Below are 57,671 nucleotides of genomic sequence, written 5' to 3' on the forward strand. Positions count from 1 at the left end.
TGCAGTACCGTAAGGTGTTTGCCAATGCAGTAGTGGGAGAAGCAAGAATCCCCCTGCTTTAGCTGTGGGGAGTGTCAAACAGGTCTGCGCTATGAGGGTGGACGAATGGTGGATATGTACCGTACTCTGGACAGTATCCCGGTTCTTGCAAAAGCAGGCGGCATTCTGGTGATGACCGATGAGATCCGTGGAACAGAGGCGGAAAAAAATCCGGAAAGCCTGAATATCCGGGTATTCCCGGGTGCTGACGGAAGCTTCAGATTGTATGAGGATGACAACGAAACCTGTGCTTACGAAAATGGTGCCTGTGTATTTACGGAAATGGATTATAAGGAAAAGGATCAGGGAGTGTTTACCATTCATCCCGCACAGGGAAAAACAGAGCTGATCCCGGCAAAGAGAGCTTATACCGTGGAGTTCTGTAATTTTGCGAAAACAGGAACAGATACTGTGAAGGTTCTGGTTAACGGAGCAGAGACTGAGGCTGCTGTAAAATATGAAGAGAAGCTTCAGAAGATCTGTGTGGAAGTGGAAGCAGACACAGCGGCAGAGGTGCAGATCATACTCGCAGGAGAGGCAGCGGACAATCGTATAGAGAAACGTATCTTTGATTTCCTGAACCAGGCAGAGATCGGTTTTGTGCTGAAGGACAGATTATATCAGCTGATCACAGCCGGAAAGAATCTGCCGGTTCTTTTATCTGAGCTTCAGTCCATGGAGCTGGACAAGGATCTTTACGGAGCACTGATGGAGATACTGACTGCGTAAAACATGAATAAAATCGCGTTTCCAAACCATACTATCATTATTATCAAAAGAAAGGATGATCATAATGATATTAAAGGAAAAAGAACGCACAGTGATCCAGGATCTTCAGACACAGGAAAAAAGCTGCATTGAAAAATACGGAAAATACGCACAGCAGGCCAGGGATCCGGAGCTTAAAAGCTTATTTCAGACTCTTCAGAAAAAAGAGCAGGAGCATTACGATTCCCTGAGCCAGGTGCTTTCCGGTACAGTTCCACAGGTAAACTGTAATGACAGTGACGGCCGTGATTACCAGCCAAAGGCTGCTTACACATCGGTGATGTCCTCAGAGGATAAGGAACACGATGCTTTTCTTGCAACAGACTGTATCGGAACAGAAAAGCTGATTTCCGGAGAATACAACTCGGATGTTTTTGCTTTTGAAGACAGTGATGTGAGGAAGCTTCTGGCTGATATCCAGGTGGAAGAGCAGAACCATGCGGAGATGCTTTACAAATATAAGACTGCGAACGGAATGTTCTGATATATAAAAAAGGGAGGATTTCAGTAATGGAATTCTTCCTTTTTTTATTATATAATCAGGAGAACAGCAGGGAGAAATACTTTCCTGCAAAGAGAGGAGAAATAAATATGAAGGGAACCAGCTGCGAATACTGTGCAAACTATACATATGATGAAGAGTGTGACGAATATTACTGTGATGTCAATCTGGATGAGGATGAATATTATCGTTTTGTGAGCAGTGATTACAAGGAATGTCCGTATTATCGTTCCGGAGATGAATATAAGGTGGTACGTCATCAGATGTGACACAGAGTAACGGAAAAAACAGAGCAGAAAATAAGGTGATAAGATAAATGCAGGTTTTCCACGAAAAGGAATGCGAGTTTTGTGGAAAATCTGCATTTTGATGTTTTGATATGTGCAAAAGGCTTCAAATTTGTAAAAATTAGCGTGTTTACATTTGAAAAAAATATCTTTATAATAAAAATATTGGTCTGACAGGTGGAACCTTTATACCATCCAGACGATGATAATGCTACAGGATTTTGTCTGAGACAAAATTTCGGGTAAGCGTCTGACAGACTTATAATAGATTTTTTGATTTGACGGAGGATGTGACAGATTGGATATTATAAAGAAATTCGGGGATATGGTGGGAGAGAAATCCATCAGGGATCCGGAAAAAGCACGAAAACTTCTTCTCACTGGATACCGGCTTCAGGAAAAACGTCTGCAGCTTTTTCCTGACAGGAAGCTTCCGGCTTCGGGACAGTATGTAGCCCGTGTAGTCATGCAGAATATTATCAAAGCCCTTGCAAAACCGGACGATACCGCGCTTGTGAGCATTTTTGTACCGGGAGAGCTTCTGACAGCAGCAGGGATCACTCCGTATTCCGTGGAGGCAATGTCCTGCTTCATCGCCGGAACCAGATGTGAGCAGGCATTTCTGGCACAGACGGAATCAGAGGGCTTTCCGGAAACCATGTGCTCCTATCACAGAGTTTTTTTGGGAGCGTCCATGACAGGATTGGTACCGAAGCCCAAATGTACCATCTACACAAACCTTGCCTGCGATGGAAACATGATGACGTTTCCTTATCTGAAACAGAAATATCAGATCCCGGGCTTTTATATTGACGTACCCTATGAAAAAAATCAGGATTCCATCAGCTATGTTGCAGATCAGCTCCGCGAGCTGAAGAAATTCCTGGAGGATGTAGGCGGGAAAAAAATCTCCGAGCAGTCGGTACAGCGTGCAGTTGCCAACAGCAATGAAGCGGCCTCCTATTACAGCAGCCAGCTTGCCCTCAGAAAGGATCACGATCCGGTGACTTCCCTGACAAATGAGCTGTATGCGATCTTTATGTGTCATCTTCTGGCGGGCTCAGAGGAATCCCTGAAATATACAAAAATGCTTCTTGAGGATGTGAAGAAGGCACCAAAGGGGGAAGGTCTTCATATTTTGTGGATGCATATGATGCCGTTTTTGCAGGAGCCGGTAAAGGATGTATTTAATTACAGCCAGAACGTGCATATCCGTGCCTGTGATTTTGTTGCAGACGGTTTTCAGCGGATGCAGGCCTCGGATCCTTATGAGGCCCTTGCGGAAAAAATGGTCAACTGCATTTACAACGGAAGTGTGAAGCAGAGGATCCGGCGTGCCCAGGAGCTGGCGAACCTTACAGAGGCAGACGGCGGGATCCTTTTTGCGCATTGGGGCTGCAAGGGAACCATCGGAGCTTCCAGCCTGATCAAAAATTCTCTGGAAAATGCAGGACTTCCAACCATGGTCCTGGACGGTGACGGCTGTAACCCGGCCAATTCCAGTGACGGCCAGGTATCCACACGACTTCAGGCATATCTGGAAATGCTGTCAGAAGGTAAGGAGGAAAAACGGTCATGATACATTACGTCTGTAAATATACACCGCTGGAGCTGTTTAAGGGCTTTGGCGAGGAATGTGCGGTTCTTGAGGAAATGCCGGAGAATTTTGAGCTTTCGGACCAGATCGCCCATGCTAATCTCTGCGGCTTCGGAAAATCTGTGATCCAGGCAGTGCTGGAGGGAAAGGTAGAGCAGCTTGTTCTTGTTAACTGCTGTGATTCCATGCGCCGTGTGTACGACATTGTGGAAAGTACCGGTAAATGTAAATTTCTGTACATGCTGGACATGCCTCATGAGGATAACGACTGTGAAAAGGTGAAGCTTGCCCAGGGCATCCACCGTCTGAAGAAAGCTTATGAGAAATTTTCGGGGAAAACCTTCGACAGAAGTGGATTTCTGAATGCTTTTTCCCATGAGCCTGTGGATAACCAGCCGTATATCGGTGTTCTGGGTGTCCGTGTCAGCGGCATCCTGGAAAAAATGATCCGGGATAATATCCGCATGGATGTGGAAAACCTGACCTGTACAGGTGGAAGACGTCTTGCAGTGATCCGTGAGGAGCTGGAAAAAATGGAAGACGATGCCATGTTCCTGGCTTATGCGGATGCACTTCTTTCCCAGATGCCCTGCTTCCGTATGAACAACAGCACCCGAAGAAACCGGCTGTATCTGGATCCGAACCTGAAGGGGATCATTTATCATACTATTAAATTCTGCGACTATTACGGATTTGAGTATGCAAGTATCAAGCGTGATATCAAGGTTCCGCTTCTGAAGATCGAGACAGATTTTACAAGCCAGAGTGCAGGACAGCTCCTTACCAGAGTGCAGGCTTTTGCGGAGACCCTGGAAGGCTCTGAGGATATGGACCCATCAAAAGGAATCAGCGAGGAGATAAGGAAAAAAATGGAATCAGGAGTTTATTATGTGGCAGGGATCGACAGCGGTTCCACAAGTACGGATGTTGTGATCCTAGATAAAGACGGAAAAATTAAATCGACCATGATCATTCCCACAGGCGGCGGCGCTATGATGAGTGCAGAGAAGAGCCTGGAGATGGCCGTGGAAAAAGCAGGGATCAGGAAAGAAGATATCGTGCGTATCGTTACTACCGGATATGGACGTGCCTATATTGACAGTGGTGATGACAGTATCACAGAGATTACCTGTCACGCAAAGGGCGCCCATTATCTGAATCCGAATGTGCGTACAGTTATCGACATCGGCGGTCAGGATATCAAGGCGATCAGCATTGACGAGAACGGTGCGGTAAAAAATTTCCTGATGAACGATAAATGTGCAGCAGGAACCGGACGATTCCTGGAAATGATGGCCCGTACTCTTGGACTTTCCCTGGAGGAGATGAGTACCCGTGGCCTGGAGTGGAAAGAGAACGTAGTGATCTCAAGCATGTGTACTGTATTTGCAGAGTCCGAGGTAGTTTCCCTGGTTGCCCAGAATAAGGACGTGGCAGATATCATCCATGGTCTGAATGTATCTGTTGCTTCCAAGGTAGGAGCTCTTGCAGCCCGCCTTGGCAAAAAGAATCCGGGAGAATACATGATGACCGGTGGTGTTGCCAGAAATAAAGGTATCATCCAGGCATTGGAGGAGAAGCTGGGAGCGAAGCTTTATATCTGTGATGAGGCACAGCTTTGTGGTGCGCTTGGTGCGGCACTGTTTGCTTATGAGAAGTGTAATGCGGCACGGTGATCAGATCAGACAAATTGCCTGCGCAGTGAATGCAGAGTGTGAATATCCTTTTGGTCAAGGGCGGCGTGCCCACTCACTGGGCGAACAGCCACAGTTCTTTCGGAAGTACCGGCTGAAGTGGGAGAGATTTGAAAATCCGCACAGTAGAGCCACCTGTTGAACAGGCAGAGCTTCGTTGGTGAGCAGATTTTTGGCTTTTTCCAGACGGAGCAGATTCAGGTCAGCATGAGGGGTGCTGTCAAAAAAATTCCGGTAACAGGAATAAAACTGACTTTTTTCGAGATTAGCCATGGCGCAGAGCTTTTCTGTTGTCCATGGCTTTTCGTAATTTGTAAGCATTTCCAGACGGATTTTTTGGAATAGGCTGCAGAGCTCCGAGTCTGCAGACTTGCCTGTATCTGTACTGCGGAGTTCCCGTGAGGCTGTGATCATCAGCTGGCAGAGCAGGGCATACTCGTAGTCCCGGGAAAAAACTTCTCTGTTCAGATATTCATGCTGCAGCTTCTGGATACAGTGATCGATCTCCTGGCAGTCACTGGGGTAAAAAATTTCGTTGCAGGGAAGTCCGAACCGTTTTGCCAGGTTTTCTCCGCAGGAAAAATGGACATAACTGTTCCGGAATTTTCGCACAGCCTGATAATGCTGGGGATTTCCCGGAATATAAAAGATGCAGGCATTTTCCCGGGTGACAGTAAGCTGACTGCCCAGATAAACCTTCATTGGTGTTTTAAATAAAAGAAAAAGAAAATCTCCGCTTCCCTCCGGCCGGAAAATCCTGTCGTAATCGGAGTTGGAACGGTTGTATTCGCAGAAATTTAAGGTGAAATCCATGAAAATGCTGCGCTCCTTTCATTACGTAGATCAGACAATCCGACTGTGGCATTGTAAAGAACTTTCTGTCTGGAAGTATAAAGTAAAGTGACAGAGGGACGTCCGTCTGGTAAGACTGTCTTTACGATAAATCTTACCGGAAAAAAAGTCAACTATTTCGGAAGATAATCACTGGTATGGATAGAACAGGATGGTAAAATGAAACATAGAAACGGTTGATTTCCGCTGAGAGTGTGTGAGCGAACAGAGGCGTAAGAGCCGGTATACGGCGGAATCGGAAACAGAGCTAAATGCGGTAGCAGCAGAAAATAATAATTTACAGGAGGATTTTTACAATGAAAAAAGCGCAGATCATCGTGGATAAATATTTCCTCACCGGAAAAACAGACAAAAGGATCTATGGTTCTTTTATAGAACATCTCGGACGTGCGGTTTATGAGGGAATTTATCAGGAAGGCAGCCCTCTTTCTGATGAGCAGGGATTCCGGAAGGATACTCTGGAGCTGGTAAGGGAGCTTCAGGTACCGATCGTTCGTTATCCGGGTGGAAATTTTGTATCCGGATTCCGCTGGGAGGATAGTGTCGGGCCGAAAGCTCAGCGTCCGTCCAGACCGGAGCTGGCCTGGGGTGTCATCGAGACAAACCAGTTTGGACTCAATGAGTTTGTGGACTGGTCCAGAAAAGCCGGCAGCGATGTGATGATGGCAGTAAACCTGGGAACAAGAGGACCGGAGGATGCGAAAAATCTTCTGGAATACTGTAACTTTAAGGGTGGTACCTATTACAGTGATCTCCGTAAGGCTCACGGCTATGAACAGCCGCATGATATCAAATTATGGTGTCTCGGAAACGAGATGGACGGTCCGTGGCAGATGGGACATAAAACTGCGGCAGAGTACGGAAGAGTTGCAGCAGAGACTGCCCGCCTGATGAAATTTATGGATCCGGAGGTTGAGACTGTTGCATGCGGAAGCTCCAGTCTGGAAATGTCTACCTTTGGCTCCTGGGAGTATACGGTTCTTGACGAGGCTTACGATCAGGTGGATTATCTTTCCCTGCATCAGTACTATGGAAATGCATCGGGAGACACTGCCGATTTTCTGGCAAGCTCCAAGGGCATGGATGATTTTATCTCAGGAGTGGTTTCCATCTGCGATGCTGTAAAAGCAAAGAAGCATGGAAAAAAACAGATCAATCTTTCCTTCGACGAATGGAACGTATGGTACCACAGCAATGAACAGGATAAAAAGCTGGAAAAATGGGTACAGGCGCCCCATCAGCTGGAGGATGTTTATAACTTTGAGGATGCACTTCTTGTGGGAAGCATGTTGATCACACTTCTCCGTCATGCAGATCGTGTAAAGATCGCCTGCATGGCACAGCTGGTAAATGTTATTGCGCCGATCATGACATCCGATACAGGCGCATGGCGCCAGACGATCTTTTATCCGTATATGTTGACAAGTGTGTTTGGAAGAGGAACCGTCCTTAATACACAGGTTCTCACACCGGTATACGAGAGCAAAACTTATGGCGAAGCGCCATATCTGGATTCTGTGTGTGTCTGGGATGAGGAAAAGGATACGCTGACGATCTTTGCAGTGAATAAGAGTCTGGATGAGGATATGGAAGTTTCCTGTGACTTGAGACAGTTTGAGGGATATAAGATCGTAGAGCATATTGTACTCAATAATGACGATCTTCAGGCAGCCAATACAGAGGCTCAGCCGGAGAATGTAGTTCCTGTAAAAGCCAGTGCAGAGTGCTCGAAGCTGGACGGCGGAAAACTGGAAGCAGTTTTTGCAAAACACAGCTGGAATATGATCCGTCTTGCGAAATAAGGGCCGGTGAAGTATAGTAAAAGCAGTTACAGAAAATGTAAATCATGCTACATTATGGGAGGTCTTTTTTATGTACACACCTGCAAAGGAACGCTACGAAACTATGGAGTACAACCGCTGCGGTGAAAGCGGCCTGATGCTTCCGAAGGTGTCTCTTGGATTATGGCATAATTTCGGAGATACTTCTGATTATGAAAACATGAAGCAGCTGTGCTTTACAGCTTTTGACAATGGTATCACACAGTTTGACCTTGCCAATAATTACGGACCTGCCTATGGAAGTGCGGAACGGAATTTCGGCAAGATCCTGAAAGAAGAACTGATGCCATACCGTGATGAGCTGATCATCACAACAAAGGCAGGCTATGATATGTGGGAAGGCCCTTATGGAAACTGGGGCAGCCGCAAGTATCTTCTGGCGAGCCTTGACCAGAGCCTGAAGCGCATGGGTCTGGAATATGTGGATATTTTTTACCATCACAGAATGGACCCGGAGACTCCGCTTGAGGAGACTATGGGGGCGCTGGCAACAGCGGTTCAGCAGGGCAAGGCCCTTTATGTGGGACTTTCCAATTATGATGGAAAAACCTTAAGCCAGGCGGCAGCGATCCTGAAGGATCTGAAATGTCCCTTTGTGATCAACCAGAACCGGTATTCCATTTTTGACAGAACTGTGGAAGAAAACGGTCTCAAGAGAACCACCGGCATTTTGAAAAAAGGTCTGATCACCTTTAGCCCTCTTGCTCAGGGACAGCTGACAGACCGTTACCTGAACGGGATCCCGGAGGACAGCCGTATCCGCAAAGATGGAAGATTCCTTAAGGAAAGTGTGCTGACGCCGGAGCGTCTGGATCAGATCCGGAGACTGAACGATCTGGCAGCCCAGCGTGGAGAGAAGCTGGCTGATATGGCGCTTGGCTGGCTGCTTCAGCATAAGGAAGTTACCAGTGTTCTGATCGGAGCTTCCAAGCCGCAGCAGATCCTTGATAATGTGAAAGCGATCCACTGTGCACCGTTTACAGCTGAGGAGCTGCGTCTGATCGACGAGATCTCAAAATAAGATTTATATACTTCCTGTTTTACTATGAAAAGTAGTGAAGCAGGGAGTTTTTTATGTCGAAATAATTGTTTAACTGAATCAGGAAAGTCTCCGGGTTACTGTTCACTGGTAATATTCCGCGAGGTGTTTTTTGTGAGCGAAGGTCACAGAAAACCCGAGACATACCGCGCGAATTTATGCGATTAGCATAAATTCTGTGCATCGCGAAGCGTGTTGCTGAGAACGGAGTGAACAGTAACGTCTCCGGCGGGAGTGCAAAGAGCAATAAGCAGTGGAGGTTTGACAACGGGATAGGTGTGTGCTATATTGAAAAACAGAAAAGAAAAGAGCCAGCGGGAGCTTGTGTGACAGGCTGAGAGGAAGATAGATCTTCGACCGTACCTGATTTGGGTAATGCCAACGGAGGGATTGTGATCTGAGAGCGTGTCTCCGTGGAGTTTGCCATGGGATGCGCTCTTTTCGGATGCAGGAATGGAACTGGAATGGTCTGACAATGTGGGGATATGAAAGTGACAGAGACTGCATGTGGAGCTTCTGCGGCGAGCGGGCAGGAAGGGGAGCGCCTTAATGTCTGGCAGGAGAGTGATATTCCGGAGGATTTTTCCGGAAGGATCATGTAAGCGATGGGAATCCGTGTTTTCGGAGTGAGAGGAAGTAAGGGAACTTCGACCGCCAAAATCTAAGGGCAGACTGTAGCAGACGGGAAGCTTTTGCCCGGATCTGACAGGGCTCTGCCTGATATTTCAGGGAGGAAAAACACTATGGAAAAACAAAGGATGCACACGCTTCGTATGGTAATGCTGGCAATGATGGTTGCGATCGGTGTCGTTATTTCACCGATCCTGAGGATTGAGGGAATGTGCCCCACGGCGCATCTTGTCAATATCGTATGCTCGGTTCTGATGGGACCGTGGTATTCCCTTCTCTGTGCGACCATGATCGGCGTGATCCGTATGATGTTTATGGGAATCCCGCCACTTGCACTGACCGGTGCAGTATTTGGCGCATTTCTTTCAGGTGTGTTCTACAGACTTTCCAAAGGTAAGATCATCTGCGCGGTGATCGGTGAGATCTTTGGAACAGGTATCATCGGATCCATGGTTTCTTATCCGGTGATGGCATTCCTGATGGGAAGAGGCGGACTGACAGCATTTTATTATACGCCGATGTTCCTTGCAGCAACCACAATGGGAGGATGTGTTGCCTATATTTTCCTGAAGGCTCTGAGTAAAGCAGGTCTTCTGGTGAAATTCCAGGCAGCTTTGGGTTCAAAAACATATGAGACAAAGAATTTTACAACTGCGAAAGCGAATTAAAGAAGAAAAGCCGCTGATCCATTGCATCACCAATCCGATCTCGATCCATGACTGTGCCAACGTGGTCCTTGCAGTAGGTGCAAGGCCGATCATGGCGGAGCATCCGGCAGAGGTGACAGGTATTACGGCATCGGCTGGTGCGCTGATGCTGAATCTCGGGAATATTACCGATGCCAGGATCGAGTCAATGAAGCGTTCTATGAGAACAGCGATGGAAAATAAGATCCCGGTTCTTCTGGATCTGGTAGGGGTTGCCTGCAGTGATCTCAGGCTGGATCTGGCGAAGGAGCTTTTGAGCATCGGCCATGCGGCAGTGCTGAAGGGAAATATGTCAGAGCTTCTGGCTGTTTCCGGGCTGCCGTCTCATGCGATCGGAATCGATGCGGGGGCGCAGGATGCCCTGACTGCGGAAAATATGGAGACTGTCAGTGAGGTGCTGAGGGCTTTTTCAAGGAGTAATCAGGCAATCGTGCTGGCTACCGGGAAACAGGATTTTGTTACGGATGGTGAACGGGTTGTTCTGGTACAAAATGGCAGTGCGGCGCTGTCCGGGATCACAGGAACCGGCTGTATGGTCGGTGCACTGACTGCGGCGTTTTTGCCGGGGTGCGAAGATAATATTGCGAAAGAGATGACGGATAGTATAGAGGCAGGTGTCTGGTCTGGCGTTGAGATGGAATTAAATGGGAGATCCGGGAATTATCTGGCTGCGGCAGTGCTTGGTACTGCACTTATGGGTATCGCCGGCGAGGAAGCGGAGAAGATTTCCCGCGGTCCGGGAAGCTTTCAGGTAAATCTGCTGGATGAGATCTATGGGCTTTCGGATCGACAGCTGCTGGATCTGTTGAAGATTGAAATGTACTGAAAAAGAGGGGATTAGGATGGATAGAAAAGATTTGGATGTAACGTTGTATCTGGTGACGGATAGTTCTTATCATACGGAGGAGTCTTTGCTCCGTACGGTTGAGGAGGCTTGTAAGGGTGGCGTGACTCTGGTCCAGCTTCGCGAGAAGAATAAGGGTGGACGGGAGTATCTGGATAAGGCTTTTAAGGTGAAGAAGATCACAGATCGTTACAATGTGCCGCTGATCATTGATGATCGTGTGGATGTGGCGCTGGCCTGTGATGCGGCTGGTGTGCATGTTGGAGCTTCTGATATTCCGGTTGCTGTGGCAAGGAAGCTGATGGGACCGGATAAGATCGTGGGGGCTACTGCCAAGACGGTGGAGGCTGCTGTGAAGGCTTATGAGGATGGTGCGGATTATCTTGGTGTGGGTGCGATTTATCCTACTACTACTAAGGTTGTGACGATCCTTACCAAGGTTTCTACGTTGAAGGATATCTGTGAGGCGGTTCCGATTCCGGCGGTTGCGATCGGGGGATTGAATGCCGGGAATATGGATGTGCTTGAGGGTGCCGGTATGAGTGGTATGGCGGTTGTTTCTGCGATCATGAAGGCGGAGGATCCGAAGAAGAATGCGCGGGAGCTGAAGGAGAAGATTGTTGCTTTGATGGGAAAGTGATTTAGGACATGAGTGAAGAGCAGTGGTGGATTTGAGGTTCATTGCTGTTCTTTTTTTGTTGAAATACGGACGCCCGTGAGGCGTGTGCTGCCTGTCGCCGGGGCTTCGTCGGGGGCTGGCTTCTAGGCTGCCGGAATTCTGCTAAAACCGTTTTCCAAAAGTCCGAACTCGCGTCTTGCAGCCGCTCAGACAGCGGACTTTTGAAAAACAACGCAGATTTCCGCCAGCCAAGAATCAGCTCCCCTCCTGCAGAGTCCGACGACAGGCAGCACACGCCTCACGGGCTGGTTTTTCAAGGCGTCAGGGGAGGGTGGCTGCTCGGGAGTTTGGGTGTAAATGTTGGGTTGAGTGGTCTGCCGGGAATGCGATGAGGCATCAGCGCTGCGCTGGATGCCTGGGAGGAAAGGCTGAGTTTCCGGTTGTCTGACGGTAGGGTGGCCGAGGCGCTTCGCTGTCGGCTGGTAGAGCGATGTGATATGGTTTATAAAAAATGCCGGTGGGGGTTACTCCACCGGCAGATCTCTGTGTTCTACGCTGGTGGAGAATACGATCTGTGTTTTGGTGCGGCCGAACTGCTGGAGTTCGTTGATGAAGTGGTCCAGTTCCATGGTGGAGCGGAAGGCTACTTCGATGAGCATGGAGTAATCGCCGGTGACGCAGTTGCATTCGATGACGTTTGGGATGGACTGGATGAAGGGATAAAAGTCTTTTTTTTGGTTGGGTTCTACTTCCAGGTTGATGAATGCTTTTATATGATAACCGAGAAATACCGGGTTGATCTGGGCGTGGTAGCCTGTGATCAGCCCGTTTTTTTCGAGGTGTTCGATTCTGGCGGAAACAGCGGGGGATGAGAGGAAGACTTCCTTTGCGATTTCCTTTACCGGGGTGCGGGCGTTCTTCTGAAGCATTTCGATGATCTTTCGGTCGATGTTGTCGAGTTTGTGTTCCATGTAGAATGTCTCCTTTCAATGAAAAATGTTATTTGTAACTGGTACAGGGCTGCGTAGGGAAGTGGATTGAAAATAGGTATTTCTGTATTGATTATACTGCGTGTGTTATCACAACACAAGAAACGACTTAATAAAAATAAGAAAAATAAAAGAAACTCTTAAAAAGATTAATATAAACTATTGAAAAACACGGATAATCATGGTTTTCCCTTAAAAGTATTTACAAGCCACAAAGAAAGTGTTAGTTTCTTAGGCATCAGAAAAACAGCTGCTGATAAAAATGAAAATAACAGAATGATTTGTAAACAGTGAATATCCGTCGGACTGAAAAAGATGAGATCAGAGGGCGGAGCAAATCAGATGTGCACAGGATCAGAAGAAAGAAGAGGGATGACAAAATGACAACAGAAACAAGACTGGAAGCAGATTCGATCGGAACTATGGAAGTGCCTGCAGAGGCTTATTACGGAGTTCAGGCTTTAAGGGCAAAACAGAATTTTCCTATTACAGGTACAAAGCTTCATCCGGTATTTATCAGGAACCTGGCACAGATTAAAAAAGCAGCAGCTATCACTAATAATAATGCAGGGCTTCTTCCGGAGGATAAGGCAGACGCCATTGTCAGAGCCTGTGATGAAGTGATCGCAGGAAAATTGGCTGAGGAATTTATCGTAGATGCCATTCAGGGTGGTGCCGGAACCAGCGCAAATATGAATATGAATGAGGTGATCGCAAACAGAGCCGGTGAGATCCTCGGATGTCCGAAGGGTAGCTATAAAATGGTCCATCCAAATGATCACGTAAACATGGCGCAGTCCACCAATGATGTGATTCCGACGGCCGGTAAGCTTACCGTTCTGGATCTTCTTGCACCTCTGGAAAAAGCACTGGTAAGACTTGAGAAGGAGCTTGCAAAAAAGGCAGAGGAGTTCGATGATGTGATCACTATGGGACGTACACAGCTTCAGGATGCAGTTCCGATCCGTCTTGGTCAGGTGTTCCACGGTTATGCGTCCATGGTTTCCAGAGACAGGAAACGTATCGAAAAGGCTCACAGGGAAATGTACACCGTAAACCTTGGAGGAACTGCAGTGGGAACTGCTATCAACGTTTCCGATTCTTATTTTTATAAGATCGTGCCAAATCTGGAAAAGCTTACAGGTTATCCGCTGAAACAGGCTGAGGACCTTTTTGACGCAACAGAAAATCTGGACGGCTTTGTTGCCGTATCCGGTGTAGTAAAAACCTGTGCGGTGGATCTTTCCAAGATGTGCAACGATCTTCGACTGATGTCCTCCGGCCCGAAAACCGGATTTGGGGAGATCAACCTTCCGGCGAAGCAGAATGGGTCGTCCATCATGCCAGGTAAGGTAAATCCGGTCATTCCGGAGGTAGTAAGCCAGGTTGCTTTCCACATCGTAGGACATGATACCACCATTACCATGGCAGCAGAAGCCGGACAGCTGGAGTTGAATGCTTTTGAGCCGGTTGTATTTTGTAATCTTTTTGAATCCATTACGACTCTGGAAAAAGCAGTGGATACATTGATCGTAAACTGCATCACAGGAATCACCGCAAACCGCAAACACTGCAAAGACCTGATGGAAAGCAGTGCAGGAATCGCAACGGCTCTCTGCCCGCATATTGGCTACAAGGCGTCTGCAACCATCGCAAAAACTGCAGTAAAAACTGGCAAGTCTGTCCGGGAACTTGTTCTGGAACAAGGGATCATGACTGAGAAAGAGCTGGAAGAGGTTCTTGATCCGTATCTGATGACAGAAGTCGGAGAAGAGCGGAAAGAGGATGAAGCAAGAAGGAAAGCCTGCTGAGAAAGTTATCTGTACCAACGTATGACGGGAACGTCTGATGCAGCAATTCATTTCAGAGCAGCTGAACCTGATGCGGGATTTTAACCGAATCAAGTAAGTCCCCTGCTTCAATTGCGAGGAGCAATAAGCAGTGGGTGGGACTTACTTGTATCAGGAGGGGTACAAGCCCCTCCTGATAAACTGCGGAGCAGTTATTCGGTTATGAGCAAGTAGCGAAAGCGGATTGCGAATATCCGATTGAATGAGATATCAATGAGTACTATAAGGAGACTTGTCACAGTGCAGGTCTCCTTTTATAATGGAAGAAACGCCATAAGAAAAGAAGGGAAAGATGCATGCTTAAACGAACAGCCATACGGGCACTTTGTAATACAACGGCATATCAGAGAGGTCTTGATATTTACCGTACCGGAAAGAGGATCCAGTCGCTGGATATTAAGTCGGAAGGAGCTGTGGATAAAATATCTGCAGCAGTGAAGGGAAGTGGGCGTAATGTATACAATACAGGCTTTCAGTATGATACAGAAGCGGACCGCATAAAAGAAGCATACTGTGACTGTCCGGCCTTTCGCAGCTATTCCGGGATCTGTAAGCATTGCGTGGCAGTGCTTCTGGAATATGGAGACCGTAAGGCCTATGAGCGTGTGGAAATCCGCAGACAGCAGGATGAGGAACAGAAGCAGGCAGAGTCATTCAGCGGAACAGCATTTCCGGCTGCTTTATCCGGACCAGGGCAGCCTGCAACGAAAACCACCGTTGAGCTGAAAAGCCTCCTTAATCGCCAGCTATACAGCCGTATGCTTCCGTTTTCCGGGGATCCGTATTTTGGCAGGGTGGAGCTGGAAACCTGCCTGAAATTTAATTCTGTGAGAAATTGTTTTACCGTGGAATTCCGCGTTGGCTGTGAGAAAAAATATATCCTCAAGGATGTGTTGGCCTTTGTGTGGAATCTGGATCATAATGAGAAGGTTTCTTATGGAAAAAATCTGGAATTTATCCATTCAGATGAAGCCTTTTCAGAAGGATCCAGAAGCGTGCTGGCCTTTATCCGGGAATGGGTCGAGAATCATCACGGCACTTACATGTCCAGATATGAACAGCTGAAGGATATAGCTGTGGAAAAGGTGAGGGATCTTACCGTTGACAGAAAAGAACTTGAGGATCTGCTTCTTATACTTGGCGAAAAAAGTTTCAAGTTCAAAATGAACAATGATCCGGAGACAACATGGCATTCTGTCAGAGAAATTCCGGACAGGACGCTGATGATCCGGAAGAAGGATCAGGGGTTATCTCTTGAGATCTCGCCGGTATACAGTGTGACAGGCATACGGTATCATATGTATTTTGATAATGCGAAGGTATATCTGGTTTCCAGGCAGGAGCTTGGAGCAGTGGAGGAATTTGTTACCTGTCTGGAGCGGCTTCCTGCAGGCCGAGGCTTTATTGATGAACCGGATGTGCCTGCGTTTGTGCGTGAGCTGCTTCCTTCCATGAAAAAATTTTTTCACTGTGATCTCAGGGATTTCCCGGAAGAAACAGGTCTTGAATGCTACAAGGCTGCATATGAGATTTATCTGGATGCGCCGGAGTGTGACTGGATCACCTGTAAGGCATTTTCTGTTTACGGGAAGGATAAATTTTCGGTTTTTGACCGAGATGTGTCTGCCCGCACCAGGGATATTCCGGGAGAGCTTGGTGTGTTTGCGCTGCTGTCAAAATATTTTAACGGATATGATGACCAGCGGATGGAGCTGGCATTGGATTGTCGTGCCGAGGAACTGGAATCTTTGTGCAGGGAAGGTTCAGGGAAACCTGACAGTGTGAAAGATTCCGAAGAAAAGCTCTATCAGCTTCTTACTGAAGGGATCCCCGCCATGCAGAAAGTTGCAGCTGTCTATATTTCCCAGTCCATCAAACAGATGCGGGTGACAAAGCTGCCAAATATCCGTCTTGGCGTTTCTCTGTCAGCCGGACTTCTGAACCTGGATCTGGATGTGGAGGGGATGGATCAGGCGCAGCTTTTTGATATTCTTTCCAGGTACGATCGCAGGAAAAAATATTTCCGCCTGAAGGATGGCAGCTTTCTGGATGTTTCCGATGGTCAGCTCAGGGAGCTTTCTGCTCTGAAAAATGGACTGCAGATCAGTGATCGTGAACTGAAAAAAGGAAAGACTCAGGTTCCGGCCTATCGTGCTATGTATCTGGACAGTCAGCTGAAGGGCGGCGATCTGATCAAAGTAGAGAAGGATAATGCCTTTCGTGCGTTGATCCGGAACATGCAGACAATGGAAGAACATAAATTTCAGATTCCCAGGGAGCAGGAAAAAATCCTCCGGGGCTATCAGAAAGAGGGCTTTTACTGGATCAAAACTCTGAAGCATAATCAGTTTGGAGGGATCCTGGCAGATGATATGGGACTTGGAAAAACCCTCCAGGTGATCACATTTCTCTGGTCAGAATTTCAGGAATCTGCGCCGGGAGAAAACAGACGTGCCCTTGTGATAACGCCTGCTTCGCTGGTGTTTAACTGGATGAACGAGATCGAACGTTTTGCGCCGGGACTTCCGGCTACCGTTGTGACTGGTGATGTGAAGGAGAGGAAAGCACTGATCAAAAATGCGGGAGAACGGGAGGTTCTGATCACCTCCTATGACCTTCTGAAACGGGATCTGAAGGCTTATCAGAACCTGGATTTTGCTGTGCAGATCATTGATGAGGCGCAGTATATCAAGAATCACGGAACTCAGGTGGCAAAGGCTGTGAAAGAGATCCGGTCGGAATTCAGGCTTGCGCTGACCGGTACACCGGTGGAGAACAGGCTCAGTGAGCTGTGGAGTATTTTTGATTTTCTGATGCCGGGATTTTTGTATTCTTATGAGAAATTCCGCAAGGAAATAGAGCTTCCAGCTGTGCAGTACAGCAATTCCGATGCGATGGAGCGTCTGCAGAAAATGATCCGTCCTTTTGTGCTGCGGAGATTGAAGAGGGATGTGCTGAAGGATCTTCCGGATAAGCTGGAAAAAGATATGTTTTCCCCGTTGGAAAGCGAGCAGAAGGAACTGTATGAGGCCCATACGGAACGACTTCGTCTGATGCTTGGGATGCAGTCGGATGCGGAGTTTCGCACTTCTAAACTGCAGATCCTTGCAGAGATCACGAGGCTGCGGCAGATCTGCTGTTATCCGGGACTTGTATATGAAGGATACAAAGGGAATTCTTCCAAGCTGGAGATGTGCATGGAGTTGGTTCAGAATGCGGTGAATGGCGGACATAAGCTCCTGTTGTTTTCCCAGTTTACTACCATGCTGGATGTGCTGGCTGTCCGTCTGAAAAAAGCAAAAGTTTCTTTTTATATGTTGACCGGATCGACTTCCAAGGAAAAACGGGCGCAGATGGTACATGCATTTAATGAGGACGATACTTCTGTTTTCTGCATTTCATTGAAAGCAGGAGGAACAGGCTTAAATCTTACTGCGGCAGATATTGTGATCCATTATGATCCCTGGTGGAATCTTGCCGTGCAGAATCAGGCAACAGACCGTGCCCACCGCATCGGTCAGCAGAACGTTGTCAGTGTCTACCGCCTCTTTATGAAAGACACCATAGAAGAACGAATCCGGGCTCTTCAGGAAAGAAAACGGGAACTGGCTGATGAGATCTTAAGCGGCGAGGGAATCGGCCAGGCTTTGATCAGCAGAGAGGAAGTACTGGAGCTGCTAGGCAAGTAAAATTCTTAACCGAATCAAGTAAGTTCCCTGCTTCAATTACGAAAAGCAATACGCGGTGAGGGGACTTGCTTGTATCGGGAAGAATGCAGGCTGTGAATATCCGCCTGACTCAACAAAAACACCCCCGATGGAAATCGCGTGTGTAAATCACATACGATATCCGTCAGGGGTGTTTTATTTAAAGTTTTATTTTATGCAAAAAACTTATCGTACAGACCAAAGAAGAAGATAAACAGAATGATCAGCGGCAGGATATAAGTGATGTATCCGCGCATCCATTTCCGGATCTTCATGCCTTTTCCGGTGTTGGCTTCTTTTGTGAAGTTTTCCCAGCCCCAGCCCCGTTTGGAAACACAGAAAAGCAGGTATACAAGAGAACCAAGCGGGAGCAGAATATTGCTTACCAGAAAATCTTCAAGGTCGAGAATTGCGCCGCCGAATACCTTGAGCCAGTCCCAGGACCATACATTGTATCCAAGTACGCATGGCAGAGACAGAAGGATGATGGCGATGGCATTTACAAGACTGGATTTTTTTCGGCTCCAGCCGGTAAGCTCCATACCGCAGGAAATAATATTTTCAAATACAGCCAGGATGGTAGAGAAAGCTGCAAATGACATAAAGATGAAGAACAGGCTTCCCCACAGTCTTCCAAGCGGAATGTGGTTGAAAATATTCGGCAGTGTGATGAAGATCAGGCTCGGTCCGGAAGTCTGGTCAACATTGAATGTGAAACATGCCGGGAAAATAATAAGTCCGGAGGTGATCGCAACAAAAGTATCCAGAAGCGCAATATTCACGGATTCACCAAGCAGTGCATGATCTTTTCCGATGTAGCTTCCGAAGATCGCCATGGCACCGATACCAAGGCTGAGAGTGAAGAATGCCTGGTTCATAGCACCGGTAATGGTAGAAATAATACCGATCTCTTTCATACGCTCGAAATCCGGGATCAGGTAGAATTTCAGTCCCTCTTTGGCACCATCCATGGTAAAACTGTTGATGGCAAGAACAACCATGATCACCAGAAGAGAGATCATCATAACCTTGGTAACTTTTTCAAGGCCGTTCTGAAGACCGCGGGAGCAGACAAAAACACCTGCAATAACAACAACGATCATCCAGAATCCCATAGTAACGGGCTGGCCAAGCATGTTGGTAAACTGTCCTGCAACACCGTCGGAATCAAGTCCCTGGAATTTACCGGTGGCTGTCATATAGAAGTAATTCAGCATCCAGCCTGTAACAGTGGTGTAAAACATCATCAGGAGATAACATCCGATCAGAGTGATATATCCATGGATGTGCCATTTCTGTCCTGGTTTTTCCAGTGCGTAATATGCTTTGACAGGACTCTTCTGGCTGGCACGTCCAACAGAAAACTCCATAGTCATAACAGGAAGTCCAAGAAGGGCCAGGAAGATCAGGTAAAACAGTACGAATGTGCCGCCACCGCCCTGTCCGGCCATGTAAGGGAATTTCCAGACGTTTCCGATTCCGATGGCACAGCCAGCAGAAATCAGAATGAATCCCAGACGGGATCCAAGTTTTTCTCTTTCTTTCATAACTCACCTCATTATTGCAGTATGGTAAACTGCTATTTGTATAAAGTCGCAGGTTTTATCTTAACACATTCCGGGATATTGCACAATAAAAAGAACTTGCATTTTACATAAAACATATGTTAGAGTAAAATGTAATTTTAATAAGATGAAGCGGTGAAACGTTACGCTTTAATGAGATAAAGATTATATGCCGATAGAACCTGGATAACTGTTCTTTTCAGTCAGGGATACAAAGTTTTTTGGAGAGATTCCGTAATATTTCCGGAAACATTTGCTGAAATATCCGGAATCAGAAAATCCGCATAAAGAAGCTACATTTTGAATGGAAGGGCTGTCTTCCAGAAGAAACTGTCTGGCTTTTTTCATGCGGCAGACATTGATATATGAGGTAAGTGTAACTCCGGATTCCTGACTGAATACAGCAGAGAGATGCTGGGGATTGACAAAAAAATGGGAAGCAATGGTTTCAAGACGAAGATCCGGCTGATTAAAATTCAGACAGATATATTCCTGAACCTGGGATACAAGAGCTGACTTCCGCGGATTTTTTTCATCAGCAAGAGAATCCAGAACTGCCTTGCAGGTAGACTGGAGCAGTTGTTTTAACTGCAGGGCACTCTGGCAGTTCTGGTAAGTATTCAGGGCGTTTTCCAGAAGAGGAAAAAGCGTTTCACGCTGACTGCACTCCGTGATAAAACCGTCAAGTACAGTAAGAAAAGCAGCAGCTACACTCCAGGTCTGCCGGATATGGATTTTTTTGGTGATGATATCGTTGAAATATTCATCAATATATTTACAGAGAGCCGGTGAATTTTGCTGGCGCAGAAAGATCAGGATATCATTATAAACCAGAGGCTTTAATGTAAAATCACCGGAATGGGACTGGGGCGTGAAATAAAGAAATCCGGAAGAAGACGCAGTTCTGTTATGAAAAACAGAAAGAGCCTCTTCATAGGAATAGCGGATTCCTTCCACGCCTTCATGAGGTGTTCCACAGCAGAAAAAAGTGGAAATCTGTGCGATATTATCATATATCCCGGCAAGTCTGAGACAGGATTGTTCCAGATCGGTAAAAGAAAAATCAGAGCTTTTTTCCATGATGATATACTGTCTCATCTGAGAATAGTCAATGTAAATAAGCTCTTTGCACACAGGCTGTAAGATTTCCCTGCATATATTTTCCAGGATGGTGTGGAGCAGAGAAAAATCACCTTTTTCATCCCATATTTCCGGATTGGCATTGTGGATCTCCATAAGAATGGTAAGATAATCGGAAGTTTTATGAACCGGAATTTTTTCCAGATCATCCGGGGAAATGGTTGTTCCGCTGATCACCTTCTGGAAGAAATTAAGCTGCATTTGCCGTGTATACAGATCGCGGAACTGAAAATAATTATTCACATAACTGTTTCTGGAATTTTCCTGATCGATCTCGTCACTTACTTTCTGGAGTGTCTCCATAAGCTCCCGGTGATCCAATGGCTTCAGGAGGTATCCGCGGACCTGAAGAGAGATGGCTTTTTTGGCATAGTCAAAATCTTCGTATCCTGTGGAAAGGATGAACCTGGTATGACAGTCTGTTCCAAGAGCTGCGATCATATCCAGACCGCTCATAACCGGCATGGATATATCCACAAGGGCAATATCGGGTTTAACATTTTCAATAAGCCGGATTCCGGCCTGTCCGTTATTAGCTTCCCCTGCAATGTTATAAAGGTTTTGTTTTTCAAGAAAATTGATCAGAGATTTTCTGAAAAAAACTTCGTCGTCAATAATTACAAGTGTTTTCACTTTATATTTCCCCCTCGATCAGATTTTTGTCAGGTATTACTATGGTTACAGTGGTTCCCTTTTCAGGTGAACTTTCGATGGTAAGTCCGTAATTCTCACCGTAGAGAAGAGCAATCCTGTGGTTGATACTTGGAAGCCCGAAAGAATGTCGGGCAGTTTTGAAGTCTCTGATAGAACGGTTAAGCTCGGCAAGTTTTTTCGGCGGGATACCGGAACCGTTATCAGAAACAGAAATACAGATGGTGCCATTTCTGATAGAAACGTTTAAGTGAATATGGCACATCTGGCTGGTAAGTCCGTGGACAAAAATATTTTCCACAACAGGCTGTATGGTCAGCTTGGGTATCTCTGCCCCATGATCCTCCCAGGACGGCTCATAGATGATCTCGTAATCAACAAAATCCATATACCGCAGATTCTGGATATAAAGATACTGTTCTGTAAGAAGCAGCTCCTGGCGCAGAGGAATGATAAACTGTCCCTTTGAAAGAGAGTTTCTGTAGAAAGATGACATGGCAGACACTGCTTTTACTGCGGTATCATTCATATCAATTTCTATGAGAGACTTGATGGTGTTTAAAGTATTATAAAGAAAATGGGGATTGATCTGGGACTGTAAAAGACGTATTTCCATTTTCTGTTTGGCATTTTGTTCCTCATAGATATCGTTAAGTAATGTCTGGATCTTCTGCATCATAAGGTTAAACTGGTTATAGAGAACTGCAAGTTCATCATTTGAAGAGTAACTGGCAGAAATATTCAGCTTTCCGGCAGATGCAGATTTCATTTTTTCCACAAGTTTCTGTATAGGTGCGGTGACAGTACCTGTACATAATATGGAAAAAAATACAGATAAAATAAACACTACAATGCTGATCAGAAGAATGTTGTGCAGGATCACCATATGATCCAGAGTCAGGCTTTCCAGAGGAATCAGGTTGATCACATTCCAGTTTAGGTCAGGATAGGATTTGCAGATAAAAAGAGTGTCAGTGCCGTCTACGGAAAAAAACTGCCTGTCGGTTTCTGTCAGGGTTTTATAATTCTCTGAACTGATTTTTGTATAGGATGAGAAGTCTTTATAAATACCTCCGGATGAAGAAGAGGAAAGTATCTGTCCATTTTCATCAGTAATATAGAAATCCCTGGAAGAGCTGTCCGGAAGGTCGCGGAATGCAGAGGAAATATTTGTTTCTCTGATCAGAAGGACCAGGGCGCCCAGATATTTGGTGTTATCAATGTTTGTAATACTTTTTAAGGCTACAAAGGTTGGCTCCCCACTTATCTGGAAGGGTCCGAGAAACTGAAAGGCCAGATTAGTCTGAAGGCTGTCAAGGACTTCGGGACCTAAAATGGAATCAAGCTGATCTGTTTCTGTGGTACTGCTGTGAAACCAGTGGTTTTCTGTATCCAGGATATCCCAGGCATAGATGTTTTTGTGAAGTCCGATGATACGCTGGGCCTGGTCTGTAAGCTCGGAATTTACCAGAAAATGTTCCAGTGTGTTTTCGGGAACTGTGGGATTTTCTTTTAAAACATCGGCGATATTGCTGTTGATGGAAAGGGTGATGGCATAGTTTGATATATTATCGATCTTTTCTCCAAGGTTGCTGGTGATCAGGGATAGCTGCTGCTGACTGGAAAGTGCGGCACGCTTGATCAGTACTTTTTTGGATGCAGTATAAAAAAACACGGAAGTAAGCATGAGTATCAGAGAACTGAGCAGCAGATATGTAATAAAAAGCCTGCGTTTCAGACTGATTCCTAAAAATAAGTGAAACACCTTTTTTTTCAGATTTTCTATCATGGAATCCCCCCTCTGGTTTTATTGGCTACATTATATAATAAGGGAAAAATTCTCACAAGTGTGGGGGAAAGATTGGAGAAAATATTCCAGGTACAGCGAAGATTTTCCATGTATTTTTCCGGACGGATTTAATATAATGGTCTCATCGATAAGGAAAGCGGAACAAAATATTCAATCCGGATGAATAGAAATGTACCAAAAGGAGGACGAAAATGAAATTAAAAAAAGTGATGGCTGCTACACTTGCCACAATGATGTGTCTCTCTTCATTCAGCATGATGAATGTGTGGGCAGATAAAAAAGAGGATTCCGAACCACTTGTGATCAATTATATCAGTGCCAGGGGCGAAACAGATGCGGCACTGAAAACATTGAAGAAGCTTGCAGAAGATTATAAAAAAGATCACCCGGATTTTGAATTCAATGTAGAGTCTATTGCAGACAGAGAAACATATCTTCAGAAGATCAAGATCCTTGCATCCAGCAATGAACTGCCGGACTGGTTTGACGCAGATCCGGAGGCATTTTTTGAAGGACTTTGCAAAAAGGATCTGATCTACAGTGTGGATGACCTTTATGATGAACTGGGTATCAAAGACAAGTTCTTTGATATTGCACTGAATTATCCGAAACTCAGTGACGGAAGCAATTACCTTATGACCTGGCAGGGAAATGTAGAGTATTTCTGGTATCACAAAGACATGTTTGAAAAAGCCGGAATTACTGAAACACCTCAGACACTGGAAGACCTCCTGGATGTGTGCAAGAAGCTGAAAGATGCGGGAATGACCCCGATATCCGCAGGAAATTACGACATGATCATGCGTTATCCTGCATTTAAGGCTTTCAGACTGGAAGGAAATGACTTCATTGACAATGCAAGAATGGGAAAAGAAAAATTTAATTCTGAGACAGGTATCGCAACAGCCCAGTATACACAGGATATAGCCCAGTATTTCAGTGAAGGATGGACAAGTTCAGATACTACCGCACAGATGGATCTGTTTCTGAACAGTGGTGCGGCAATGTTATACACCGGAACATGGGATACACCGGATCTTGTAGATGATGAGGGAAATCTTAAAGATGACATTTCCATGTTCAAACTTCCTGTAGACAGCGAAGGAACCGCTACAGGAGAAAATGATTACTATGCGAATTGTGGAATCGGAACTGCCATTCTCAAGGATTCCATGAGTGATGAGATGAAAGATTTCATCAGTTATGTATGGGATAATTTTGCTGATACGGCAATGTATGAGTTCAATATGCTTCCATCCATGATGCCAAGTGATTCGGAGAAGCTTCCGGAGCTTACACAGCAGATTTTAAGTGATCTTGAGAACTGCGGCACTTTTGCCCAGTGCTGGGATGTTCGTCTGGATCCTTCTACAAACGAGGTTTACAGAAAAGAGTTGGCAAGCCTTGGAATGGGAGAATCAACTCCTGAAGAGTTCTGCGAAAACATGGACAAAGCTGTAGAACAGTATGCATCTGATTATTTTGACACTGAAGAATAACTGAGAGAATACGCAGATGCGGAATTTTATCTGCATCTGCGTATGAAAGGGGAGAGGATATGAAGCCCAGAAATAAAATCCAGCCTTTACCGTTTGTTCTTCCTGCACTGTTCGTATATATTCTTACTGTTATCATCCCAATTCTGTGGTCAATGGGTTACAGCCTTTTTTCCTGGAATGGAATCGGTGATATGAAGTTTATCGGACTGGAAAATTATGTGAGGATGTTTCAGGATGAGACATTTCGTGAGGCTGTTGTAAATAATCTTAAATTTGTTGTATTGGGAAGTTTGTTCCAGTTATGTGCAGGACTGATCCTGGCAATTTTGCTTACACATATTTCCAAAGGTGGAAATATTCTGCGGGTTATTTATTTTATTCCATGTATCATTTCATCTATGGCGATCTGCCAGATTTTTTCCAAAATGCTTTCTGTCCAGCCCCAGGGCCTGGTTTGCTATGTGATGGAAAAACTGGGAATGGAACCTATCGCTTTGCTGGCAAATTCCCATACAGCGCTGATTACCATAACCCTGATCGATGGATATAAATACTGTGGTCTGTACATGATCATTTTTTATTCCGCATTTGTATCCATATCAAAGGATGTGATCGAGGCATCTACAATGGATGGCTGCAATGTTTTTCAACAGTATCGTTACATAAAGCTTCCACTGGTGAAAAATATATTCAGCATTGTCATTGTAATGCTTGTAAATGGTTGTCTGAAAACCTTTGATGTATTCTATATTCTTGACAATAAATCCAGATCAACAGAGATGGTGGCAACTTATATGTATAAAACCGCTTTTAATTCGGCTGACTTTGGCTATGGAAGTACATTGTCCGTTTTTCTGGTCATTGAATGTCTGGTAGCAGTAGGGATTATACAGAAATGCCTGGGATCGGCGAAAGGAGATGGGTCAGAATGATAAAATCAAGAAAAAATATACCTATTCGTGCTGTGTTCTATGTAGTGATCCTTATTTTTGTCATGATACAGGTCTACCCTATTTTCTGGGTTATCTGCTCCAGTCTGAAAACACCGGATGAAATGACATATACTGCACAGTATGCCCTGCCATCAGGATTTTATCTTGGAAACTATATCAGCGCACTGACGATCTCATCCATTCCAAGATATTTTCTTAACAGTACGGTTGTGGCAGTTCTCACACTTCTTGGCATCGTAGTCCTGGGATGCCCGGTTGCATTTGTGATCAGCAAGGTAAAGGTAAAATATGCCAATGCACTGATGGCATTTTTCCTGTTTGGAATGATGGTGCCTATTTTTTCCTGCCTTATACCCATGTTCCAGATTTATAACAGGATCGGACTGAGAAATACATACTGGGCACTGGTGCTTCCGCAGATCGGGTTCGGACTTCCAATGTGTATCTATCTTTACACCGGATTTTTTAAATTTATGCCGGATTCTCTTCTGGAAGCAGCAGTTATTGACGGTGCCACAATGGGAACCACATTCCGCAAGATCGTGGTACCTATGGCTAAAAATACTACAATGACAGTTCTTACATACAATTTTGTTTTTGTATGGAACGAATTTACATATGCCAATACATTTATCTCATCTTCTGATATGAAAACTCTGCCAATTGGCCTGAATGACTTTGTGGGGCAGTTCGGAAGAGTGGACTGGGGAAGTACATTTGCGGCGATCGTAATATCGATCCTGCCTACACTGATCGTGTATTTTATTCTTAACAAAAACATAATCGAAGGTATGGCTGCAGGTGCGGTCAAGAGTTAGGAGGCTGAAATGGAAACAAGGATTGAATTGAAACAAGGATGGAAAATTTTGCAGGATGTTCATGATACAGGGGAAAAGACCGGGCTTTATGCTGCCAGGGAAGCGGATACTTCCGTAGGTTCCCAGGTGTCTGAATGGGAGGAACTGGAGGAACTGAAACATCTGCAGCTTATCTATGCCAGACAGCCATATTTCGGGCGTGAACTGAGATATTTCAATCAGGCGCCCTGGTGGTACAAAACAGAGTTTGAAGTTCCGGATCAGAAAGTTACGGATGCTGTCCTTAAATTTACCAATGTTGATTATTATGGAAAAGTATGGATTAACGGAGAATTTCTTGGAGAGCATGAAGGATATTCCGCTCCATTTTCCTTTAATGTAAAAGATAAGCTTGTTTTTGGAGAGAAAAATTATCTCATTGTAAAGGTAAGTTCTCCATGGGATGATGAGGTGGAGCTGGATGCACAGGATTCCAGAACCCACCTGGTAAAAAGAAATATGGTAAAAGGTACCTACGAACATTCTGATACATTTATCCAGAGAGATGTAAATCCTGTAGGAATCTACGGAAAAGTGGAACTGATCCTGACAGAAGAAGGTGTTCTGGAAGATCAGACAGATCTGAAGTATGAACTGGATCCGGATGTAAGGAAAGCAGACGTATATGTGGAAACTGAAGCGCGAGGTCTGAAATCCGGGGAGACATATGATTTTAATGTAAAGATCCGGGAAAAAGAGTCCGGTCTTATAAAGGCAGAAAAAACTGTTCAGATAATGGCAGAGAAAGCAGAGACAGGTTTTAAATGTGAGCTTAAAGTGGAAGATGTCAGACTGTGGTCCACATGGGATCATGGTTATCCCTGGATGTATCAGGCAGAACTTACGTTAAGCAGGGGAAAAGACATACTGAGCAGCAGAACAACGAATTTTGCTTTTCGGGACATTCAGATTGAGCGTAATGAAAAAATAACAAGATTCTGGCTTAATAACAGGAAACTGTATATAAGAGGAACCTCTTATTTTCCGGATTGTTATATTTCTGCAATGACAAAGGAACGGTACCTGAGAGATCTTCTTAATGTAAAGGCGGCAGGTTTTAATCTGGTACGAGTACATGTCCACACAGAGCAGGAAGTTTTTTATGATCTGTGTGACGAGCTGGGAATTGCAGTTTTTCAGGATTCGGAGTACAACTGGACGCATCCTTCAACAGATGAATGGGCGCAGAGATTTGCAGATGTTTACAGAGAAAATGTGAAACTTCTGAAGCATCATCCGTCTCTGATCTGCTGGATCATTATGAATGAACCGGGATGTATTGATCCGGATGGAAATGTGAGAAGGAGATTTATGGAGGAAAATCCGGGACCTGCTTTGTACAGGGAAGTACAGAAGATGGATCCGGGCAGACCGATCATCAAGGGTTCTTTCTGCGAAGACGATCTGCTTAGCGGGGACAGCCATAATTATCTGGGTTCTTTATGCGGTGGAGAATATGCAGATATTTATGAGCAGACAGAAAAGCTGAATACAGAGTACGGATTTGATGCACCGGGCAGCAGTGAAAATCTGAAAACTGTTCCGGCGGTATATCATCGTCTGGAAAAACTGGTGGATGATATCCCGAAGATCCAGGAATATCAGTATAAGCTTCTGAAATATTATACAGAGCATTACAGGATCCAGAAATATGAACCTTGCTCAGGATATATACAGTTTATGTTTATCGATCTGTGTCCTCAGAGCTTCTACGGATTATATGACTGGTGGGGAATTCCCAAAAAGGGTCTTCAGGCTATACTGGAAAGCAACGCACCAGTGGGTGCTTTTGCAAAGCACAAAGATTATCTGGACAGTCTGTATATTGTAAATGATACAGATGGAGCTCTGGGAGAGTGTGAACTTACATGGATCATTACAGAAACATTGAACGGAGAACTGGTGGAAAAGGGAAGTGTTAAAGCAGAAGTTCCGGCAGACAGCCGTGTCATGGTAAAAACCTTTGAGAAAGAATACGGAAAAGGCAAGAAGTGGAACCTTACACTAATTCTTTCTGATAATAGCGGTAAATGTATGGCAAAGAATACCTATCAGGATATCTGTACTTTGCTTTCAAGAGTTGATGGGCATCCGGACCGTATGAGCCATGAGTTTGGAATGAGACTCTACTGGGCCTGAGATATCCGTAGCTCACAGCCACTTTCATCCTTTCCTTGTGTCGAAAATCACAACATGCTATACTTGATATAAAGAAAGATTTTCGGCGTGGAAGGAGCGAGAGTATATGCGTTTACAGAAAGTGCAGGAAGCACTGAATACCAAGAAGATCCCATTTGAGTATACGGAAGAGGATGGCTGCGGAAGCATTGATTTTATGTTCCGCGGGCTGAAGTTCCACGTATGGGAGTATGAGGACAGTGTATGGGGTGCTGAGACCAATGTGTTTGCAGCCGGAAGAAGTGAGGATGTGGAAGGTGATTACGAAGAGATCATCTCTAGGGAAATCCTGTCCTGGCCGGATATGATCACACCTAATTAAAAAGAGCAGCAGATACTATCACAGATAAAAGTTTCACAGATCAGTCGACCTGTGAAACTTTTATTTTTTTCTGGAAATCTTTTGTATAGTGAAGCTCATAGTCTTTGGTGATGAAGACAGCCTGGACACCTTTTTTTTCTGCGAAGGCAAGACCTTTTTTCAGGCCCAGTGCAAAGCAGGTGGTGCTTAAGGCATCGCCGTCCACGGAACGGTCAGAAATGATAGTGACGGAGATCAGACCGTTATCATAAGGATATCCGGTGTGTGGATCCAGGATGTGATGATAGAGTTTTCCGTCCTGCTTAAAGCAGCGTTCGTAGATTCCCGAAGAAACAACTGAACGTCCGTTGATATCCACTACAGCAGCCGTTTCATTGCGGTCAGCAAAAGGCTTCTGAACGCCAACCTTAAATGGCTCTCCGTCAGGCCGTCCTCCAATACAGAGAACATTGCCGCCCAGATTGATGATGGCACTTTTTACGCCGCTTTTTTTCAGGTATTCACTGATGCGGTCGGCAATATAGCCTTTGGCAATAGCCCCTACGTCAAAGGCAGTGTCGGGAGAAGGAAGAGTAAGCTTCTGCCCGTTAAGCTCTACGCCATCAGAGCTGCACAGTGGCAGTGCTGTCTGGATATCATTGTCTGCCGGTACCTGGGGAGCTTCTGCGGTAAAATCCCACAGAGAGGTAAGAGGCGCAATGGCAATATCAAAAGCACCTCCGGATTCCCTGGTAAAGGCAAGTCCTTCATCCAGAAGATCTGCAAGCTGGGGGGAAATCATCCAGGTTTCCTTCTGTGAATCAGGATCTGTACTTATCTTATAAGGAAAACTGCCGGATTCCTGGCCCTGGTCTTCTCTGTGGTTCAGTCTGTACAGTTCACTGTCTTCATTGGTACGGCTGAAAACAAGCTCATATCTGTCGCAGAGAGAGAGACAGTCATCAAGGAGAGATCTGTCCCTGGAATCATAGATCTTGATATCAACAACTGTGTTCAGTTTAAAATCAGAAACACTGACAGGTTCCTGCTCATCAGTGTTGGTTTGGGTTTGTTCGCATCCGGCAAAAAGAAAACAGAAACTGATCAGCAGCGTGACAGATAAAAGCCGGGTGAAGGTCCGGTATATATATGATTTTTTTAGCATGATTCCTCCATCAGAATGAAATAATATAATAAGAAAATATATGCAAAGAATTATATCACAGGACATGGTGGCAGCAAAGGGGAATATAAATGCCCGCTTTATCTGTCCCATCTTGTAATTCCGGTTCCTGTAAGCTATAATTTCTCACAGAAGATTAAAATGCTCAAAGGAGAAGGAACTTATGATAAAAGTGATCGCCAGTGATATGGACGGAACCCTTCTTGGGGATGACCATAAGATCGCACCGGAAACTCAGGTTGCCATTAAACGTGCCTGTGATGCGGGAATCCGTTTTATGGTGGCTACAGGACGTAATTTCCGTGGAGCCATGGACGCACTGAAGGATACAGATATTACCTGTGATTACATCTTAAGCAGTGGAGCAGAGGTGAGAAACCCACAGAGAGAAGTAGTGAAACGTACGCCGATCCCCATTGATCTCTGCGAGGAGGTCTATGAGGAACTTAAAGAATATCCTGTATCTGTTATATTTTTTACAGACAGGTATGATTACCGGCTTGGAACTAAGAAGGAGATCGAGGAGGGTATTATCCGCCAGATAAGACTTTTCCATATGGACAAAAATGACAGCGATGAAAAGATCCGTAACTCTGCTCAGTTCCTGCAGATTGCCGGAAATACCAGAGGAATCTCAGATATCCGTTCTCTGGAAGAATGTGAGACGCCTGTGTACAAGATCTTTATTTTTGCAGGAGATGTGGACATGCTTCAGGAGATCGGGGAGAAGCTTGGACAGAATCCTGAGCTTGCGGTGGCATCTTCCTTTATCCTGAACCAGGAGGTGACGGAAGTCAGAGCCCAGAAAGGTCCTGTGTTGAAGGAATATATAGAATCTCTTGGATATACAATGGATGAGGTAATGGTGCTTGGGGACAGCTTTAATGATTATTCCATGCTGTCTATGGATTTCGGCGCCACGGTAGCCATGGGAAATTCCGTTCCCGGGATCAAAGAGGTGGCAAAATATATAACAAAGACCAACCAGGAATTTGGAGTTGCCTGGGCGATCGATCAGGCTATTGCTGCCGGAGACGGAGAATTAAAACTTCAAAAGTAAAACTCCCCCTTTTGGAAAAACACTATATATATTATAATGTAATAAGATAAAAAATCACAGATGTGGCAGGCGTATCGGCTGCGTCGGAACAAGAGAGGAAATCACAATGGAAAATGTTTATATTATGGATCATCCGCTGATCAAACACAAAATTTCAATGCTCCGTGACAAGAACACAGGAACAAATGAGTTCCGTAAACTGGTGGAGGAGATCGGCATCCTTATGGGATACGAGGCACTTCGTGATCTTCCTACAGAGGAAGTGGAAGTGGAGACACCGATCGAGACATGCAGGACACCTATGATCGCCGGTAAGAAGCTGGCTGTTATCCCGGTACTCCGTGCAGGTCTTGGAATGGTAAACAGTATCCTGACACTGGTGCCATCTGCCAAAGTGGGACATGTAGGTCTTTACAGAGATCCTGAGACACATGAGCCGCATGAGTACTACTGCAAACTTCCGGAATCCATTGATGAGCGTATTGCAGTAATCGTTGACCCGATGCTTGCAACAGGCGGTTCCGGCGAGGCTGCTATTGATTTTGTTAAGAAACAGGGCGGAAAGAATATCAAGTTTATGTGCATCATTGCAGCACCGGAAGGACTGAAACGACTTCACGAGGCACATCCGGATGTACAGATCTACTGTGGTTCCCTTGACAGAGAGCTCAATGAGAACGCTTACATCTGCCCTGGACTTGGAGATGCAGGAGACAGGATTTTTGGTACGAAATAACACGCCTGCTGCGGAATAATCCGTGGTATCTGAAAAACTTCAAAAAAATACTTGACACACCCGGCACTGTTATGGTATTGTATCTAAGAACGCTGCCGAAGACAGTAGGTGCCGTAAGGCATAAGGATCAAAACGCCTACCGAGGTCCAAGTATTCTGAGTTAAGATTACACAAGGCCTTATTGCGAAGCAGTAAGGTCTTTTTTTTAAACAGATTGACTTATTGCGACGGCGGTATACAAAATCTATAAGGAGGTGTACCATTTCATGGCAAAAGTAGAACTGAAACAACCAATCGTAGAAGAGATCTCTAACAGCATTAAAGACGCACAGTCTGTTGTACTTGTAAACTACAGCGGTCTTACAGTTGAGCAGGATACAATTCTTCGTAAAGAGTTAAGAGAAGCTGGTGTTCAGTACAAGGTATACAAAAATACCATGATGCGTCGTGCATTCGAGGGTACAGCATTTGAGAGCCTCAGTGATCATTTACATGGCACAAATGCGATCGCTATCTCCGAGACAGACGCAACTGCTCCGGCAAGAATCCTTGCTAAATATGCAAAACAGTTCCCGGCACTGGAGCTGATCGCAGGTGTAGTTGAAGGTAACTACAATGATCAGGCCGGAATTCAGGCACTGTCCACAATTCCTTCAAGAGAGGAACTTCTTGGAAAACTGCTTGGAAGCATGCAGTCTCCGATCGCAAACTTCGCTCGTGTGCTTAATCAGATCGCAGAGCAGAATGGCGGAGCTGACGCAGCAGCTGCTGAGTAATCCCAGCAACGTGCAATTGGCGGCATAACGACCGCATGATTATTAATTAAAATTTATAAATGGAGGGAAATTAAAATGGCAAAATTAACAACAGAAGAATTTATTGCAGCAATCAAAGAATTATCTGTATTAGAGTTAAATGACCTTGTAAAAGCTTGTGAGGAAGAGTTCGGCGTTTCCGCAGCAGCAGGTGTTGTTGTAGCAGCAGCAGGTGCAGCAGGCGAGGCAGCTGAGGAGAAAGATGAGTTTGACGTAGAGCTTACAGAGGTTGGCGCTAACAAAGTTAAAGTTATCAAAGTTGTTCGTGAGGTTACAGGTCTTGGACTTAAAGAGGCTAAAGCTATCGTTGATGGTGCTCCGAAGGTTGTTAAAGAGGGCGCATCCAAAGCTGAGGCTGAGGACATCAAAACTAAACTTGAGGCTGAGGGAGCTAAGGTTACACTTAAATAATCCGATCAGATCAGAAGTTTTAAAGGCTGTTGTGACTGCCGGTTTACCGGCGGCACAGCAGCCTTTTTTAGTGAAAAAATCCATGGTAAATCTTGCTTTTTGAAGAAAAAGAAAGGATAATAAAGGAGACAGGAAAGGGTGGATGGAATATGAAACGAAAAATAATGGCCTGTATCCTTGCTGCTGCGTTGGGAATCACAGGAGTTTCTTTTCCGACGGCGGCCAAGACAGTGTCTGTCGGAAAAAATGTAAAAAATATAACTGTAAACGTGAAAAATCCTCTGGATGAACTTCGGGCTCAGGAAGCTGCAATGCAGCAGCAGGAGGAGCTTGAAGAAGAGGAAAATATGCCGGAACAGGATCTGGATCCGCTTGTGTTGGATAACGATGGCAGTGTGGTTCCTGCATCACAGGCATCCTGGACAAAAATAGAGTCAGGTGCTGTAGAAGCAGTGGATGTATCAGAGGCACCGGGGGATGAGGAAATATCGGAAAATTCAACTGAAGACACATTTTCAGATGGAAGCACAGATGGAGATTTTGACACAAATAAGAATATTTCTGACAATGCAGCAACGGAAGCTGGCAGTGAGGATATTCAGACAGCAGATGGTAGTATCAGCGGAGAATTGCCGGCAGATTTTTCCGAAGGAACGGAGAACGGTGATAACGGTTCCGAAGAACTTCAGCTTCAGCAGGAAAACGGTAATGTAGAAAACGTCGCAGAGCCGGATAATAATAAAGCTGATGAAGGCGCAGGTCAGGCACAGGCTGATTTTACAGATGATGCCAATGCTGCTGGGGATTTTTCCGCAGGAGATGCTTCAGATGGAGAACTTGGAACTTATCAGACTGTGACTCTGGAAGTTGAGGAAGGACAGGATATCACAGCACCCTTGAACACACTGTTTCTTGAACTGAAAGATCAGGCCACAGATGAAAATCCCTGCAAGATCATAATTCCACCGGGAAATTATGAACTGACAGGTACACTTTGCATGTACAGTAATATGTACTTATATGCAAGAGACGCTAATATTACAAAAACGTCTACCACCAAACATCTGATCCTCCGTCTTGGAAATACCAAAGATTCAGAAGGCGGATATGATGGATATCGCAACATTGTGATCGATGGAGGAACCTGGGACTACAATTATCAGTGTGTGGAAAATAAGGATGCACCAGGCGGATTTGTGGGATTTTGCATTGGACATGCTACGAATGTTACGATTAAAAATGCTACATTTCTTAATAATCTGAAATCTCATTTTCTGGAATTTGGCGGAGTGAAAAATGCCAAGATCACAGGCTGTACATTCAGTGGCTATTATAAGAATTATGTGGAAGGCGGACAGGAATGTATTCAGATCGACTGCTGTACAGATGAGAGCAATGTTTTTCCGCAGTACAGACCTTATGATGGAACGACCTGTGAAGATTTTGTGATCGATGGAAATGTGTTCGAAGATGTCTTTACAGGGCTGGGAACGCACAGTATGATGTCCGGAAAAACATATAAAAGGATCACAGTTACGAATAATACTTTCCATAATGTAAAAAAACGCTGTATAAGGTTTATGAATTATGAAGATTCTACAGCAGAAAATAATACCATGGTAAATGTGGGAAATGGAGTGGACATTTCTTCTGTGAGCAGCAATACACACCAGACGCCAGGCTATGATGATGGGCCGGACATGCTGAAAAACAGGAATCTTCGTGTGGCAGGAAACTACATCAGTCTTGCCAGAACTACCAGCATTGGTGGAATTGCATGGATCTGCAGTGGTATAAAAGTTTCAGGCTATAATATGAAAAAAGATGGAGCTGTGCTCCCTAAAAAGATATATCCGGTGAAAGGTGTGACTGTAGAAGATAATCAGATCAGCGGATATGGAAACGGAATCAGCATGTCTCTTACTGACACAGATACCGTAACAGATAATCAGGTAACAATGAAAAAAACTTCTTCATATTCCAATTTTGGGATTTATGCCCAGGATTCCAGAGGAAGCGTTATCAGCAGGAATACAGTGTCCGGAACTGCAAATACGGGAATTTATCTCTCCGGTTCTGTCTATGCAGCAGGATCAGAACAGAGAAATCTTGTAGAGCAGAATACTGTTTCCGGAGCAGGCGGAGATGGAATTTATCTGCAATCTGTAAATACTTCATCCACTGCACAGAAGAATACTGTTAAATCAACGGCCGGCTCGGGAATACGTGTAAATGCAGGAAAGAACAATAATGTTCTTGGTAATACCTGTTTATCCAACAAAAATCATGGCGTGAAAATTGAGTATGTGGTCGGCGGAGTCAGGGTAAAAAGCAATCGTGTGACATCAAATGCAAAAAGTGGTATTTTGCTCTGGAAATCAAAAGTATCCGAAGTATCAGGAAACCGTGCGGAGAAAAATACGGGGAATGGTGTTTATGCATATGCATCTGTAATACCGGTCATGAAAAAGAATACATTTTGCGAAAACGGAAAGGTTCAGGCGATATATGTAAAAAGCTGCAAAGGATGGACCGGCATCAACCGTCCTTCATGCAGAACTGTTACATCAAGAAGTACAGCTATAAGCGGAACTGCATCAGGCAGCCAGACAGTTATTGCATATGTGCAGCGTTCCGGAAAACAGACAAAGCTGGGTGTATCATCCGTAAACAAAAAGAAACAGTACGTTATTAAAATAAAGAAGCAAAAAAAGAATACTGCTCTGAAACTTGTCTCAAAAGATAAATACGGAAATACAGTAACAGTAAATACTGTTGTGAAGTAAGTATGTGTGATAAAAAAAGATTCTGTTCCGGATATCCATACATCGTATGTATAGAAGGAACAGAATCTTTTTTTTGAAAAATGTAAAAAAATCAAAAAAAGTGCTTGACACACTTTTTTTCTTATGTTAAAGTGGAGGATGCTATATTATGGCTAGATATGCCTGCCTAAAGGTCAGGCGGGATCATGTTGTAATAAATAATAAAAAAACAGGGGTGAAACGTCAATGGAAAAAAACAGAATTCGTTCTGTAAAAACTGGAAAAAGCATGCGTATGAGCTACCAGAGACAAAAAGAAGTCCTGGAAATGCCAAACCTGATCGAAGTTCAGAAAGATTCCTACCAGTGGTTTCTTGACGAAGGTTTAAAAGAAGTATTTGATGATATTTCTCCGATCGCAGATTACGGCGGAAAGCTCAGTCTGGAATTCATCGATTTCACATACGATGAAAAAGATGCAAAATATTCCATCGAGCAGTGTAAAGAACGTGACGTGACTTATGCCGCACCTTTGAAGGTTCGAGTAAGGCTGATCAATAAGGAAACAGAAGAGATCAACGAACACGAGATTTTCATGGGAGATTTACCGCTGATGACAGCTACGGGTACCTTTGTTATCAATGGTGCTGAGCGTGTTATTGTCAGCCAGTTAGTACGTTCCCCTGGAATCTACTACGCGATCGCTCATGATAAGCTTGGTAAGAGACTGTTTTCCAGTACTGTAATTCCGAACAGAGGTGCATGGCTGGAGTACGAGACAGATTCAAATGATGTATTTTATGTACGTGTAGACAGAACAAGAAAGGTTCCGATCACTGTTCTGATCCGTGCACTGGGCATTGGAACCAATGCTGAGATCATTGATCTGTTTGGTGAAGAGCCAAAGATCCTTGCCAGCTTTACAAAGGATACCTCCACAAACTATCAGGAAGGTCTCCTTGAGCTGTATAAGAAGATCCGTCCGGGCGAGCCGCTTGCAGTAGAGAGCGCAGAGAGCCTGATCATGGCAATGTTCTTCGATCCGAGAAGATATGACCTTGCCAAAGTCGGACGTTATAAATTTAATAAGAAGCTTCATTTCAATAAACGTATCGTAGGCCACAAGCTTTCTCAGGATGTTGTAGATACAACAACAGGTGAGATCCTTGCTGAGGCTGAGACACTTGTTACAAAAAAGCTTGCTGATACATTACAGAATTCCGCAGTTCCGTACGTATGGATCCAGGGTGAGGAGAGAGAAATCAAAGTCCTTTCCAGCCTTATGGTTGATATCCGTCACTATCTGCCGGAGCTTGAGAATCCGAAGTCCCTGGGTGTTACAGAATTAGTATACTACCCAGTGCTCGAAAAAATTCTGGAAGAAAATGACACATTTGAGGACAGATGTGATGCGATCAAACGTGATATCCACGACCTGATCCCGAAACACATCACCAAGGAAGATATCCTTGCGTCCATTAACTACAATATGCATCTGGAGTATGGCCTTGGTAACGATGATGATATCGACCACCTGGGCAACCGTCGTATCCGTGCTGTCGGTGAGCTGCTTCAGAATCAGTACCGCATCGGTCTTTCCAGACTTGAGCGTGTGGTACGTGAGAGAATGACAACACAGGACACAGAGAGTATTTCTCCGCAGTCCCTGATCAATATCAAACCTGTAACTGCAGCAGTAAAAGAGTTCTTCGGATCATCCCAGCTGTCACAGTTCATGGATCAGAACAACCCGCTTGGAGAGCTGACTCACAAGAGAAGACTTTCCGCACTGGGACCTGGCGGTCTGTCACGAGACAGAGCCGGATTCGAGGTTCGAGACGTACATTATTCCCACTATGGAAGAATGTGCCCGATCGAGACTCCTGAGGGACCGAACATCGGACTTATCAACTCCCTTGCATCCTATGCAAGGATCAATCAGTACGGCTTCGTAGAGGCTCCGTACAGAAAGATCGACAAAACAGATCCTTCCAACCCGCGTGTAACCGATGAGGTTGTATACATGACAGCGGATGAGGAAGATAATTACCATGTAGCACAGGCGAATGAGCCACTGGATGAAGAGGGACACTTCATTCATAAGAACGTTTCCGGTCGTTACCGCGAGGAGACACAGGAGTACGAGCAGCACATGTTCGATTACATGGATGTATCTCCGCGAATGGTATTCTCCGTTGCTACAGCCCTGATCCCGTTCCTGCAGAACGATGATGCGAACCGTGCGCTGATGGGATCCAACATGCAGCGTCAGGCCGTTCCGCTTCTTACAACAGAGGCTCCGGTTGTTGGTACAGGTATGGAAACCAAGACAGCTGTTGACTCCGGTGTATGCGTTGTTGCAAGAAAAGCAGGTACAGTACTTCGTTCCACATCTACAGATATCTCTATCAAGAATGATGACGGAACAAAAGATGATTATCATCTGACTAAATTCATGCGAAGCAACCAGAGCAACTGCTACAACCAGAGACCGATCGTGTTCCAGGGTGAGCATGTTGAGGCAGGACAGGTTATCGCGGATGGCCCGTCTACATCCAATGGTGAGCTTGCACTTGGTAAGAACCCGCTGATCGGATTTATGACCTGGGAGGGTTATAACTACGAGGATGCTGTTCTTCTTAGTGAGAAACTGGTACAGAATGATGTTTATACATCTGTCCATATTGAGGAATATGAGGCAGAATCCCGTGATACCAAGCTGGGACCGGAAGAGATCACACGTGACGTTCCGGGTGTCGGCGATGACGCTCTGAAGGATCTGGATGAGCGCGGTATCATCCGTATCGGTGCTGAGGTACGTGCCGGTGATATCCTTGTCGGTAAGGTTACTCCTAAGGGAGAGACTGAGCTTACTGCTGAGGAGCGTCTCCTTCGTGCTATCTTCGGTGAGAAGGCAAGAGAGGTACGTGATACTTCCCTTAAGGTACCGCACGGTGAGTATGGTATTATCGTAGATGCCAAGGTATTTACAAGAGAGAACGGCGATGAGCTGAGCCCTGGAGTAAATCAGGCAGTACGTATTTATATTGCACAGAAGAGAAAGATCTCCGTTGGTGATAAGATGGCTGGTCGTCATGGTAACAAGGGTGTCGTTTCCCGTGTACTTCCGGTTGAGGATATGCCATTCCTTCCAAACGGACGTCCTCTTGATATCGTGCTGAATCCTCTGGGTGTACCTTCCCGAATGAACATCGGACAGGTCCTGGAGATCCACTTGAGCCTTGCTGCCAAAGCACTTGGCTTCAATATTGCAACACCTGTATTCGATGGCGCAAACGAGGTTGATATCCAGGATACTCTGGAGCTTGCCAACGATTACGTTAATACGGAAGACTTTGAGGAATTCCGTGAGAAATATAAAGACATCCTTGCACCGGATGTTATGCAGTATCTCGATGAGAATAAAGCTCACAGAGCACTCTGGAAGGGCGTTCCGATCTCCAGAGACGGTAAGGTAAGACTTCGTGACGGACGTACAGGCGAGTACTTCGACAGCCCTGTAACTATCGGTCACATGCACTACCTGAAGCTGCATCATCTGGTAGATGATAAGATCCATGCACGTTCCACAGGTCCATACTCCCTGGTAACACAGCAGCCTCTGGGTGGTAAAGCTCAGTTCGGTGGACAGCGTTTCGGAGAGATGGAGGTTTGGGCACTGGAGGCATATGGTGCTTCCTACACACTGCAGGAGATCCTGACAGTGAAGTCTGATGATGTGATCGGACGTGTTAAGACCTATGAAGCGATCATCAAAGGTGACAACATTCCTGAGCCAGGTATTCCTGAGTCCTTTAAGGTACTTCTTAAAGAGCTTCAGTCTCTTGGTCTGGATGTACGTGTGCTCAGCGAGGACGGATCAGAGGTACACATTATGGAAACCTCTGATTACGGAGATACTGATCTTCGTCATGTCATCGAGGGCGATTCCAGAGGACGCAGAGATGAGGAGTCCTTCGGTAAACACGGCTACACCAAGCAGGAGTTCAGCGGAGAAGAGCTTGTCAATGTAGAAGAAGATGAGGACATGGAAGACGAAGATGATATGATCGAGTTTGAAGAGTCCTTTGATGATGAGGAATAAGAAAGGGGAAAGAATACATGGCAGAAACAACCAACGCCAATGAAACATATCAGCCAATGACTTTCGATGCCATCAAGATCGGACTGGCGTCCCCTGAGAAGATCAGAGAGTGGTCACACGGTGAGGTTTTAAAACCTGAAACGATCAACTACAGAACCTTGAAGCCTGAGAAGGATGGTCTTTTCTGTGAAAGGATTTTCGGACCGAGCAAGGACTGGGAGTGCCACTGTGGAAAGTACAAAAAAATTCGCTATAAAGGCGTTGTCTGCGACAGATGCGGTGTTGAAGTAACCAAATCTGCCGTTCGTAGAGAGCGTATGGGACACATCGAGCTTGCAGCTCCGGTGTCTCATATCTGGTACTTTAAAGGAATTCCGTCCCGTATGGGTCTGATCCTTGATATTTCTCCGAGAACACTGGAGAAAGTGCTTTACTTTGCTAACTATATCGTTCTGGATCCTGCAGATTCCGGACTTATGTACAAACAGGTACTCACCGAGCGTGAGTACCAGGAAGCACGTGAGTCTTACGGAGAAGGATTCCGTGTAGGTATGGGTGCCGAGTCCATCATGGAGCTCCTTCAGGCTATCGATCTTGAAAAGGATTCCGAAGAACTGAAGGCAGAGCTTGTGGACGCAACAGGCCAGAAGCGTGCAAGGATCATCAAACGTCTTGAGGTTGTGGAGTCCTTCCGTGAGTCCGGCAACCGTCCTGAGTGGATGATCATGACCGTTATCCCGGTTATCCCGCCGGATCTTCGTCCTATGGTACAGCTGGACGGAGGACGTTTTGCAACATCTGACCTGAATGATCTTTACAGAAGGATCATCAACAGAAACAACCGTCTGAAAAGACTTCTGGAGCTTGGTGCTCCGGATATCATTGTCCGCAACGAGAAGCGTATGCTGCAGGAGGCTGTAGATGCCCTGATCGATAACGGACGCCGTGGACGTCCTGTAACAGGCCCTGGAAACAGAGCTCTGAAATCCCTTTCCGATATGCTGAAGGGTAAATCCGGACGTTTCCGTCAGAACCTTCTCGGTAAACGAGTTGACTATTCCGGACGTTCTGTAATCGTCGTAGGACCTGAACTGAAGATCTATCAGTGTGGTCTTCCGAAGGAGATGGCTATCGAGCTGTTCAAACCTTTCGTTATGAAAGAGCTTGTTGCCAACGGAACTTCCCACAACATCAAAAATGCCAAGAAAATGGTAGAGAAGCTTGAGCCGGCAGTATGGGATGTCCTTGAGGACGTCATTAAGGAGCATCCGGTTATGCTGAACCGTGCACCTACACTGCATCGTCTGGGTATCCAGGCATTCGAGCCGATCCTTGTAGAAGGTAAGGCGATCAAGCTTCATCCGCTTGTTTGTACCGCGTTCAACGCTGACTTCGATGGTGACCAGATGGCTGTACATCTTCCGCTTTCCCAGGAAGCACAGGCAGAGTGCCGTTTCCTTCTGTTATCACCGAACAACCTTCTGAAACCGTCAGATGGTGGTCCTGTAGCCGTTCCTTCACAGGATATGGTCCTTGGTATCTACTACCTGACACAGGAAAGACCTGGAAACAAGGGTGAGGGCAAGTTCTTTAAGAGTGTCAACGAGGCAATTCTTGCATATGAGAACAAGGTCATCACACTCCAGACAAAGATCATTGTCCATTGTCATAAGACAATGCCGGACGGAACTGTTTTAAGCGGCAATGTTCAGTCCACACTGGGACGTTTCCTGTTCAACGAGATCCTTCCGCAGGACCTTGGATTTGTGGACAGAAGCGTACCTGGAAACGAACTGCTTCTTGAGGTTGATTTCCTTGTAGGTAAGAAACAGCTGAAGCAGATCCTTGAAAAGGTTATCAATACTCACGGTGCAACAAAGACAGCCGAGGTACTTGACTCCGTTAAGGCTATGGGTTACAAATACTCCACACGTGCAGCCATGACCGTATCTATTTCCGATATGACCGTGCCGCCGCAGAAGCCGGAGATGATCAAGCAGGCTCAGGATACTGTTGACCGTATCACAAAGAACTACAAACGTGGTCTTATCACAGAGGAAGAGCGTTACAAGGAGGTTGTTGATACTTGGAAGAAGACCGATGATGAGCTTACAAAGGCACTTCTTACAGGTCTTGATAAGTACAACAACATCTTCATGATGGCTGACTCCGGAGCCCGTGGTTCCGATAAGCAGATCAAACAGCTTGCCGGAATGCGAGGACTGATGGCTGATACAACCGGTCATACCATCGAGCTCCCGATCAAGTCAAACTTCCGTGAAGGTCTTGACGTACTGGAGTACTTCATGTCCGCTCATGGAGCTCGTAAAGGTCTTTCTGATACCGCTCTTCGTACAGCCGATTCCGGATACCTGACAAGACGACTTGTTGACGTATCCCAGGATCTGATCGTTCGTGAGGCGGACTGCTGTGAGAACAGAGCAGAGATCTCCGGTATGGTCGTTCGTGGATTCATGGACGGAAAAGAAGAGATCGAGAGCCTTCAGGAGCGTATCACAGGACGTTTCTCCTGTGAGACAGTTAAGAATAAAGACGGAGAAATCCTTGTTAAAGCAAACCACATGATCACACCGAAGCGTGCAGCCCGTATCATGAAAGAGGGCGTAAGCAACCAGACAGGCGGACCGATCGACAAACTGAAGATCCGTACCATCCTTTCCTGTAAGTGCAAGGTTGGTGTCTGCGCAAAATGTTATGGTGCGAACATGGCTACCGGTGAGCCGGTACAGGTTGGTGAGTCTGTTGGTATCATCGCAGCACAGTCTATCGGTGAGCCAGGTACACAGCTGACCATGCGTACTTTCCATACCGGTGGTGTTGCCGGTGGAGATATCACACAGGGTCTTCCTCGTGTCGAGGAGCTTTTCGAGGCAAGAAAGCCGAAAGGTCTTGCGATCATCACAGAGATCCCAGGTGTTGCCACGATCAACGACACTAAGAAGAAACGTGAGATCATCGTAAACGATCCGGAGACAGGCGATTCCAAGACTTACCTGATCCCATACGGTTCTCGTATCAAAGTCCTTGATGGACAGGTTCTTGAGGCCGGCGATGAGCTGACAGAAGGTAGTGTAAATCCGCATGATATCCTGAGAATCAAGGGTGTGCGTGCAGTTCAGGATTACATGATCCGTGAGGTTCAGCGTGTATATCGTCTGCAGGGTGTTGAGATCAACGATAAGCATATCGAGGTTATCGTTCATCAGATGCTGAAGAAGATCCGTATCGAGGATAACGGAGATACAGAGTTCCTGCCAGGAACACTTGTTGATGTCCTTGATGTTGAGGAAGTTAACGAGAAACTTGAGGCAGAGGGCAAACAGCCGGCAGAGGGAAAACAGGTTATGCTTGGTATTACCAAAGCATCCCTTGCTACAAACTCCTTCCTGTCAGCAGCATCCTTCCAGGAAACAACAAAAGTCCTGACAGAGGCTGCTATCAAAGGTAAGATCGATCCGCTGATCGGTCTGAAAGAGAACGTTATCATCGGTAAGCTGATTCCTGCAGGTACAGGTATGAAGCGTTACAGTGAGATCAGTCTTGACACAGGAATGCCGGAGGTAAAAACAGCTTCCGAGGAGCCTGAGGATACAGAGGAAATTTCCGTAGAGGAAGAGAAGACTGAGACTGCTCCGGAGGAAGAGACCATTGCTGTTGAAGAGACAGCAGAGGAAACTGCACCGGTAGAAGAATAAGTCGATATACCTTGCTAATATAAATAAATCTCCCCCCGGAAATCCGGAGGGAGATTTCTGTTTATAAGCAGGGATTTTCTGAGAGAGGAGGGATTGCGATGGACAAGGAACTGCCAATTTCCCCGTGGCCGGAATGGAAGATCGTAAGCAAGATCGGGGAAGGCTCTTTTGGAAGAGTGTATAAAGCTCAGAGAACTGAGAAGGGACGTTCTTTTTACTCGGCAATTAAGATAATCACAATCCCCGCCAGTAAAGGGGAGCTGGACAGTGTGCGCTCAGAATCCGGTGATGAAAAATCTGTCCGCGGTTATTTTGAAAATCTGGTGGAGGAGTGCATTCAGGAAGTAAGCACCATGGAGTATTTCCGGGGAAATTCCCATATTGTATCTGTAGAAGATTACAAGGTGATGGAATATCTGGACGAGATCGGATGGGATATTTTTATCCGCATGGAATATCTCACAAGCTTCATGGAATATTATGCGGGAAAAAATCTCACAGAAAAAGAAGTGATGAAGCTGGGTATCGATCTTTGCAGATCACTGGAATACTGTGGGCAGCTTCACATCATCCACAGGGATATCAAACCTGAGAATATTTTTGTATCCAGGTTCGGGGATTTCAAGCTGGGGGACTTTGGAATCGCCAGAGAACTGGAAAAAACCATGAGTACCCTTTCCAAAAAGGGAACTTATTCCTATATGGCGCCGGAGATGTACAGGGGAGAACAGTACGACAGCAGAGTGGACATTTATGCACTTGGCCTGGTGTTATATAAACTGATGAATCATAACAGGCTTCCGTTTCTGAATCTTGAAAAACAGCTGATCACATACAGAGATAAGGAAAACGCACTCACGAGGAGGATGTCAGGCGAAACACCGCCACCACCTGTGGATGCAGGAGAGGCTTTCGGCTCCGTTATCTTAAAAGCCTGTGCTTATGATGCAAAAGAACGATATCAGACTCCTGAGAAATTTCGGGAAGCACTGGAAGAAATCCGGTATGGAGCAGCAAATAGAGAACAGGGAGTTCATGAGAAACAGAAACCAGTGGAGGAAAGACCTGTTCCGAAGTCCATGCCGAAGTTTCTCCAGGAGGGTGCAGCCAGACAGCTGGCAAGAACGAGTCAGCTGAATACGGATGCGATCCGTCAGGCACGTAAAAATCCTGTGCCGGTATCCATACAGCCGGAGAAACCGACAGCCGGAGAAATAGCAAAAAATGCAGCCCGGAATACGCCAAAGGCTCAGAGCACAATACAGAAGCCTCAGAAATCTGCATCCGGAAAAACAGCATCCGAAAAGGATAGTCTGTCCGGTTATCCGTCAGGACGTTCCCGTCAGTCAGATCCCGGTATAAGAAAAACCGGAGCTGTAAAGCCCAGAGTTACCTCTATCACAGATCTGGAAGACGACCGTGACCAGAATCTCCAGGAGTGGGAAGGATCCGTGCCAGAGAATAATGGAAATGACGATGACAGAAGGAAACGGAAAGGTATTTTCAGAATGCTTATAACAGCCGGGATCCTTGTTGTGTTGATCGGCGGGATCCTTGCGGTACGAACGATACGGAAACCTGCGGATAACGGGGAACCTTCGTATACAGATTCCGATGATTCTGATGCTCTGAACAAAGGAAATTTCGGTACTGCAGACAATTCGGATAAAAGTTTCGCACAGGCAATGGAAACGATACGTGACCATGCGACAACCATAGAAAATGCTCTGGATAGCTATAGACGTGAAGGTACAGAGGGGGATCGTCTGCGCTTTTATAATGGATCAGGAGAGATCGCCAAAGTACTTGTATATCCCGGCAGTTCCGCAGATGGCGTTTATGAGGAATATTTTTACTGGGGCGAGCAGATGTTTTATACTTATGTATGGGACGGAGATGAGAAGCAGTATTTTTATTATCAGGACGGCCTTCTGATCCGATGGATCGATGCAGATGGTAAGGTTCATGATAAAGAGAGCGATAACGACAAATATGTAGAACTGGGAGACAAATACTGGAGTAATTCTGTAGTGGAGCTTCAGCAGTAATGTCGAAGGGTTTTTACGAAAGGAAAAAGAATGGCCTATCAGATTGATTATGCGTATACATGTCACACCGGAAAGGTGCGGACAAATAATGAGGATAATTTCTGGTGCTGCGGAGTGCGCCTGCCGGTGCACAACCAGGGGGTTGACGGAATCCTGGCAGGTCATACACAGCACTGGCAGCTTCCAATGCTGGCTGTTTTTGACGGCATGGGCGGAGAAAGCTACGGTGAAATGGCAGCTTCTGCAGCTGTGGAAGCGCTGGGAGGCTTCTATGAAGAAAACAAAAAGACCCTGAAAAAAGAGCCTGTGGTTTTTCTGACAGGAGCCTGCGAAAATATGAATGAGGCAGTATGTCGCTACAGCAATGAAAACTGTATCAGAAGCATGGGAACAACCATGGCACTTTTGTCTTTCAGCGAAAAGGCGATCTATGCCTGCAACCTTGGGGATAGCCGTATCTACCGTCATTTTCAGGGGAAGTTCCAGCAGATTTCCACGGATCATGTGATTGGCGGAAAAATGCTGGGAAAAGCTCCGCTGACGCAGTATCTGGGCTTCCAGGAAGAAAACATGGCACTGGAGCCTTCTATCGTGGAGATCGGTTATCAGCCGGGAAGCTCGTATCTGATCTGTTCAGATGGAGTGACAGACATGCTTTCTGATGAGGAGCTTCAGAAGATCCTTGACGGGACAGAAACCGCAGAAGAAAAAGTAGGTAAGATCCTGGAACAGGCATTGGAAAGAGGCGGCAGAGATAATGTGACACTGGTCCTTGCACAGATCAGCGGCTATGAAGAAAAAAATATTCTCAAACGCTGGGCAGAGCGCCACAGTACCGGACGGTAATAAACCCGGGGAGTAAGAAAAGGGATAAGGAGAAAATTTGCGATGAGAAATCGAATGCAGGATCTTGATTTTGAACAGACAGTTGCCTTCGATTCAGTGAAGGACTTTGAATTTACAAGAAAGGCGGCACAGAAGTTCCGCCAGGTTGTCAGTCTGGATTCTTTTGAGGATGAGGATGCAGATGTTATTTTTCATTATCTTTACAAGGAGATGGAACTGGTTTCCTTTGGTGACTATCTGAAACGATATGTGTATGAGCGTGCAGAGCTTGAGGAGCCTTTTTCCCAGGTGCCGCAGGAAGTCTACAGGGAGATCGTTGTGGAATCCTTCAAGGAAACCTACACACCGAAATCCATGTCACCTACATCAGCCAAGTTGAGTTCTCTGGTGAATAACTGGCTGACTCAGGCATCTGTGAAGCGTGAAACGGTTTTTCTGCTGGGGTTCGGACTTCGGATGAGTACAGAGGATGTTTCAGATTTTCTGACCCGGGTGCTTCGTGAGCAGGATTTTGATTTTTATAATCCGGAAGAAGTGATCTACTGGTATTGTTACCGGAATCATCTTGGCTATTATAAAGCGGAGGAATATAAAGAAACCTACAAACAGATGACTCCGGTGGAAAAAAAGACCGGAGAGATCGTGTATGGCACAGGGCTTTGTCTGGACAGTGAAGAAAAGCTTCTGGAATATCTGGCTTTTCTGAAAGGAAGACATGATGATCCGAAATCAGAGAAGAGCCAGGCTTTTCAGGAATTTATGATCCTTCTGGAGCGGGCAAGGAAGATCATTGCAGCCATGTATCAGGAAGATGAGGAAGAAAACGGTGGCAAAAAGATCTGGAAGCCTGAGAATATCAGTGCTTCGGATCTGGAAAAGGTTATCTGCAGCGGGATCCCCATTAATAAAATGGGAAATCTCAAAAAGATGTCCGCATCCATTCTGGCAAAGCATTTCAGCCAGAAGCGCTTCAGCCGCCAGAGGATCAACAATATCCTGAACCATAAATTTCCGGTGGAGCGGTTCGATCTGATCACGCTGGAGTTTTTTGTGATCTCTCAGGAGATGGCAGAGGATGATCCGTATACGAGATATCGCCATTTCCTGGAGGAGATCCAGGAGATCCTGGCCCGCTGCGAAATGAGTGAGATCTACATAGTGAATCCATATGAGTGCTTTCTTCTGATGTGCCTGCTGACAGACTGTCCGCTGGCAGTATTTTCCGAGATTTGGGAAAAATCCTATGAAGAGGGAGAAGAAAAGAACTGAAAAAAGGATGATGCGTTTCGGTGACGCATCATCCTTTTTTTGTTCGATCCGGTAAGTCTGTTATTTTGTTATTCGTTATAGTATCCATAGATCGCACGGCTGTCCTGTGCGATGGTGTTCTGTGCAGCAGAGGTATCGTTAAGATCCTGTGACATAAAACAGACTACCAGGTCGATCCCCTTTGCGGTGTCATAGATGATGCCGGCATCGTTTTCTACGTGATCTAGTTCACCGGTTTTGTTGGCAACCTTTACCTCGGAAGGCATCTGAGCCGGGATCTTGTTTTTCCTGGTCTGCATTTTCAGAAGACGATACATATATTCGGCTCCTGCCAGAGTATCGTTGTTATCGGTAGCAGTACCCTTGTCGATCTGATAGATGGTCTTCAGAAATTTTCCACAATCCTTTGCGGAAGTGTAGTTATCCCCATTGGAATTATCTGCAAGAAGAAGACGTCCCATGGAAGTGCTGGTGTATCCGTGATCCTGACAGAATTTATTCACACGGGCCATTCCGGCTGCGTCATCCCCGCCGCCAAGATAATTGACAAGTGTATTGGCAGCATCATTGTCGCTGACTGTGATCATGGAGTTCAGTGCATTATCCAGCTGATCCTTGCTGTATTTGGAGGAAAGACTGTCATAATCCTCATATACAGCACCCATGATATAGAGCTTGATCAGGCTGGCAGCCTGCATCTGCTGATCGTTGATGGTACCTTCGGTATTTTTTGCAAGATTGCATACATATACGGACCAGGTTCCGTTATCGGTGGGAAGAAGAGACTGTACCTGATTCAGAAGGTTGTCCATGCTGGAATCCGAATTGTCTGTGAAAGTGCTTCCGCTGGATGGAGAAAGAGTTCCTTCTTCCTGAGTGGAAGAAGAACTGTCCTTGCTGCCAGAAGATTCGGAAGAATCGGAGGCTGCAGATGTATCTGTGGATTCTTCCTGTGCGGAAGGACCCTGGACCTCAGTTGAAGATGCTGCGGCAGCAGCGCTGGAAACGGTAGGATCATCAGGATAAAGAGCATCCAGCTGATCGGCTTTGCTGCTGAGCTCAGCGGCAGAATCAGAAACCTCCTGCACACTTTTCTGCAGCTTGTTAACTTTTGTCTGGAGAGATGCAAGCTTGTCCAGGGAGCGGACATTCAGTGCCCCAAGTCCTGCCAGTGCGATGACAAGCACTGCGATCACAATATATAGAAATGTATTTTTTTTCATATATAAACAAACTCCTTTTTATTATTGGAAATAAGCATCGATTCCATTGGCGATCCCCTCTGCCATAGTCTGCTGGAAGGAGGAATCCGCCATTTTCAGATCATCGCTCTGGTTGGTCATAAATCCCATTTCCACAATCGTCACCGGGATCGTGCTCCAGTTAATACCTGTCATGGAATCTGTGTAGATGATCCCGCGGTTCTGGAAGCCGGTAGCTGCGCAGTAGGAATCCACAATGCATTTGGATAGTTTGTTGGAACTGTCATAGAGACTGGAAACATAAGGATTCTGCTGGGACGGACACATGGTCAGAGCACCGGAGACATCTGCAGAATCATCCCCGTTTGCATGGATACGGACACAGATCTCCGCACCCTGGGAAGCGACCAGCTCTGCACGCTCCTTGTTGCTGATAGCGGTATCATTGTCTGTCCTTGTCATTATTACCTGGTATCCACGCTGTTCCAGGATATCCTTAAGCAGAAGAGAAACGTCCAGATTCAGCTGATACTCCGGGAGACCGCTGAAGGAGCCTCTGGTTCCGGTGGAAGCCTTGGCCTTCATGGTGGAGGAACCGGGGCCGTTCGGCTCTGTGGCGCTCATATCAACATTTTCACTCTGATGTCCGGGATCGATCCCGACAATATGGCCGTTGTTGGAAGCAGAAGAGGTATCATTACCGCCATCGGTGAATCCCTCACCACCGGCTTCACTGAAAACAGAGGGTTTGGTCGTTTTCTGACTGTTTTCGGCTTCCGGTGCCCGTTCATGTTCAACGGTGTTGTTTTTGACAGCTTTTTCTGTCTGTGCCCGCTGCTGCAGGTATTTGTTGGCTGCCTGTTTCTTTTCGATCTTGGCTGTATAAAGTTCGATATCCTCTTTCATGGATTTCTGCTTTTTCTGGACCGGTTTGATCACAGAGGTCATTTTCTGGTCAACGGCATCGATCTTCCGGTAGGTTTTATAGCTGAGTCCAAAAAGTAATCCAATACAGATAAGACCCGTTAAAAACAGGACGATCGCCATCAGACGGGGCTTTTTTTCCATAAGCTCAAGTCCTTTCTGGGTGAGTATTTTGTATTTGTAAATATTATAAAGAAGGAGTCTGGAAAAAGCAATTGCGAAATTGTGCTTGACAACAGGAAAAAGTGTGGTACTATATATGTAAAATAATTATATATAAAAATTTTATATATAAAATAATTATATAAAGAGGTGTGCCTATGTATTATTATCCGGTGTCTGCAGTGCTGACGGAATGCCTGATCCTTTCTGTTGTAGAGCAGCAGGATTCTTACGGATATGAGATCAGCCAGACAGTGAAGATGGTAGCTTCTATCAAGGAATCCACATTGTATCCGATCCTTCGCAGACTGGAGACGGATGGTTATCTGACAACTTATTCAGAGGAATTTCAGGGACGGAAACGTAAATATTATTCCATCACAGAAGACGGACGGAAGCAGCTGGAATATTTGAGGAAAGAGTGGAGAGAATACCGCGATACTATAGACGATATTGTGGAAGGGAGACTTCGAAAATGACAAGAAAAGAGTATATGGAGCAGCTGAAGAAATATCTGAAGCGGCTTCCAAAAGAAGATTATGACAATGCCATTGAGTATTTTTCGGAATACTTCGATGAGGCTGGACCTGAGAATGAACAGCAGGTTATGGAAGAACTGGGACAACCTAAAGAGGCGGCAAGGGAACTGCTTCTGAACCTTTTACAGGAGAGTGTTGGTGACAGTAAAGACATCACCGAGGAAAAAACAGCAGCTTTGCCGGCAGCAGGTTCATATTACGGAGATAGCTCCCATGCACATAGCCGGACAGATTCAGGAAACCTGAGTACAACAGGGTACAGTACATCCGCAGGAAAGAAGCGTTCCCCCGGAAAGATCATTCTTCTCGCATTTCTGGTGATCTGTGCATCGCCGGTGAGCATTGCACTGCTGTTTGCAGGCCTTGCAGTACTGGCAGCAGTGGTGCTTGTCATCGCAGCAGTGATCTTTTCCATGGCAGTTACAGGTGTATCAGCAATTGCCGGAGGTATCGTGCTCACAGGTTTCGGCATGACATTGATCGCAAGATCTCTGGCAGCAGCCTGCATGATGGTCGGCAGTGGATTTCTGATGGCAGGTGCGGGAATCCTCGTTGGAGTACTTACCATATATATATGTAAATGGTGTGCAATGGGAATCGGCCGTCTGGTTAACAGACTTGCAAGAAAGAAGGTGCATAAAAATGAATAAGATTGCAAAAACAGTGCTGATGACAGGTACAGCACTCTGTGTAGCGGGAGTTGTTCTTTCCACAGCAGGATATTTTGCAGGGGGAAAAGATTTCACATATACTTCAGATCATATGTATGTATCCGGAGGAAATTCTTCCAGTCGTAAAAATCTTACAGTAATGAAAAAAGAACAGATTGATGATTTTACGAAGCTGAATGTGGATTTTGAGGATTTTGATCTGGATATCCGTACCTCAGATGATGACCATTATTATATGGAATATAAGCTTGAGAAAAACGGGAGGAAAAATCCTCTGACCTGGAAGGATAAGGATGGAGAGCTCACGCTTGAGGAGCCTGCAGGCGGCAGTGGAAGTTATTATATAACCTATGATCTGGGGATATTCTCTACACATGCGGATCTGACAGAAAAGAAAGATGCATTGAATACGGTGGTTCTTTATATTCCGGAGAAGGCACAGCTTTCCGAAGCGGAGCTTCAGCTTTCCGACGGGGATCTTGCTGCCGATCAGCTTTTGTGTAAAGAAATGACCTTGGAACTTCTCAGTGGAGATCTGATGCTGGATAAGGGCGAGTTCGAAAAGTTTGATGCAAAGCTTTCCGACGGGGATCTGAATGTAAAAGAACTTCAATGTACAGATAACATGCAGCTGAAATCCGGAAACGGAGATGTGACCATAAAAAAGGCAGAGCTTGCAGATGGGCAGATAGCTCTCAGCGACGGAGATATTCAGATAGACAACAGCAGCTTTAACGGAGATATGAAGATCAATAGCTCTTGCGGTGATGTTTCTGTAGAAATGAAGAACGGCAGTGCAGAGAAAACCAATATTTATCTGAAAGCTACAGACGGAGATGTGGACACGGAGGGGCTTTCCAGGGGAAAAACCGACAATGAGGAAGACACCTCTGTTTATGAGAACAAGGCCGGTGCTTCAGCACCGACTTTAAATGTGGAATGCAGCGATGGGGATATTACATTAACAGAATCTGAAAAATAAAGAATATGAATATCCGCCTGACTATGCATCTGCTTGTAAAAATCCTAAAAAAGAATAAATGAAATTATATGAAGCGCAGGAGTTTTTCCGGAGAAAAATTCCTGCGTTTTTTGGCTGAAATGTATTGACAAATCCCTGTACTATGATATAATTCAATCAAATCACAGAAAACATATATAGTTACTAGGAAATAAGGAAATGGACATAAAGGAAATAAGGAGGATATCATCATGGGTAAAATTTACGGAAGCGCACTGGAACTGATCGGAAACACACCGCTTGTAGAGGTTAAGAACGTAGAGAAATCTGAGGGACTTGAGGCTACAGTACTTGCCAAGCTTGAGTATTTTAACCCGGCAGGAAGCGTTAAGGACAGAATCGGTAAGGCAATGATCGAGGATGCAGAGCAGAAAGGTGTCCTGAAACCAGGCGCAACCATTATTGAGCCAACATCCGGCAATACAGGAATCGGACTTGCAGCCATCGCAGCTGCCAAGGGCTATAAGACGATCCTTACCATGCCGGAGACCATGAGTGTTGAGAGAAGAAACATCCTGAAGGCATATGGTGCAGAGGTAGTTCTCACAGACGGAGCCAAGGGAATGAAGGGTGCCATTGCCAAGGCAGAAGAGCTCGCCAAGGAGATTCCGGGAAGCTTCATCCCCGGACAGTTTGAGAACCCGGCTAACCCGAAGGCACATGCAGCAACAACAGGTCCTGAGATCTGGAAGGACACAGACGGAAAGGTAGATATCTTCGTAGCAGGTGTCGGCACAGGCGGAACGATCACCGGTACAGGTGAGTACCTGAAGAGCCAGAACCCGAATGTGAAGGTAGTTGCTGTTGAGCCTGCAACTTCTCCTGTACTTTCCGAGGGAAAAGCAGGCCCGCATAAGATCCAGGGTATCGGCGCTGGTTTTGTTCCGGATACACTTGACACCAAGGTTTATGACGAGATCATTCCGGTAGAGAACGAGGATGCATTTGAGACATCCAAACTCCTTACCAAGAAAGAGGGAATCCTTACAGGTATTTCCTCCGGTGCAGCTCTCTATGCTGCGATCCAGCTTGCAAAACGCTCGGAGAACAAGGGGAAAGTGATCGTAGCACTTCTTCCGGACAGTGGAGACCGTTACTACTCCACACCACTGTTTACAAAATAATCAATCCGAAGACCGCTTCTTTTGCCCCGAAGCGTGATTCTGCGGGATTATTTACGGCGCTCCTGAATGCCTGTCCAAGCAGGCTGCCGGAGCGCCGGTTTTATTCTTGATTTCATCGAATTAAGTAAGCCCTCTGTGGGGCTGTGGTTACTGTTCACTGGTAAGGTCCCGCGAAAAGCAATAAGCAGTGTGTGGGGACTTGCTTGTATCTTGTAGCTTTTTCAGGTATAATAGAGAAAACAAACAAAACCTATTAACAATATAAAGAATAAAGTCTGCAAAGCAGATTCTGCTTCCTATGAAAGAAGATACAGGAAGCTGCCTGTGCATCACAGAGAAGGGTGCCGGTCATGGAATACAAAGGAATATTTCCGGCCGAACAGCTGCACAATAACAGAAAGAGCAAAAGGCTATAGATCAGAAAAATACTGAAATATTGGAGGTAAATATTACATGAGGATTTCTACAAGAGGAAGATATGCGCTGAGACTGATGTTGGATCTTGCTACAAATTATACAGGAAAACCGATCCGCTTGAAGGATGTGGCGAAGCGCCAGGAGATCTCCGATAAATATCTGGAGCAGATCATCTCCATTCTGAACAAAGCAGGCTTTGTCCGCAGTGTCCGTGGCCCTCAGGGCGGCTATGCACTGCAGCAGACCCCGGATAAATACACGGTCGGAATGATCCTTCGTCTCACAGAAGGAAGCCTTTCCCCTGTGGAATGTCTGGACGACAACGGAGCCATCTGTGACCGTGAGGAGAACTGCGTCACCCAGATCCTCTGGAAAAAGCTGGACGACGCCATCAAAGGTGTGGTAGATCATATAACATTGGAAGACCTGATGAACTGGCAATCCGTGAAGGCGGATGAATATATCATATAAAAAAAGCTGCGCAAGCAGCTTTTTTTATATCACATTTTTTTACTAACATTTTACAAAACCGCGATTTTATATTTTACCTTCCATTCCTATAATAACACCTGTATTTAAGCAGTAAGCAAGTAAAAATGATCATAGAAATGAGGAGAAAAAAATCATGAAAAAAAGAATCGCAGGTATCTTAACAGCAGCACTTATCGGAACTACAGTAATGGGAACCGTTGTAATGGCAGCACCATCCGGAGCGATCGACGTAATTTCCCGTGAGGACGGATCCGGAACACGTGGAGCATTCGTAGAGCTGTTTGGGATCGAAGAAGAAAAAGACGGTGAGAAAGTAGATATGACAACACAGGAAGCAAGCATCACAAACAACACAGATGTAATGCTTACCACAGTAGCAGGCGATGAGAACTCTATCGGATACGTATCCCTTGGTTCCCTCAACGATACAGTAAAAGCAGTAAAGATCGACGGAGCAGAGGCAACAGCAGAGAACGTTGCAGATGATACATACAAGGTAGCACGTCCGTTCAACATCGTAACAGGCGACAAGCTCAGTGATGCAGCACAGGATTTCATCAACTACATCATGAGCTCTGACGGACAGGACATCATCGAAAAAGAAGGCTACATCAAAGTAGATGAAAAAGCAGAGGCATACAAAGCCGGAGATGCAAAAGGCAAAGTCGTAGTTATGGGATCTTCTTCCGTAGGACCTGTAATGGAGAAGCTTGCGGAGGCATATCAGAAAACAAACAAAAACATCACAGTAGAGGTTCAGGTCAGCGACTCCACAACAGGAATCAATAGCGCAACAGAGGGTGTATGTGATATCGGAATGGCATCCCGTGAGCTGAAGGACGAGGAAACAGAGAAAGGTGTTAAAGCTACAGAGATCGCAAAAGATGGTATCGCAGTCATCGTAAACAACGACAATGACCTTGAGGAGCTTTCAAGTGACCAGGTAAAATCCATCTTCACAGGTGATATCACAGACTGGGAAGACGTGACCAAATAAATTCCCGGATAAAAAACGATTGAAGTATCTTACAAAGAGCGGCGATCATGACCAGGTCAGGAAAGCCGCTCCGTTATATATCAGCACAGTGGATATCCACTGGAACAGAGAGAAAGGTGTCTTATGAATCATTTAGGAGAAAAGGCCATGAAGGTCGTTTTTCTCATTGCGGCCTGTGCATCGGTTCTTGCAGTATTTCTTATTTGTGTGTTCCTTTTTGCAAACGGCCTTCCTGCAATGGGAAAGATCGGTCCCTTAAAATTCCTCTTCGGAACAGAATGGAGACCAACAAACGATAAATTCGGAATCCTGCCAATGATCGTGGCAAGTATTTATGTAACTGCAGGAGCAATCCTTATCGGAGTTCCGATCGCACTTTTTACATCCGTATTTATGGCAAGATATTGCCCGAAAAAAATCTATAAACCACTGAAATCCGGTATTGAGCTTATGGCAGGCGTTCCATCTATCGTATATGGCTATTTTGGTCTGGTTCTCCTGGTACCGCTGATCCGCCAGCTGTTCGGAGGAACCGGAAGCAGTATGCTGGCAGCATGTATCCTTCTGGGAATCATGATCCTTCCGACGATCATCGGAGTTACGGAATCGGCAGTACGAAGCGTTCCGGAAAGCTACTATGAAGGCTCACTTGCACTTGGCGCAACAAAAGAAAGAAGCATTTTCTTTGTTATGCTTCCGGCAGCAAAATCCGGAATCCTGGCAGGCGTTGTCCTTGGGATCGGACGTGCCATCGGTGAGACCATGGCTGTGATCATGGTAGCCGGAAACCAGCCACGTATGCCGAAGGGACTTCTTCAGGGTGTCCGTACCATGACTGCAAACATCGTAACAGAGATGGGATATGCATCAGGACTTCACAGAGAAGCACTGATCGCAACAGGAGTTGTACTCTTTGTATTTATCCTGATCATCAACTTAAGTCTTTCACTGCTGAACAGGAGGGCGGAGTATGCAAACTAACGTATCAGTAGCTGCAGATCCTGCGGCAGAAACAACCATGAAAAAAAGAAATACACTTACCATAGGAGACCAGCTGAAGTCTTATGCAAGACATCCTGGTGCAGGAGTCCTGGCATTTCTCACACTGCTGGGAGCAGTGATCACTTTTGCACTGCTGTTCTTCCTGATCGGCTATGTGCTTGTAAAAGGTATTCCCTATCTGAATGCAAGTCTGTTCAGCCTTACCTATACCTCAGAGAACGTTTCCCTTCTCCCGTCATTGATCAATACCCTGATCATGACACTGGTATCTCTGGCGATTGCCGCTCCGGTAGGAATCTTTGCAGCGATCTTCCTTGTGGAATATGCAAAAAAAGGCAGCCGTTTTGTAAAGCTGATCCGTATTACCGCAGAGACACTTTCCGGTATTCCATCTATCGTATATGGTCTGTTCGGTATGTTGTTCTTTGTAACTGCACTGCACTGGGGCATGTCTCTTCTTTCCGGTGCGCTGACTATGGTGATCATGGTACTTCCCCTGATCATGCGTACCGCTGAGGAAGCACTGAAATCTGTTCCGGATTCTTACCGTGAGGCAAGCTTCGGACTTGGAGCAGGCAAGCTCCGTACTATTTTTACGATTGTACTTCCCTCCGCAGTTCCTGGAATCCTGGCAGGTGTGATCCTGGCCATCGGACGTGTGGTAGGTGAGACTGCAGCACTTCTTTATACCTCCGGTACTGTTGCGGCAGTTCCAAACAGCCTGATGGGTTCCGGACGTACTCTCGCACTTCACATGTATGTGCTTTCCAGTGAGGGACTTCATGTAAACCAGGCATCTGCAACAGCAGTAGTCATTCTGGCATTTGTACTTGTTATCAACGGACTGTCCGGTCTGGTAGCCAGAAAAATTGCGAAAGGATAATGATCGATCATGAGTGAAAATACAAAAATTTCAATTGACAATATGAATCTCCATTACGGAAGCTTTCATGCCCTGAAGGGAATCAATATGGAGATCCCGAAAAAGGAGATCACAGCATTTATCGGACCAAGCGGCTGCGGTAAATCCACACTTCTGAAATCCTTAAACCGTATGAATGACCTTGTGGAAGGCTGTACCATCACAGGAAAGGTAGAGCTTGACGGGGAAGATATTTACGGAGATATGGACGTGAATCTTCTGCGTAAACGTGTGGGAATGGTATTCCAGAAGCCCAATCCGTTCCCGATGAGCATTTATGATAATATTGCATACGGTCCGAGAACACACGGAATCCGTTCCAAGGC

Annotated in this window: 44 protein-coding genes, 1 riboswitch and 1 other annotated feature (1 of these 46 running past the window's edge); of the genes, 36 read left to right on the forward strand and 8 right to left on the reverse strand. The window is 45.7% G+C overall.

The features are described 5' to 3' along the window. The first annotated feature begins 105 nt into the window (after positions 1-105). The 5 genes from LI091_RS03525 (at position 106) to LI091_RS03545 (ending at position 4,869) form a co-directional block, all read left to right on the forward strand. On the forward strand, positions 106-768 hold the full coding sequence (locus tag LI091_RS03525) for a DUF5110 domain-containing protein (RefSeq protein WP_178818374.1): 663 nt from the start codon (positions 106-108) through the stop codon (positions 766-768). A gap of 64 nt (positions 769-832) precedes the next feature. After that, positions 833-1,291, forward strand: a complete 459-nt coding sequence (locus LI091_RS03530) for a ferritin-like domain-containing protein (RefSeq protein ID WP_173740169.1) — start codon at positions 833-835, stop codon at positions 1,289-1,291. A 107-nt stretch (positions 1,292-1,398) separates the two neighbouring features. After that, complete coding sequence (locus LI091_RS03535; RefSeq protein WP_015526328.1) at positions 1,399-1,578, forward strand: DUF6472 family protein; 180 nt, start codon at positions 1,399-1,401, stop codon at positions 1,576-1,578. 316 nt (positions 1,579-1,894) lie between these two features. After that, entirely contained in the window at positions 1,895-3,175 is a 1,281-nt protein-coding gene (locus LI091_RS03540; protein WP_092073479.1) for a 2-hydroxyacyl-CoA dehydratase subunit D, read from the forward strand. Next, positions 3,172-4,869: an acyl-CoA dehydratase activase gene (locus LI091_RS03545; protein ID WP_021652226.1), complete on the forward strand. Its 1,698-nt coding sequence runs from the start codon at positions 3,172-3,174 to the stop codon at positions 4,867-4,869. The genes LI091_RS03540 and LI091_RS03545 overlap by 4 nt, the downstream gene beginning before the upstream one ends. Positions 4,870-4,923: 54 nt before the next feature. On the opposite strand, the gene LI091_RS03550 is transcribed toward LI091_RS03545, so the two are convergent. Beyond that, on the reverse strand, positions 4,924-5,700 hold the full coding sequence (locus LI091_RS03550) for a helix-turn-helix domain-containing protein (protein WP_174087885.1): 777 nt from the start codon (positions 5,698-5,700) through the stop codon (positions 4,924-4,926). Positions 5,701-6,035: 335 nt separating this feature from the next. Between LI091_RS03550 and arfA the strand changes: the two genes are divergently transcribed. From arfA to thiE, 5 genes are all read left to right on the forward strand, one after another. Continuing rightward, positions 6,036-7,541 (forward strand): arabinosylfuranosidase ArfA, encoded by a 1,506-nt coding sequence (arfA, locus tag LI091_RS03555; protein ID WP_174087886.1) that lies wholly within the window; start codon positions 6,036-6,038, stop codon positions 7,539-7,541. A 70-nt stretch (positions 7,542-7,611) separates the two neighbouring features. Continuing rightward, positions 7,612-8,601 (forward strand): aldo/keto reductase, encoded by a 990-nt coding sequence (locus LI091_RS03560; RefSeq protein WP_059086650.1) that lies wholly within the window; start codon positions 7,612-7,614, stop codon positions 8,599-8,601. 322 nt (positions 8,602-8,923) lie between these two features. After that, a riboswitch (TPP riboswitch) is annotated at positions 8,924-9,026 on the forward strand. A 336-nt stretch (positions 9,027-9,362) separates the two neighbouring features. Further along, complete coding sequence (gene thiW / locus LI091_RS03565) at positions 9,363-9,917, forward strand: energy coupling factor transporter S component ThiW (protein WP_015526323.1); 555 nt, start codon at positions 9,363-9,365, stop codon at positions 9,915-9,917. After that, complete coding sequence (locus LI091_RS03570; RefSeq protein WP_265190831.1) at positions 9,880-10,782, forward strand: hydroxyethylthiazole kinase; 903 nt, start codon at positions 9,880-9,882, stop codon at positions 10,780-10,782. The genes thiW and LI091_RS03570 overlap by 38 nt, the downstream gene beginning before the upstream one ends. Positions 10,783-10,798: 16 nt before the next feature. After that, positions 10,799-11,440, forward strand: coding sequence for a thiamine phosphate synthase (thiE, locus tag LI091_RS03575; protein ID WP_265190832.1), 642 nt, complete (start codon positions 10,799-10,801; stop codon positions 11,438-11,440). A gap of 503 nt (positions 11,441-11,943) precedes the next feature. On the opposite strand, the gene LI091_RS03580 is transcribed toward thiE, so the two are convergent. Then, positions 11,944-12,390, reverse strand: a complete 447-nt coding sequence (locus tag LI091_RS03580) for an Lrp/AsnC family transcriptional regulator (RefSeq protein WP_021652217.1) — start codon at positions 12,388-12,390, stop codon at positions 11,944-11,946. 398 nt (positions 12,391-12,788) lie between these two features. Here LI091_RS03580 and LI091_RS03585 point away from each other — a divergent pair, with 398 nt between their 5' ends. Together LI091_RS03585 and LI091_RS03590 are read left to right on the forward strand one after the other, a co-directional pair. Continuing rightward, positions 12,789-14,219: an aspartate ammonia-lyase gene (locus tag LI091_RS03585; protein WP_118752862.1), complete on the forward strand. Its 1,431-nt coding sequence runs from the start codon at positions 12,789-12,791 to the stop codon at positions 14,217-14,219. 335 nt (positions 14,220-14,554) lie between these two features. Beyond that, the gene (locus tag LI091_RS03590; RefSeq protein WP_265190833.1) at positions 14,555-17,947 is read left to right on the forward strand and encodes a DEAD/DEAH box helicase; all 3,393 of its coding nucleotides are present in this window, start codon (positions 14,555-14,557) and stop codon (positions 17,945-17,947) included. Between the two features lie 191 nt (positions 17,948-18,138). Here the strand turns inward: LI091_RS03590 and LI091_RS03595 are convergent, their stop codons facing one another. The 3 genes from LI091_RS03595 to LI091_RS03605 all read right to left on the reverse strand — a co-directional run bounded on the left by LI091_RS03595 (position 18,139) and on the right by LI091_RS03605 (position 23,110). Beyond that, a complete protein-coding gene (locus LI091_RS03595) occupies positions 18,139-19,512 on the reverse strand; it encodes a sodium-dependent transporter (RefSeq protein WP_265190835.1) in 1,374 nt (457 codons plus the stop codon). A gap of 183 nt (positions 19,513-19,695) precedes the next feature. Further along, positions 19,696-21,303 carry a response regulator gene (locus tag LI091_RS03600; protein ID WP_265190836.1) on the reverse strand — a complete coding sequence of 536 codons (1,608 nt, stop codon included), beginning with the start codon at positions 21,301-21,303 and terminating at the stop codon, positions 19,696-19,698. Between the two features lies 1 nt (position 21,304). Further along, positions 21,305-23,110, reverse strand: coding sequence for a sensor histidine kinase (locus tag LI091_RS03605; RefSeq protein WP_265190837.1), 1,806 nt, complete (start codon positions 23,108-23,110; stop codon positions 21,305-21,307). Between the two features lie 212 nt (positions 23,111-23,322). Here LI091_RS03605 and LI091_RS03610 point away from each other — a divergent pair, with 212 nt between their 5' ends. The 5 genes from LI091_RS03610 (at position 23,323) to LI091_RS03630 (ending at position 28,940) form a co-directional block, all read left to right on the forward strand. Beyond that, on the forward strand, positions 23,323-24,630 hold the full coding sequence (locus LI091_RS03610; protein WP_092069690.1) for an ABC transporter substrate-binding protein: 1,308 nt from the start codon (positions 23,323-23,325) through the stop codon (positions 24,628-24,630). Positions 24,631-24,689: 59 nt separating this feature from the next. Further along, positions 24,690-25,562 (forward strand): carbohydrate ABC transporter permease, encoded by an 873-nt coding sequence (locus tag LI091_RS03615; RefSeq protein WP_015526310.1) that lies wholly within the window; start codon positions 24,690-24,692, stop codon positions 25,560-25,562. Next, a complete protein-coding gene (locus LI091_RS03620) occupies positions 25,559-26,401 on the forward strand; it encodes a carbohydrate ABC transporter permease (RefSeq protein WP_015526309.1) in 843 nt (280 codons plus the stop codon). Before LI091_RS03615 ends, LI091_RS03620 begins: the two co-directional genes overlap by 4 nt. Positions 26,402-26,410: 9 nt before the next feature. After that, positions 26,411-28,579, forward strand: coding sequence for a glycoside hydrolase family 2 protein (locus tag LI091_RS03625; protein ID WP_015526308.1), 2,169 nt, complete (start codon positions 26,411-26,413; stop codon positions 28,577-28,579). 106 nt (positions 28,580-28,685) lie between these two features. Continuing rightward, a complete protein-coding gene (locus LI091_RS03630) occupies positions 28,686-28,940 on the forward strand; it encodes a hypothetical protein (protein ID WP_059086658.1) in 255 nt (84 codons plus the stop codon). Positions 28,941-28,980: 40 nt separating this feature from the next. On the opposite strand, the gene LI091_RS03635 is transcribed toward LI091_RS03630, so the two are convergent. Next, positions 28,981-30,084 (reverse strand): FAD:protein FMN transferase, encoded by a 1,104-nt coding sequence (locus LI091_RS03635; RefSeq protein ID WP_173734167.1) that lies wholly within the window; start codon positions 30,082-30,084, stop codon positions 28,981-28,983. A gap of 181 nt (positions 30,085-30,265) precedes the next feature. On the opposite strand from LI091_RS03635, the gene LI091_RS03640 reads away from it, so the two are divergent. From LI091_RS03640 to LI091_RS03685, 10 genes are all read left to right on the forward strand, one after another. Beyond that, on the forward strand, positions 30,266-31,162 hold the full coding sequence (locus LI091_RS03640; RefSeq protein ID WP_173734166.1) for a Cof-type HAD-IIB family hydrolase: 897 nt from the start codon (positions 30,266-30,268) through the stop codon (positions 31,160-31,162). 106 nt (positions 31,163-31,268) lie between these two features. Further along, positions 31,269-31,898 carry a uracil phosphoribosyltransferase gene (gene upp / locus LI091_RS03645; protein ID WP_059086661.1) on the forward strand — a complete coding sequence of 210 codons (630 nt, stop codon included), beginning with the start codon at positions 31,269-31,271 and terminating at the stop codon, positions 31,896-31,898. A gap of 77 nt (positions 31,899-31,975) precedes the next feature. Further along, positions 31,976-32,112, forward strand: a sequence feature (ribosomal protein L10 leader region). 52 nt (positions 32,113-32,164) lie between these two features. Further along, positions 32,165-32,674: a 50S ribosomal protein L10 gene (gene rplJ, locus LI091_RS03650; protein ID WP_021652200.1), complete on the forward strand. Its 510-nt coding sequence runs from the start codon at positions 32,165-32,167 to the stop codon at positions 32,672-32,674. 75 nt (positions 32,675-32,749) lie between these two features. Further along, positions 32,750-33,124, forward strand: coding sequence for a 50S ribosomal protein L7/L12 (gene rplL, locus LI091_RS03655; protein ID WP_015526302.1), 375 nt, complete (start codon positions 32,750-32,752; stop codon positions 33,122-33,124). 149 nt (positions 33,125-33,273) lie between these two features. Further along, positions 33,274-35,910, forward strand: a complete 2,637-nt coding sequence (locus LI091_RS03660; RefSeq protein WP_265190838.1) for a right-handed parallel beta-helix repeat-containing protein — start codon at positions 33,274-33,276, stop codon at positions 35,908-35,910. A gap of 225 nt (positions 35,911-36,135) precedes the next feature. Continuing rightward, entirely contained in the window at positions 36,136-39,993 is a 3,858-nt protein-coding gene (rpoB, locus tag LI091_RS03665; RefSeq protein WP_265190839.1) for a DNA-directed RNA polymerase subunit beta, read from the forward strand. Positions 39,994-40,010: 17 nt separating this feature from the next. Continuing rightward, entirely contained in the window at positions 40,011-43,709 is a 3,699-nt protein-coding gene (gene rpoC / locus LI091_RS03670; protein ID WP_118609109.1) for a DNA-directed RNA polymerase subunit beta', read from the forward strand. Between the two features lie 98 nt (positions 43,710-43,807). Continuing rightward, a complete protein-coding gene (locus LI091_RS03675) occupies positions 43,808-45,757 on the forward strand; it encodes a serine/threonine protein kinase (RefSeq protein WP_265190841.1) in 1,950 nt (649 codons plus the stop codon). A gap of 30 nt (positions 45,758-45,787) precedes the next feature. Then, positions 45,788-46,603 (forward strand): PP2C family protein-serine/threonine phosphatase, encoded by an 816-nt coding sequence (locus LI091_RS03680; protein ID WP_144094189.1) that lies wholly within the window; start codon positions 45,788-45,790, stop codon positions 46,601-46,603. A gap of 42 nt (positions 46,604-46,645) precedes the next feature. Next, complete coding sequence (locus LI091_RS03685) at positions 46,646-47,872, forward strand: hypothetical protein (RefSeq protein ID WP_173722195.1); 1,227 nt, start codon at positions 46,646-46,648, stop codon at positions 47,870-47,872. A 68-nt stretch (positions 47,873-47,940) separates the two neighbouring features. Here the strand turns inward: LI091_RS03685 and LI091_RS03690 are convergent, their stop codons facing one another. Both LI091_RS03690 and LI091_RS03695 read right to left on the reverse strand, forming a co-directional pair. Then, a complete protein-coding gene (locus tag LI091_RS03690; RefSeq protein WP_178818222.1) occupies positions 47,941-49,095 on the reverse strand; it encodes a serine hydrolase in 1,155 nt (384 codons plus the stop codon). A 21-nt stretch (positions 49,096-49,116) separates the two neighbouring features. Then, positions 49,117-50,142: an N-acetylmuramoyl-L-alanine amidase family protein gene (locus LI091_RS03695; RefSeq protein WP_243113494.1), complete on the reverse strand. Its 1,026-nt coding sequence runs from the start codon at positions 50,140-50,142 to the stop codon at positions 49,117-49,119. A gap of 176 nt (positions 50,143-50,318) precedes the next feature. On the opposite strand from LI091_RS03695, the gene LI091_RS03700 reads away from it, so the two are divergent. From LI091_RS03700 to pstB, 9 genes are all read left to right on the forward strand, one after another. Continuing rightward, positions 50,319-50,639: a PadR family transcriptional regulator gene (locus LI091_RS03700; RefSeq protein ID WP_015526294.1), complete on the forward strand. Its 321-nt coding sequence runs from the start codon at positions 50,319-50,321 to the stop codon at positions 50,637-50,639. Then, the gene (locus LI091_RS03705) at positions 50,636-51,349 is read left to right on the forward strand and encodes a DUF1700 domain-containing protein (RefSeq protein WP_173722444.1); all 714 of its coding nucleotides are present in this window, start codon (positions 50,636-50,638) and stop codon (positions 51,347-51,349) included. Before LI091_RS03700 ends, LI091_RS03705 begins: the two co-directional genes overlap by 4 nt. Next, positions 51,342-52,352, forward strand: a complete 1,011-nt coding sequence (locus LI091_RS03710) for a DUF4097 domain-containing protein (protein ID WP_265190842.1) — start codon at positions 51,342-51,344, stop codon at positions 52,350-52,352. The genes LI091_RS03705 and LI091_RS03710 overlap by 8 nt, the downstream gene beginning before the upstream one ends. 230 nt (positions 52,353-52,582) lie before the next feature. Next, positions 52,583-53,515, forward strand: a complete 933-nt coding sequence (gene cysK, locus LI091_RS03715) for a cysteine synthase A (RefSeq protein ID WP_265190843.1) — start codon at positions 52,583-52,585, stop codon at positions 53,513-53,515. A gap of 453 nt (positions 53,516-53,968) precedes the next feature. Continuing rightward, positions 53,969-54,403 carry an RrF2 family transcriptional regulator gene (locus LI091_RS03720; protein WP_114001811.1) on the forward strand — a complete coding sequence of 145 codons (435 nt, stop codon included), beginning with the start codon at positions 53,969-53,971 and terminating at the stop codon, positions 54,401-54,403. Between the two features lie 154 nt (positions 54,404-54,557). Beyond that, entirely contained in the window at positions 54,558-55,421 is an 864-nt protein-coding gene (locus LI091_RS03725) for a substrate-binding domain-containing protein (protein WP_021652475.1), read from the forward strand. A 123-nt stretch (positions 55,422-55,544) separates the two neighbouring features. Continuing rightward, positions 55,545-56,402 carry a phosphate ABC transporter permease subunit PstC gene (pstC, locus tag LI091_RS03730; protein ID WP_021652474.1) on the forward strand — a complete coding sequence of 286 codons (858 nt, stop codon included), beginning with the start codon at positions 55,545-55,547 and terminating at the stop codon, positions 56,400-56,402. Further along, on the forward strand, positions 56,392-57,306 hold the full coding sequence (gene pstA / locus LI091_RS03735; RefSeq protein ID WP_331463605.1) for a phosphate ABC transporter permease PstA: 915 nt from the start codon (positions 56,392-56,394) through the stop codon (positions 57,304-57,306). Before pstC ends, pstA begins: the two co-directional genes overlap by 11 nt. A gap of 9 nt (positions 57,307-57,315) precedes the next feature. Next, a protein-coding gene (pstB, locus tag LI091_RS03740) for a phosphate ABC transporter ATP-binding protein PstB (protein WP_173740515.1) crosses the window boundary here: on the forward strand, positions 57,316-57,671 show its start. Its footprint extends 403 nt past the window's final position; the window shows 356 of its 759 coding nt (coding positions 1-356); it begins with the start codon at positions 57,316-57,318; the stop codon falls past the right edge of the window.

The sequence above is a fragment of the Blautia sp. MSK20_18 genome (genome assembly GCF_020553125.1).
Classification (GTDB): Bacteria; Bacillota; Clostridia; order Lachnospirales; family Lachnospiraceae; genus Blautia_A; species Blautia_A fusiformis.

Excerpts from the sequence above, each read along its gene's own strand:
- cysK (WP_265190843.1), top strand. The coding sequence starts at position 52,583 with ATGGGTAAAATTTACGGAAGCGCACTGGAACTGATCGGAAACACACCG.
- arfA (WP_174087886.1), top strand. The coding sequence starts at position 6,036 with ATGAAAAAAGCGCAGATCATCGTGGATAAATATTTCCTCACCGGAAAA.
- LI091_RS03660 (WP_265190838.1), top strand. The coding sequence starts at position 33,274 with ATGAAACGAAAAATAATGGCCTGTATCCTTGCTGCTGCGTTGGGAATC.
- LI091_RS03690 (WP_178818222.1), bottom strand. The coding sequence starts at position 49,095 with ATGAAAAAAAATACATTTCTATATATTGTGATCGCAGTGCTTGTCATC.
- LI091_RS03720 (WP_114001811.1), top strand. The coding sequence starts at position 53,969 with ATGAGGATTTCTACAAGAGGAAGATATGCGCTGAGACTGATGTTGGAT.
- LI091_RS03695 (WP_243113494.1), bottom strand. The coding sequence starts at position 50,142 with ATGGAAAAAAAGCCCCGTCTGATGGCGATCGTCCTGTTTTTAACGGGT.
- LI091_RS03675 (WP_265190841.1), top strand. The coding sequence starts at position 43,808 with ATGGACAAGGAACTGCCAATTTCCCCGTGGCCGGAATGGAAGATCGTA.
- rpoC (WP_118609109.1), top strand. The coding sequence starts at position 40,011 with ATGGCAGAAACAACCAACGCCAATGAAACATATCAGCCAATGACTTTC.
- LI091_RS03605 (WP_265190837.1), bottom strand. The coding sequence starts at position 23,110 with ATGATAGAAAATCTGAAAAAAAAGGTGTTTCACTTATTTTTAGGAATC.
- LI091_RS03620 (WP_015526309.1), top strand. The coding sequence starts at position 25,559 with ATGATAAAATCAAGAAAAAATATACCTATTCGTGCTGTGTTCTATGTA.
- LI091_RS03700 (WP_015526294.1), top strand. The coding sequence starts at position 50,319 with ATGTATTATTATCCGGTGTCTGCAGTGCTGACGGAATGCCTGATCCTT.
- LI091_RS03640 (WP_173734166.1), top strand. The coding sequence starts at position 30,266 with ATGATAAAAGTGATCGCCAGTGATATGGACGGAACCCTTCTTGGGGAT.
- LI091_RS03630 (WP_059086658.1), top strand. The coding sequence starts at position 28,686 with ATGCGTTTACAGAAAGTGCAGGAAGCACTGAATACCAAGAAGATCCCA.
- LI091_RS03560 (WP_059086650.1), top strand. The coding sequence starts at position 7,612 with ATGTACACACCTGCAAAGGAACGCTACGAAACTATGGAGTACAACCGC.
- LI091_RS03725 (WP_021652475.1), top strand. The coding sequence starts at position 54,558 with ATGAAAAAAAGAATCGCAGGTATCTTAACAGCAGCACTTATCGGAACT.
- thiE (WP_265190832.1), top strand. The coding sequence starts at position 10,799 with ATGGATAGAAAAGATTTGGATGTAACGTTGTATCTGGTGACGGATAGT.
- LI091_RS03680 (WP_144094189.1), top strand. The coding sequence starts at position 45,788 with ATGGCCTATCAGATTGATTATGCGTATACATGTCACACCGGAAAGGTG.
- upp (WP_059086661.1), top strand. The coding sequence starts at position 31,269 with ATGGAAAATGTTTATATTATGGATCATCCGCTGATCAAACACAAAATT.
- LI091_RS03525 (WP_178818374.1), top strand. The coding sequence starts at position 106 with ATGGTGGATATGTACCGTACTCTGGACAGTATCCCGGTTCTTGCAAAA.
- LI091_RS03685 (WP_173722195.1), top strand. The coding sequence starts at position 46,646 with ATGAGAAATCGAATGCAGGATCTTGATTTTGAACAGACAGTTGCCTTC.
- LI091_RS03570 (WP_265190831.1), top strand. The coding sequence starts at position 9,880 with ATGAGACAAAGAATTTTACAACTGCGAAAGCGAATTAAAGAAGAAAAG.
- pstA (WP_331463605.1), top strand. The coding sequence starts at position 56,392 with ATGCAAACTAACGTATCAGTAGCTGCAGATCCTGCGGCAGAAACAACC.
- LI091_RS03590 (WP_265190833.1), top strand. The coding sequence starts at position 14,555 with ATGCTTAAACGAACAGCCATACGGGCACTTTGTAATACAACGGCATAT.
- LI091_RS03635 (WP_173734167.1), bottom strand. The coding sequence starts at position 30,084 with ATGCTAAAAAAATCATATATATACCGGACCTTCACCCGGCTTTTATCT.
- pstC (WP_021652474.1), top strand. The coding sequence starts at position 55,545 with ATGAATCATTTAGGAGAAAAGGCCATGAAGGTCGTTTTTCTCATTGCG.
- LI091_RS03595 (WP_265190835.1), bottom strand. The coding sequence starts at position 19,512 with ATGAAAGAAAGAGAAAAACTTGGATCCCGTCTGGGATTCATTCTGATT.
- LI091_RS03580 (WP_021652217.1), bottom strand. The coding sequence starts at position 12,390 with ATGGAACACAAACTCGACAACATCGACCGAAAGATCATCGAAATGCTT.
- LI091_RS03550 (WP_174087885.1), bottom strand. The coding sequence starts at position 5,700 with ATGGATTTCACCTTAAATTTCTGCGAATACAACCGTTCCAACTCCGAT.
- LI091_RS03530 (WP_173740169.1), top strand. The coding sequence starts at position 833 with ATGATATTAAAGGAAAAAGAACGCACAGTGATCCAGGATCTTCAGACA.
- thiW (WP_015526323.1), top strand. The coding sequence starts at position 9,363 with ATGGAAAAACAAAGGATGCACACGCTTCGTATGGTAATGCTGGCAATG.
- rpoB (WP_265190839.1), top strand. The coding sequence starts at position 36,136 with ATGGAAAAAAACAGAATTCGTTCTGTAAAAACTGGAAAAAGCATGCGT.
- LI091_RS03585 (WP_118752862.1), top strand. The coding sequence starts at position 12,789 with ATGACAACAGAAACAAGACTGGAAGCAGATTCGATCGGAACTATGGAA.
- LI091_RS03705 (WP_173722444.1), top strand. The coding sequence starts at position 50,636 with ATGACAAGAAAAGAGTATATGGAGCAGCTGAAGAAATATCTGAAGCGG.
- LI091_RS03535 (WP_015526328.1), top strand. The coding sequence starts at position 1,399 with ATGAAGGGAACCAGCTGCGAATACTGTGCAAACTATACATATGATGAA.
- rplL (WP_015526302.1), top strand. The coding sequence starts at position 32,750 with ATGGCAAAATTAACAACAGAAGAATTTATTGCAGCAATCAAAGAATTA.
- LI091_RS03710 (WP_265190842.1), top strand. The coding sequence starts at position 51,342 with ATGAATAAGATTGCAAAAACAGTGCTGATGACAGGTACAGCACTCTGT.
- rplJ (WP_021652200.1), top strand. The coding sequence starts at position 32,165 with ATGGCAAAAGTAGAACTGAAACAACCAATCGTAGAAGAGATCTCTAAC.
- LI091_RS03615 (WP_015526310.1), top strand. The coding sequence starts at position 24,690 with ATGAAGCCCAGAAATAAAATCCAGCCTTTACCGTTTGTTCTTCCTGCA.
- LI091_RS03625 (WP_015526308.1), top strand. The coding sequence starts at position 26,411 with ATGGAAACAAGGATTGAATTGAAACAAGGATGGAAAATTTTGCAGGAT.
- LI091_RS03610 (WP_092069690.1), top strand. The coding sequence starts at position 23,323 with ATGAAATTAAAAAAAGTGATGGCTGCTACACTTGCCACAATGATGTGT.
- LI091_RS03545 (WP_021652226.1), top strand. The coding sequence starts at position 3,172 with ATGATACATTACGTCTGTAAATATACACCGCTGGAGCTGTTTAAGGGC.